Consider the following 57,671-nt stretch of genomic DNA (forward strand, 5'->3'; position numbering starts at 1 on the left):
CTCGGCCAGCAGCACCGCCTGGTGCTCGGCCTGCAGCTTGGCCTCGGTCGTGTCGGCGGAGAGCCCACCGATGCGCCGCACCCGGCCCTGCTCGTCGCGCAGGGGGAACAGGGTGCTGCGGATCCAGCGGAAGGCGCTGTCGCTCGGGCGCATGACACGGAACTCGTTCACCACGGATTCGCCGCCGCGCACCCGATACAGGTTCTGGAAGGCGCGCTCGCGGTCCTCCGGCACCATGTGGACGCCCCAGTTGCGGATGTCGCGCCCGAGACTGTCCGGGTCGATGCCGTAGACGGTGCGGAGCGCCCGGCTGACGAACTCCATGTCGAGGGTGTCGGCGTTGCGAATCCACAGGACGTCGGAGGAGGCCTCCGCGAATTGCCGGAAGCGCTCCTCGCTGTCGCGCAATTGCAGCTCGGACTGTTTGCTGCGCAGCGCGTTCCAGATCGCCGGCGCCAGCGTCTCGGCTGCCTCCAGATCCTCCGGCCGGTAGCCGCCCTCGCGGTTGCCGAGGCCCATCATGCCGCGAACCCGCTCGCCCTGCTTCAGCGGTACGCCGAGGAAGGCGCGCAGCGGCAGGTGGCTCGGCGGCGTGCCGATGCTGTCGGGATCGGCGGCGGGATCGTTGACGATCAGGCCTTGGCCCTCCCGCAGCACGCGTCCGTAGATGCCGTGGATCGCGAGCCCGAGATCCGCCCTGCCCGGCGGCAGATCGGCCTCGCCCTCCCCACGGCGCGCGGCGTATTCCGCCCGGCTCCGATCGCTGAAGTGGAGGCCGCCCAGGCGACCGGTCGCCTCGTCGATCTCGCCCAGGAAGCCGATGGTGCTGCCCGTCAGGTTCTCGGCCACGTGCAGGGAGATGCGCGCCAGTTCCTCCTCGGAGGAGGCGCCCAGGGTCTCGCCGAAGACGAGGTTGATCGCCTGGAGGATCGCGTTGTTGCGCCTGAGCCGCTCCTCGGCCCGGCGCCGCTCGGTGATGTCGATCGAGACGCCGACGAAGCGGTCCTGGCCCAGCGGCCGGCCGGACGTGCTCAGCCAGCGGTACTGGCCGTCCGCGCGGCGTGCGCGGACTTCGTAGGTGAAGGGGCGTCGGGCCCGGAATGCCTCGTCGAAGGCGGCGTTGTGGGCCTCGGCATCGTCGGGATGCAGCAGCTTTTCCCAACCGCGTCCCGCGATGGTGTCGAGCGTCGCCCCGGCGAAGTGGAGGTAATGGTCGTTGGCAAAGACGATGCCGCTCGAATCGAAGTCCCACATCAGGACCGGCGCCGCATCCGCCATCGTGCGCAGCCGGGTGTCGGCCTCGCGCGCCGAGCGCTCCGCGCGGGCCCGCTCGATCGCCGCCCAGATCCGCTCGCCGGTCTCGCTCACGAGCGCGATCTCGGCCTCGCTCCAGGCGCGCGGCGTCCCGCTCGTGAGGTTGAGCGCGCCCACCAGTTCACCGTGCTTGACGAGCGGTATCCCGATGACCGCGATCAGCCCTCGGGCCTCCATTCCGGCGCGAATCTCGTCCGGCACCGCGGCGAGGCTCGACACGTTCTCGATCACGATCGGCCGGCCGCGCCGGTAGATCGGGATCGCCCACTCGATTTCCGATGCCGTGTAGGTCCTGACGAGCGAGCGCAGATCGCTGCGGACGTAGTCCTGATCGATGACGGCGCCGCCGGCCCGCGCGTCGAGTTCGATGTAGAAGGCGTGATCGACGCTCAGGTGTTCGCCCAGCAACCGGCACGCCTCTCTCTGGATGGCGGAGGGGTCGGCGACGGGCCGCAGGGTGTCGGAGAGCCGGAGGAGAAAGGCCTGCTGCTCCTCGCGGACGCGCAGGGCCTGCTCGGCGACCCTTTGCTCGTGGATGTCCTCGCTGGTGCCGTACCATCGGACGATGCGGCCCGCGGCGTCGCGGCGCGGATAGGCCCGCGAGCGCAGCCAGCGGTAGCCGCCCGTCGCCTGCATGCGCACGCGGTGCAGGATGTCGGCCGGCCGGCCGGTGCGGACGCTGTCCATCCAGGCATCGCGCAACGATTCCGCATCGTCCGGATGCATCACCTCCATCGAGGTCCGCCCCAGGCCGCTGACGCCGGTCCATTCGCGGAATCGCGGGGACGAGGAATCGATGGTCCCGTCCGGCGCGGCCGTCCACGGGATCTGGGGATTGAACTCCACCGTATGGCGCAGATGCTCCTCGCTCTCGCGCAGGGCCCGCTCGGCCAGCACCCGATCGGTGGTCTCGAAGGCCCCCATGTAGAAGCCGACCACGGTGCCGGCCTCGTCCCGCAGCGGCGTCCAGCTCGCGGTGTACCAACCGAACGGCCTCTCCGGGCGGGAGACGATGTCCCAGTAGCGGTCGGTCGTGTGGCGCGCCTCGCCCCGCAGGAGCAGATCGGCGATCTGCCGGCCTTCCGGCGCCGGCCAGCAGGCGACGAACGGCCGCCCCAGCGGCGGCGGGTCGAGGGCGCGCAGGATTTCGTGATAATCGTCGTTGTAGAGCAGGTTGAGATCCGGCCCCCAGGCGATCAGGCCGAGGTGGGGCGCGCCGAGCATCATCTCGACGACGGTTCTCAGGCTCTGCGGCCAAGTCTCGATCGGCCCGAGCGGCGTCTGCGCCCAGTCGAAGGCGCGGATGCGCCGCGCCATCCCCTCGCCGGGAGGCCATTCCGCCGCCCTGCCACGCCGCGGCGGATCGGGTTGCGGGGAAAACGCTTCGAGAGGAGCGTCCCGTGTCATCGACGGCTGCCGCCCGGAGGAGGAAGTCATCGTCGACCGAACGTGCGGCAAGCCGTCATCGGACAATTCTGAGAACCGAAGTTTGAAATGACCAACGTTTAGGGGACGGAAACGAGGCCTCCTTCACCGGGCCAATGTCAACGGATTCGGGCCGTCCGTCCGCTGTTTGACGCTACGCTTACGCGAACACTTCACCACAACATCCCAAACCGCGTGATGTCGCCCCTTCCCTCGCGCACGCGCAGCGTCGCAGCGACGGACGCTCCAGGGGGTGGATTGAGCCGAAGCCGGTTTCGCCCGATAAGCCGTCCCGATCGCCGCGAAGGCGCGAGATGCGGCGCCAGACCTTCGACCCAGACGAGACCGATCCTGATGCAAGCCCTCCAGCTCTTCGGCGACCGCGACCTGCGCCTCACCGAGGTCGAGCCGCCGCCCGCGCCGGGGCCGGGCGAGGTGCAGATCCGCGTGCGCGCGGTCGGGCTGAACTTCATCGACGTGTGGGGTTTTCGCGGCATGGCCTTCGCCAAGCGCCGACTGCCGCTCACCGTGGGCGCCGAGGCCGCGGGCGAGATCGCGGCCGTGGGGGAGGGCGTCGAGGGCCTGTCCGTGGGTGATCCCGTGGTGCCCTACGGCGCGCTGACCTGCGGGCAGTGCCGCGCCTGCCGGGAGGGCCGCGACAACCTCTGCGAGGACGTGTCGGGGGTCATGGGCTTCCATATCGACGGCTTCGCCCGCGAGCGGGTCAACATGCCGGCCCGGCTCGTGGTGAAGGTGCCCGCGGGGGTCGACCCTGTCCAGGCGGCCTGCGCCGGAATCGCGTTCGGTACGGTCCAGCACATGCTGTTCGACAACGCGCGGCTAGAGCCGGGTGAGTCGATCCTCGTCCATGCCGGCGGCTCCGGCATCGGCACGGCGGCGATCAAGATGGCCAAGGCGATCGGCTGCACCGTCTACACGACGGTGGGCGACGACACGAAGGGCGAGAAAGCCCGCGCGCTCGGCGCCGACTACGTCGTCAACTACCGGGAGGAGCGCTTCGAGGGCGAGGTGCGGCGGCTGACCAAGCGCAAGGGCGTGGACGTGGTGTTCGAGCATGTAGGGCCCGAGACCTGGAACGGCTCGCTGCTCTGCCTGAAGCGCGGCGGACGGCTCGTGACCTGCGGCTCGACCTCGGGCGTCTCCGTGCAGATGAACCTGATGCAGCTCTTCCAGCAGCAGTACCGCATCACCGGCTCGTTCGGCTGCCGGGTCGCCAACATGCGCGAGAGCCTCGACAAGATGGCCGCCGGCCTCACGCCCGTCGTCGATACGGTGCTGCCGCTCGCCGATTTCGCGCAGGGCCTGGAGCGCCTGGAATCGCGAAAGGTGTTCGGGAAGATCCTCGTCACGCTCTGATGCCAAGCAGCGCGGAACGGGAGCGATGCTCGGGTTCCGCGCGGCCGGCGGATGGCCGCCGCCCCGCCGTCGCGGGGGCCATCGACGATGCGTCACGATCATCGTCGATGGCTCCGATACGATTTCCGGGTCGATCGCTTCGGTCTCTTCCCGCGTCCCTGCGAGGCTCAGCGAAAGCAATCCAGGGCCCCGGACCTTCCGGACAGGTCGCGCTCTGGCTCGCTTCGGCTCCGCCTCGCGATGACGGAGCGGGGTGAAGGCCGAGGCGATCAACTGGAGACGCGATGCGTCAGGCGAAGAGCCGGCTGGCCAGGCCGGGCACGTCGCGGAAGCTCGCGGCCACGTGGCCCGCGAGCGCCCGGGCCGCGGGCCCGGCGCCGTCGCGCAGGCGCATCAGCACGTCGTAGCTGCCGAGCGGCGGCAGTGCCACGATCCGCTGGAAGGGGGGCCGTGCAACGCTCAGGGGGAGCGGCGCGACCGCGAGGTCGGCCTCCACCGCCGCGATCTGTCCCTGACAATGCTCGCTGGTATAGGCGACCCGGTAGGGCAGGCCCGATTGATCGAGTGCGTCGAGCGCCGCCGCCCGCCAGGTGCAGCCGCTCTGGCACAGCGCCAGCGGCAGGGGGCGGCGCGCCTCGGCGAGGCCGCCGCGCAGGCCGATCCAGACCAGATCCTCCGAATGGACCACCTGCGCCGCCCGCTGCGAGGGAAGGTGGCCCGTGTAGAGGACGAGATCGAGGCCGCCTGCCGCCACGGCCTCCACGAGAAGGCGGCTCGCGTCGAGCCGCACGTCGACCTCGACCTGCGGATGGGTGGCGGCGAAGCGGCGCAGCATGGCCGGCAGGGCGAACAGGCCGGAATCGTTGGGCGCGCCGAAGCGCACCCGTCCCTCCATCGGCGGCGCATCGAAGAAGGCGACCACCTCGTCGTTCAGCGCGAGCAGGCGCCGGCCGAGGCCGAGCAGCGCCTCGCCGTCCGCCGTCGGCACCACGGCCCGGGGCTGGCGCAGGAACAGGGCCCGGCCCAGCCGCTCCTCCAGCCGCTTGACCTGAAGGCTGACCGCCGAGGGCGTGCGCCCGACCCGCTCGGCGGCGCGGGCGAAAGTCCCAGCCTCGCAGATCGTGACGAAGGTGCGCACGAGATCGAGATCGAGGTTCGACGGATTGAGCGCGCTCACGGCTTCGCGGTTTCTGTTTCGACGGCAGGCTGCGATCGGTGAGCATCCCTCACTGTTTTCATAAAATCAATTCGCTCGACTCATCGATGGGACCCGGCGCATCCTGCGCGCAACACAGGAGGCAGCGATGATCGAGCAGCTCGGAGCAAGAGCGCGTCGGGCCATGGCCGGCCTCGTCGCCGGGTGGCGCGAGGCGACCGCGCGTACGGCGCGCGGCAAGGGCGTCGCTGAGGCGCTGGCCACCCTCGACGCGCGGCTCCTGGACGATCTCGGCGTGACGCGCTCCGGCGGGGCGGCTCCCAGGGAGGCGCCGCCCCGTCAGCGCAGGCAGACGAGGAGGAGCCCACCGATCATCAGCGCGCAGCCGAGGATGCGCCAGGGATCGGCCGTGTGCTGGGCAAAGCCCACCCAACCGAAATGGTCGAGCACGACCGAGGTGACGATGGCCGCCGTCACCGTGATCCCGGTGAAGACGGCCGCGCCCAGCCGCTCGGCGAGGAAGATCGTGGCGAGCACGTAGCTCGCGCCCATGAGGCCGCCGAGCCAGGCCCACCATGGCACGCCCGCCAGCCGCTGGCCGCCCGGCCAGCCGATCCCGACGAAGGGCGCGGCGGCGAGGTAGACGGCGACGTTGGCCGCGGTCACGACGAGCGCGGCCAGGATCGGCTGGCCCAGCGCCTTGTTCAGGGTGGCGTTGGCGCCCGACTGGACCGTGTTGAGAATGCCCGCGATCGCGACGGCGATGAGGATCGGCATGGGTCGGCGTCTCTCCGGCTCCTGTCCCGCGGAGGAGAAGCGTCCGCGGGCCGGTTCAGGTCCCGCGCAGGGTCATGTCCGGGTCGAGGTCGAGCCAGCGGCGCTCACGCGCGGCCCGGTAAAGGGCCTCGATCAGGCGCATGTCGCGCAGGCCCATCTCGCCCGGCGTGCGCACCGCGCCGCCCTCCGCCACGACCTGCGAGAAGTGATCCAGTTCCCCCGTGAACTGGGCCGCGCTCGTCTCCTGCGTCAGCACCTCCTCGGCCTTCTTTGCGTTCGCGACGACGAGGCGGTTGCCCTGGTAGGCGGTGGCCGGGTCGAGCGTGGCCACGAGCCGGTCGCCCCAGAGGTCGATGCGCTTCTTGTCCGCGGTGTAGCCCGAGGAGATCGTCGCCCGGCGGCCGGAGGGAAAGGCGAGTTCGGCGGTGAAGACGTTCTCCACCTCGGCAAAGCGCGGATCGCCGGGCGGGGCCTGCATCGTCGCCGCCACCGCGTTCGGGCTCTCGCCGAAGAACCATTGCAGGCCGTTCAGGGCGTAGATGCCGATATCGACGAGCGAGCCGCCGCCGGCCACGGCCCGCTTCACCCGCCACTGGTCGCGGGGCCGGGACGGGTCGAGGGGCCGGTGGTGGTCGGAGGAGGCGAACCAGACCGCGCCCAGTTCGCCCGCATCGAACATCTGCTTGGCGCGCAGGTTGTGCGGCTCCCAATGCGCCCGGTAGGCGATCATCAGCCGGCGGTCGGCGGCCCGGGCGGCGTCGATCATCCGCTGGCACTCGGCCGACGAGTTCGCCATCGGCTTCTCGCAGATCACGTGCTTGCCGGCCTCGAAGGCCTTCACGGTCAATTCCGCGTGCGAGGCGTTCGGGGTGACGATGTAGACGACGGCGACGTCCGGGTTGTCGGCGAGCCGCTCCATCGTGTCGTAGCCGTAGAGCGCCCGCTCGCTCACCCCGTGGCGGGCGGCCACGCCGCGGGCCTTCTCCGGATTGCCCGAGACGAGGGCGACCGTCCGCGAGCGGCGGGAGCGGGCGAGGGCCGGCAGGACGTAGGCCTGCGCATAATGCCCGAGGCCGACCACGGCCCAGCCGACCCGCTGCGCGGGGGCGAGCGGCGGCTCCTCCTCGAGCTGCGGCTCCGGCCGTCCCGTCGGTCCGGGCGGGATCTCGTTGGAAGGATCGGCGGCGCTGCGGCCCGCCGTCAGGACGGCGCCGAGGCCGAGGGCGCCCCCGGCGAGGAACAGGCGGCGCGCGTTCGAGTGATCCGGCAATCCATGTCTCCGGCAGCGTCCCGCCCCGCGGGTCCGGGGCGACCGCGCCCCGTTTGCGAAACGCCAGATCCCGCCCCCGCACCTCTGCGGCATGATGCCGTCGGGACGGCGCGCCCTCAGCTGCGCGGGGTCGGGCGCCAGTCCTCCGGCGCCATCTCGAAGCCCGAGAATTCGAAGCCGGGCGAGACCGTGCAGCCGACCAGCGTCCAGGCACCGAGGCTCGTGGCCGTCTGCCAATGGCCCGCCGGCACCACGATCTGCGGTCGCTGGCCGCGCAGGAGGTCGGGGCCGAGATGGTGGGCCGAGGCGTCGTGGCCGTTGGGGCTCATCGTGAGCACCATCGGCGCGCCGGCATGCCAGTGCCAGATCTCGGCCGCGTCCACCCGGTGCCAGGCCGAGGTCTCGCCCAGGCCCAGCAGGTAGTAGATCGCGGTGCCGACCGAGCGCCCCTCGACCGTGCGGGGATCGCGGAAGGTCTCGCGGAAGTGCCCGCCCTCCGGGTGGGGCGCCAGCCCGAGGGCGTCGATCACCTGCGCGGCCGTCAGCCCGTTCGTCATGGTCCGTCTCCGCGTCTCTCGTCGTCGGGCACCAGCCAGCCCCGGTAATGCACGAGCAGGCCGATGAGCGGCAGGAACAGGGCCACGTCGAAGCGGAAGCGGCCCTGCGCATCGATCCGCTCGCTCGCCCGCGTCGTCGGCCGCAGAAGCCGCGGCAGGGGCAAGGTCCCGAGCCGCCAGCCCGTCACCGCCATGTCGAGCCCCGCCGCGTGGGCCTCCACCGCGAGATCCATCGAGAACGGGCCGAAGCGCTCGCGCAACCGCCCGCTGCCCTCGGGTCCCGCGAGCCCCATGCGGCTGGAGAAGCATCGGCTGGGGAAGCAGCGCGTCCAGCGCTCCGCGGCCGCGTCGTGGTCGGGCTCCAGGGTGACGCGGATCGGCCCATCCGCCATGGCGGGCGGCAAGCGGAACAGGAGCGCGACCAGGGCGACCAGGATTCCGCGCCCGCGCAGAACCTCGGCCCGGCCGCGGAAGGCGCCGTCGCCCACCGAGGCGTGCAGGGCCCGCACCGGCTCGGGCATCCGCGCGAAGCCGGCGCCGAGCGCCCGCTCGAACAGCGGCACGGGATGATCCAGATCGCGGCGGGTGCGGATCGCGAGGCGGGTCATCTCCGCCTCGATCGCGGCCAGCGGCAGCACGCCGACACAGGGGCGGGCGCCGGGGGCGATCGGTGCGGCGGACGGATCGGTGAGCCGGCGAATCGCGGCGAGCGCCGGCAGGGTCGGGACGGACGGCCCGTCGCCGGCCTCCGCGACCAGGCTCCACAGGGCGCGGACCGGCCGCCCGGAGGCGTCGCGGCCCAGGGCCTCGACGCTCATCCCGCCGCGGTCGCTGCCGAAGCGGTCGAACCACCCGGCCATGACCAGAAGGGGCTTGGCGAACGGCACGAGCGAGAGCAGCAGCCGCCAGCGCACTGGCAGGCTCGCGAGGCTCAGGCCCAGATGCAGCGCCGGCAGTTCGAGCCCGGCCCGGAACAGGGCGGTGCGCAAGCCGGGCAAGCGCGCGGGCAGGATGTCGAGGTCGGGCGTCTCGCACAGGCTGGCGAAGCGCCGGCCGAGGCCCGGCACGGCGATCCGGCGCAAGAGCCCCCAGCCCGGCTCGCTCCGCCACGCGCCGGCCCGCAGCACCCGCACGGGGCGCCCGGCATAGGAGAGGATCGCGCGCATCACCGAGAGGCCGCGCGGGGCGCGGTTGCCCGGCACGATGGCGACCCGGACCGTCTCGAGCGAGCGCCAGCCCTCGGTGATCGCGTCGAGGGCCGCGTTCGATAGGGCCGGCGTCGAGGAGGCGCCCGTGAGCGCGACGACGCCCGCCGCCTCGGCCGCCCCGTCGAGGGCGGGGAAGGCCGCCACGAAGTCGCGTCCGTCGGCGAGATCGACGTAGTGGAGGCCGGCCGCGATGGCCGCGCGGGCGAGCACCGGGGTGCTGCCCTGGAACGGACCGGCCGCGTCCACCACGATCCGCACGCCGAGCGCCCGCAGCTGCGCCGCGTCCACCCGCGTGGCGTCGAGGCGCAGGGCCCGGCCGCGTCCGTTCGGCACGGTGCGGGCCACGGCCTCGGCCCGCGCGAGATCGCGGCCGGCGACGAGGACAGTCAGGTCGGTACCGGCGGCGAGCCCGGCGACGAGCCGCGTCCCGAAGGCGCCGGCCCCGCCCACCACGAGGATTGCGGGCGGCTCGCTCAGGGGATCGCCCCCTGCGGCAATTGCAGGCCGGGTGCGCGCGGCGGGGGCAGGCCGGCGGCCGGAGGTGCGGGCTCCCCGGCCGGATTCCGGGCCGCAGGCTTGGCGCGGTCGGACTTCACGGCGGCCTTCGCCGCGGCCTTGGCGGCTTTCTCCGCCTTCTCCGCCTCCGCCGCGACGACCTCCGGCGTGGGGGCCATGCGGCGGGCCTTGGGCGGCGGCAGGAGCTTGGCCGACGGCGCGGTGCCGCATTCGTGGAAGCGTAGCTCGGCCAGGGGCTGGCCGGTCTCGGTGTTGATCGGCAGGCTGTCGGGCAGTGCCAGCAGGGCGGCGTCCCACTGGATCCTGCCGCCGATGGTGCCCTCCAGAGTGGCCGGGGAACCGCCGCGGCGCAGCGACAGCACGTCCGGCCCGTAGGCGGTGGCCACCTTGCCGCCGACCACGACCTGCAGCACGCGGGTCACGTCGGGGGTGAGCGGGCGCAGCGGGTTGTCGATGGTGATCGTGCCGCTGCGCGTCACCCACAGCTCCGCATTCTTGGCACCCTGGTAGTGCACGGCCTGGCCCGGCTCGCAGACGACCGGCGGCGTGGCGAAGTTCAGCGCCGGCCCCGCGGCGGGGATCGGATGGGCGGGAGGCGTCGGCGCTTCCGGCGCCGTCCGCGACGCCGGAGCCGGGGTTCGGGCCGGGCCGGCGGCCGAGGGGTTGGCCTCCGGCGCACCCGGCTCCGCCGGTTTCTCGGCCGGCTTCTCCTTTGGCTTCGGTTTCGGCTTGGGCCGCGGCTTGCGCTTGGGCGCTTCCTGCGCCGCCTCCTCGGGCGCGGCTGCGGGAGCCTCCTCCTGCGCGCGAGCGGCAGGGGCGAGCGCCATCCAGGCCGCCGCAGCGGCCGCGATCAGGCCGGCCCGCGTCATCGTGCGGTCCGGTCCCGGGCGTCGGGGGAGGGCGGTGGTCCGTCCCGCTCCTCCAGGCGCTTCAATTCGCGGTTCTGCTGGTCGAGGAGTTGATCGAGCATCCGGCTATCGAGTTCTTCGGGATCGAAGGTTCGGGGTTCGGCGGCGGCGCGACCGCCCTCGATCACGTGGCCGTCGATGATCCGGGGATCGCCGCGGCGGCCGGCATCCCGGGCATCGGCCTCGAAAGCGGAGGTGCGGGCATCGAGCACCTGCGCCGTCCGGTCGATCGGACTGGCCTGGGGCGGCGTCAGCATCTTCGAGACCGCCTCGGCATCGTCGTCCCACTCCTCCTCCCGGGGGAGGCGGAGGGGCGGCCGTCCCGGACCCTTGGAGAGCGTCGCCACGAAGAGGCAGGCGAGCAGGGTCGCCGCCGCGGCGGCCAGGATCACCAGGGTTTCCATGATCGAGCCGACCCTAGACCGGTTCGCGCGCCGTTGCACCTGTGTGCAGGGCGGGTCCGACGTGAGGAACGGTCCTTGCGTTGCGGGCCGAAGGGTGAGAACCGCGTCGTCGTCCGACGGTCACCGGCCGCTCACGCTCAGGAACGTTCGATGCCCCTCGAAGATCGATCCGCCCCCCCGGCGCAGGAGCCCGCCGCCCCGCCCCGCCGGACGACGCTGGCCCAGGCCGGACACGCCGCGCAGCCCCCCGGCGATCTGGAGGCCGAACTCCTCGACCTCGTGGCCAAGACCCGCGAGCAGGCGAGCGAGGATCCCTTCCGCAATCCCGTCCTCGCCGTGACGCTGGCCATCACCCGCCGGCTCGACCGGGACGAGATCGGCGAATCGGACCTCGATGCCCTGCTCGCCGGCCTGCGGCGGCGGGCGCTCGCGGACCGCGCCGAGCGGCTGCGCGCCTATGTCGGCCTCGACGGGGACGCCACGGGCGAGGGCTCGACGGTCGCCGACCTCGCCGGCCGGCTCGTCGCTGCCACGGCGCGGGGATCGGGCGACTTCGAGACGTTCCGCGAGCGCGTCGGCCGCACCGCCTTCGCGGCGGTGTTCACCGCCCACCCGACCTTCGGCATGCCGCGGGCCGTGGCCGGGTTGATCGCGCGCGCCGCCTCGGTCGCCGATCCGGAGAGGCGCGCGCCGCTCATCGGCGAGGCCGCCGCCCGCTCGACCCGGCCCGACCCGCAGATCAGCCTCGACGACGAGTTCGAGCAGGCCTGCACCGCCGCCAATCACGGCCGCGCCGCCATCGACGGGCTCAACGCCGCGATCCTCGACGCCGCCCGCGCCCGCTGGCCGGATCGCTGGACCGAACTGGTCCCCAAGCCGCTCGCCATCGCGAGCTGGGTCGGGTGCGACACCGACGGCCGAACCGATATCGGCTGGTGGGACACGATGCGCTACCGGCTGATCTCGAAGCGCATGCAGTTCGACCGGCTCCTGCGCGACCTGCCCGACATCCCCGCGACCCGCGTCGTGCGGGAGCTGACCGCGGGGGCGCTCGCCGCCGTCGAGCGTCAGCTCGCGGGCGCGCCGCTGCTCGGCACCAAGCCCTCGCTGGAAGCGGTCCACCGCTTCGCCCTCGCCCTCATCATCGAGCGCGACCGGGCGCAGACCGATGCCGGGCCGATCCTGGCCGGGCTCGCCGCCGCGATCGGCGCCGCCGAGACCGACGAGGAGCGCCGCGCCATCGCGGTGCTGCGCTCCGGGGTCGCCGCCCACGGCCTCTCGAACGCCCTGCCGCATTTCCGGCTCAACGCGAGCCAGATCCACAACGCGGTGCGCCGCGTGATCGATCTGGAGGGCGAGCCGACGGACGCGGCGCAGCGCCGCTCGCATCTCTCGGCGGTCCACACCCTGCTCAACGACGTGCGCCCCGTCCCCGTCGATTTCGGGGCGCTGGCCGCCGAGCGGGCCTCGGCCGCCCGGCTGATGATGACGATCACCCAGATCCTCAAGCACGTCGACGGCACGCACCCGGTGCGCTTCCTCATCGCCGAGACCGAGACCGGCTACACCCTGCTCGCCGCGCTCTGGCTCGCGCGCCATTACGGCATCTCGGACAAGCTGGAGATCACGCCGCTGTTCGAGACCGCGAGCGCGCTCGAACAGGGCATCCGCGTCCTCGACGACGCCCTGCGCAACCCGCACTGGCGCAACCACCTCAAGCGCCTCGGCCGGCTCTCGGTCCAGTTCGGCTACTCGGATTCCGGGCGCTACGTCGGCCAGCTCGCGGCCACCTTCTGGATCGAGCGCCTGCGCCTGCGCATCACCGAGCTGATGACGCAGAACGGGCTGTCCGACATCGAACTCGTGATCTTCGACACCCACGGCGAGTCGATCGGCCGGGGCGCCCACCCGACCAGCCTACGCGACCGCCTCGCCTATCTCGCGCCGGAGGATTCCCGCCAGCGCAACGGCAGCGCGGGCATCCGCGAGCGGCTGGAATCGAGCTTCCAGGGTTCGGACGGCTACCTGATGTTCGGCTCGCCCGAACTGGCGGGCGCCTCCGTGGCGCGCATCGCCGAGCACGTCTTCGCCGACACGCTCACCGAGGACGACGCCTTCGCCGATTACGCCCTCAACGACGGCAAGGCCGCGGCGCCCGGCGCCGACCCGATCTACGAGGAGGCCGATTTCGCCGCCGAGTTCTTCCGCGTCGTGCGCCAGGACATGGAATCCCTGGTGGATGACCGCGGCTACGCGGCGCTGCTCGGCACCTTCGGCCCGAGCCTGATCGACCGTACCGGCTCGCGGCCCGTCGCGCGCCAGTCGGACGGGGGAGGCCCCGCGGCGATCACCCATCCGCGCCAGATGCGGGCGATCCCCAACAACGCGATCCTGCAGCAGCTCGGCTATCTCGCCAACTCGCTGCACGGCGTCGGCCGCGCCGCCCACCGGGCGCCGGAGCTGTTCCGCCACATGCGGGCGAACTCGGTGCGGTTCTCACGCGCCTTCCGCCTCGTGCAGCACGCGGCCAGCGTCGGCGACCTCGACGTGATGCGCGCCTATATCGACACGCTCGACCCGGCGGTGTGGCTGGAGCGCGCCCGCCGCACCCGCCGCGACGCGCGGCGCGACGAACTCCTCACCATCGCCGCCGCCCTGGAGCGGCTGAACCTCGCCCCCGACCTGCGCCGGCTGTTCGGGCGGCTCACCCGGGACGGGCTCTCGCTCCAGACCGCGGCGCCGGATCTGGCCAGCATGTCGACCCGGCTGACCCTGCTCCACGCGATCCGCCTCGCGCTGATCCACCGGATCTGGTTCCTGGCCGCCCACATTCCCGGCTTCCGGCCCCAGGCGGGCCTGACCCGGGAGGCGCTGCTGGAGCGCTTCCTGCGCCTCGACATCGACGGCTGCCTGCAGCTGCTCGACGAGGTCTTCCCGGTCACGCCCGACCCGACGCTCGGCCTCAATTTCGGCGAGCCGCCGGGCCCGCGCGACGTCGGCACCTACGAGACCGAGCACAACACCCTGTTCGGGCCGATCCGGCGGATGTTCGAGCGGGTGCGGGAGATCTCGGGGATCATCCAGCACGAGGTCGGCGCCTTCGGCTGACGGGGCGGGCGGCAGCGCCGCCCGCCACCGACTCAATGCTTCATCATGCTCTCGTGGCTCTCGAAGCTCGCATCCGGCTCGACCTTGCCGGCAAAGCGGGCGAGCCGGCTCAGGCTCGGCTCGGACAGGCCGCCGGCATTGGCGTAGGTCGCGAGCGCGAAACTCACCAGCAGCTCCGCCTCCTCGTGCGTCATCGCCCGCCCGCTCAGGGTACTGGCCGCGCCGCGCACCGCGAGGGCGGCTTGGCGGAAGGCGGGGTCGTTCTTCAATTCGTCCAGGCGACTCATCGGGCGTCCTCGGGGCCGTGCGGATGGGTGCGCGACCGGACCGCCCGCTTCCGCGGCGGCGCCGGCCGTGTTCGACACTCACGAAACGCCCGTCGCGCCGCGAAGTGCGAGCGGCGGCAGGCGCCGCTTGCGCCAGCCTGAGGGCCGGAGAGGTGAACGCCGCCCGAACGAAGCCGGCGGCGTGCCGACAGTGTGAATCCGCCTGTCTCGGATATCGTGCTACCCCTCTCGCCGGAGCTGCACGCAGCGGTCGATTCGCGGCAGATGAACGGGAGGGCGGCCCCATGGACCAGGACGCGGTGAACGAGCCGGCCTATCTCGACGGCCGGCGGGCGGCCGAGCGCAGCGAGGGGCCCGAGCACAATCCCCATCCGACGGGCTCGGACGCGCATCGCCTCTGGCAGGACGGCCACGCCTCGGTGACGGCGCCCGACGCCGTGGCCGACGAAATCGGCGATTTCGCCTGACCACCGGGCCGAAGGGGGCGCCGATGCGCGTGCTGGAAACGCCGGACGGGCGCTACATCGTGGTCCACGGCCGGCTCTGGCGCCGCCACCGGCCCGACCTCGAACCGGTGCAGCGCGACCGGCTGGTCCGCGACCTGATGGATGCCCGCCGCGCCGTGCGGGCGGCCAAGCGCTCCGGCGAGGAAGAGGCGCTGCGGCGCGCCCGCGGGGCGGTGGATCTGGCCAAGCACGGCCTGGGCGAGCGCGGCCCGGTCTGGTGGACGGACGGCGCCCCCGACCAAAACCGCCGGATGATCCACAACACGCCCTACGCGGACTGGTACGCGGCCCTGCCCGAAGCGGCAAAGGCCGAGCCGAAGCGGCATCGGCCCTAAGGCCGTCGCCCCGCGCGCAGGCGATGTGCGCGCCCGCACAGACCGTTGCCCGTGCCGCCCCGGACCCGGCGCGGAGGGGGCGGATGCCGGTCCGCGGGCTATCATGGTTGATTGCCACAGCATCCCAGTTCTGATTAATTCCAAAATATCGAATGCAAACGGGGCCTGACCGGTCTCGCGTCGTGGCGCCTGCCCGCGGCTTCGATCCTGGGCGCGAGCGTTTTCGCGTTCCTCCGTACCGCCGCGCCGGACCGGTGAACCGCCGTCCCCCGCGACGCCGTGCGAGCACAATCAACGAAGAGCCGGACAGGCGCCTCGCGTCCGTACCGGCCCCTCGGGCCCGAACCACCCGCTCGACGGGCCTTCGGACCGGTCCCGAACAGGCATGATGGGGTTTGGAATCGACGGCCGGCCTGCGGAGGGGCTCCCATCCGCATGCCCGGCATCACCCTGAAACGGTAGATGGCACAATGATAAAACTCACGGTCAACGGAGCCGAGCGCAGCTTCGACGGCGATCCCGAGATGCCGCTGCTGTGGTACCTGCGCGACGAACTCGGTCTCACCGGCACCAAGTTCGGCTGCGGCATCGCCCAGTGCGGCGCCTGCACGGTTCATCTCGGCGGCACCGCGGCGCGGTCCTGCATCACCCCGGTCTCCGCGGCGGAAGGCCAGGAGATCACCACGATCGAGGGGCTCTCGCCCGACGGCAACCACCCGGTCCAGGTGGCGTGGCGCGACCTGAACGTGGCCCAATGCGGCTACTGCCAGACCGGCCAGATCATGCAGGCGGCCTCGCTCCTCAAGGACGCGCCGAAGCCGACCGATCAGCAGATCGACGAGAACATGAGCGGCAACATCTGCCGCTGCGGCACCTATCCGCGCATCCGCGCCGCGATCCATCAGGCCGCCGGCCAGACGGCGCCCGCCGCCAAGGGAGATCGCCTGTGATCCACGAAGCCAAGCTGATGGCGGAACTCGCCGCCTCGAAGAACGCGGCCGGACCCGTCCGCATCGACAATTTCAGCCGCCGCGGCATCATCGGCGGCATGGGCGCCCTCGTGCTCGCTCTCTCGCTCTCGGACCGTGCCCGGGCCGACGAGGGCCAGACCGAGGAACAGAAGGCCAAGAAATTCGGCGCCGACGGCATGCCCAACGGCTGGCGCGACGACCCGAAGATCTTCGTCTCGATCGCGCGCGACGGCACGGTCACCGTCACCAACCACCGCTCCGAGATGGGCCAGGGCGTTCGCACCTCGATCGCCTTCACCGTCGCCGACGAGCTGGAGGCCGATTGGTCGAAGGTGAAGGTGGTCCAGGCCTGGGGCGACGAGACCCGCTTCGGCAACGAGGACACCGACGGCTCGCGCAGCTTGCGCCACTTCTTCCAGCACTTCCGCCATGTCGGTGCCGCCGCCCGGCTGATGCTGGTCCAGGCCGCCGCCAAGCAGTGGGGCGTGCCGGCCTCCGAGGTGAAGGCCGAGAACCATGTGCTGACCCACGCCAAGTCGGGGCGCAAGCTCGGCTACGGCGAGGTGGCCGAGGCCGCGGCAGGCCTGCCGGTCCCGGCCCGCGAGAGCGTGGGGCTCAAGAAGCCGGACGCCTTCCGCTACATCGGCAAGGGCCAGATCGGCCTCATCGACAACCGCGACATCACCACCGGCAAGGCGATCTACGCCCTCGACGTCAAGCTCGACGGGATGCTCTACGCCGTCGTCGCCCGCCCGGCCGTCTACGGCGGCAAGGTCGTCTCCTTCGACGACAGCGAGGCCAAGAAGGTCCCGGGCGTCGTCAAGATCGTCAAGATCGAGGGGGGCGAGATCCCGTCGGAGTTCATGCCGCTGGGCGGCATCGCGGTCATCGCCAAGAACACCTGGGCGGCGATGAAGGGCCGCGAGGCTCTCAAGATCACCTGGGACGACGGCCCGAACGCCGGCTACGACACCACCGCCTTCCGCAAGGAGCTGGAAGCCGCCGCGCGCAAGCCCGGCAAGGTCGTGCGGGTCGCGGGCGATGTCGACGGCGCGATGAAGGGCGCCAAGTCGAAGCTCGAGGCGGAGTACTTCGTGCCCCATCTCGCCCAGGCGCCGATGGAGCCTCCGGCCGCGGTCGCGCGGATCAAGGACGGCGCCTGTGAGGTCTGGGCCTGCACGCAGGGGCCGCAGGCCGCCCACGACCGGGTGATGAAGCGCCTCAACCTCCCCACCGACAAGGTGCGGGTGAACGTGACGCTGCTCGGCGGCGGCTTCGGCCGCAAGTCCAAGCCCGACTACGTGGTCGAGGCCGCGCTCTGCTCCCAGGCGATGGACGGCGCGCCGGTCAAGCTGGTCTGGACCCGCGAGGACGACATCCAGCACAGCTACTACCACACCATCTCGGTGGAGCGGATCGAGGCCGGCCTCGACGACAAGGGCATGCCGGTGGCGTGGCTGCACCGCTCGGTCGCGCCGACGATCGGCTCGATCTTCGCGCCCGATCCCAAGCACGAGCTGCCGTTCGAACTCGGCATGGGTCTCGTGAACAACCCCTTCGCCCTGAAGAACCTGCGGTTCGAGAACCCGGCGGCGAGCGCCCATACCCGGATCGGCTGGTTCCGCTCGGTCTCGAACATCCCGCACGCCTTCGCGATCCAGTCCTTCGTGGCCGAACTCGCGCACGCCGCGGGCCGCGATCCGAAGGATTACCTCCTCGACCTCATCGGCCCGGCCCGGAAGATCGACCCGACCGAGATGGGCGATGTCTGGAACTACGGCGAGGACCCGAAGCGCTACCCCGTCGATACCGGCCGCCTGCGCCGCGTGATCGAGACGGTGGCCGACGGGGCCCGATGGGGCCGCAAGCTGGAGAAGGGCCGGGGTCTCGGCATCGCCGGCCATTACAGCTTCGTGACCTACACCGCAGTCGCCGCCGAGGTGGAGGTGGACGACAAGGGTGGGGTGAGGGTCCACGCCATCGACATCGCCGTCGATTGCGGGCCGCAGGTGAACCCGGAGCGCGTCCGCTCGCAGATGGAGGGCGCGGTGGTCATGGGGATGGGCCTCGCGCTCACCTCGAAGATCACCTTCAAGAACGGCCGAGCCGAGCAGTCGAACTACGACGGCTACGAGGTCCTGCGCATCGACGCCGCCCCGAAGGCGGTGCGGGTGCACCTCCTGCCCTCGAACGACTACGACAGCCCGCTCGGCGGCGTCGGCGAGCCGGGCGTGCCCCCGGTCGCGCCGGCCATCGCCAACGCCGTCTTCGCCGCCACCGGCCGGCGGGTGCGCGAGCTGCCGCTGCGCGACCAGCTCAGCACCTGATCCGTCAGCCTCGGTCCCGGCGGCAGAGCCGGGATCGAGAGGCCGGTCGAGGCCGGCCGTCGAGATCATGGGAAGCGCCCTCGGCGGACCCGTCGCTCTCCAACCGGAGATGCGACGGGTCCGCCGAGGGCGCTTCTGCATCCAAAGCCTCGCGGACGGGATCGGGCGGAACGACCGCCTCGATGGCACGACATCGCAAGAGCGGTTCTCGGAGACGGGCGGCTCGTCACCCGGACCAAGCCTGATCCACGTCACAGCGGCCACATTTTATCCCGCCGCGGCCATCATATTTTACTTATCTTGCACAATCCGGCGCCAGGATCGGCAACCAGAGCAGGAAATGCCCCGGGATGCCCTCCATGTTGCCCGTGACGATCAAAAGCCGGCTGATCCTCATGCTGTCGTTCATGGGGCTGTTGCTCTTGATCTCGACAGGCGTCGGGAGCCTCTCACTCGCCTGGAGCAATGCCAGCCTCAAGAGCAACTTCGAGGACCGGCTCGTTCCGCTGAGCCGGTTCCTGGCCATGCGCGACAGCTATGACCGGATCATCGAATCCTCGCGCAGCGCCGCCGAGGGGCAGAGCGTCCCGAAGGCGGCCGCCGAATCGATCGAGCGCAATGCGCGCGAACTGAGCAAGGCGTGGTCCGACTACGTCGCGACAAGTCAAACCGAGGAGGAGTCCACGCTCATCGCGGTGATGCAGGGGCACATGACGCGCAACGGGACGATGATCGCCGACCTCGTCACGCAGCTGTCGCGCGGGAATTCCGACGCGCATGCCGCCGCGCACGAGACCCTGCTGATGCGGATGCCGCAATTCCAGCAGGCCATGTCGAAGCTGACCGCGCTGCAGGTGCGCGAGAGCCGCGCCGAGTTCGATCGCTCGCAGGTCGCCGCCGGCTGGTCGGGCGCGGCGATCCTGGCCTGCCTGCTGCTGGCCTGCGGCGGCCTCGCCTACGGCGTCCTGACCGTGCTGGGCGGCGTCGTCCGCCCGATCAACGCCATCACCGGCACGATGAGCCGGCTCGCGGCGGGCGACCTCGCCGTCGCGATCGACGGCGCGGCCCGGCGCGACGAGATCGGCGCGATGGCCCGCGCCGTCCAGGTGTTCAAGGATGCGATGATCGCCCGGCGCGAGGCGGATGTGAGCGGGACGCGCGACGCCGAGACGAAGGCGCGCCGCTCGAAGGCCCTCGATCAGGCCACGGCAAGCTTCGAGGCGGAGGTCTCCGGCCTCTCCCTCGCCCTGGCTTCCGCCGCCAGCGAGATGGAGGCGACGGCGCAGGGCATGGCGCGCTCGGCCTCCACGACGACCGAGCAATCGGCGAGCGTGGCGAGTGCGGCCGAGCAGATGTCGGCCAACGTCCAGATGGTGGCCTCGGCCAGCGAGGAGATGGCCTCCTCGATCGGCGAAATCGCCGCGCAGGTCGCCCGCTCCTCCGGCATGTCCGACCGGGCCGCCGCCGACGCCGCGCGCACGGACGCGATCATCCGCAACCTGTCGGAGGGCGCCGAGAAGATCGGCGCCGTCGTCGGCATGATCTCGGCCATCGCCGGCCAGACCAACCTGCTGGCGCTCAACGCCACGATCGAGGCGGCCCGCGCCGGCGAGGCAGGCCGCGGCTTCGCCGTGGTGGCGGGCGAGGTGAAGGAACTCGCCGAGCAGACGAGCCAAGCGACCCGAACGATCTCGGCGCAGATCGGTCACATCCAGAACGAGACGCGGCAGGCGGTCGCCGCCATCCAGGCCATCGGCCAGACCATCGTCGAGCTTCAGACGATCGCGGGCGGCGTCGCCGCGGCGATGGAGCAGCAGGGCGCCGCCACCCAGGAGATCGTGCGCAACGTCGCCCAGGCGGCCCAGGGCACGCAATCCGTCACCGGCAACATCGTGGCCGTCCGGGACGTGGCGGGACAGACCGGCGCGGCCTCGGCTCGGGTCCTCGCCTCGGCTTCCGAACTCACGCGCCGCTCCGAGCAGCTCGGCGCCGCGGTGAGCGGCTTTCTCACGACGGTGAAGGCGGCCTGAGCCCCGAACCGGGGAAGGGGAGCGCCATGCCTCGGGCGCGGGGCCGGCCTCTTCCGCGCTCGGGATGGCAACCCGCGGGCGCCCTCGCGGCTTTCCCCGTCGTATTCGCCACGAAGAGGACGCCCCTCCATGACGCAGGCCGCACGCGCCGCACTCTGCCTTTCGCTCCTGACGACCCTCGTCGCCTCGCCGGCCCTGGCCTCCCCCTGCTCCGACCGGATCGCCACCCTCGACGGGCGGGTGAAGTCCGAGGCGAACACCGCGATTTCGGCCTCCACCGGCAGCAAGACCATCGCGGCCCACCGCGAGGGTGAGGGCCAGACCGGCACCGGCGGTCAGACCGACCGGCGCGAGGCGCCCCCGGAAAAGTCCGCCGAGGCGGGCAAGGGCGCCGACCAAGCCCAGCAGGCCAAGGTCGCGCTGGAGGAGGCCCGCACCGCCGACGGCAAGGGCGATGCGAAGGGCTGCGAGGCGGCCCTCGACCGAGCCGAGGCGCTGCTCAACGCTAAACCCTGAGGCCAAACCCTGCGGCAACGGCCCGGAGCCGGATTCCGGCTCCGGGCGCCCCGTCTTCGGCTCGGGTCGGCGGCGCGAAAGCCGCTGCGGATGGAAGGACCGGGGCCTTCCGGGTCTTTCCATCGGACGTTGAAGGCCCACCTCCCACATTGTGGACATCGTCGTCTGCGAGGGCGGCCCGCGCGCCGACGCGCGCGCGCCCGCATCCTGGGAAAGCCGAGCCGATTCCATGACCGACCTGTCGCCCGAGGCGCTTGACCTCCGGTTGCGCCAGCAGGCGATCCTCTCCGATTTCGGCGTGGAGGCCCTGCGGGCCACCGAACTCCTGCCGCTCCTGCAGCGGGCGACGGAACTCTGCGCACAGGGCATGCAGGCGCAGTTCTGCAAGGCGCTGGAGTACCAGCCCGCCGCGGATCTGCTCCTCGTCTGCGCCGGCGTCGGCTGGGAGCCGGAATGCGTCGGGCGGGCCACGGTCGGTGCCGACCTCGCCTCGCCCGCGGGCTACGCCCTGAAGACCGGCCGCCCGGTCATCTCCAACCACCTCGAGAACGAGACGCGCTTCCGCACGCCCGAACTCATGGCCAGCCACGGCATCCGCCGGGCGGTCAACATGCTCATCACCAACCGCGAGGGCCATTACGGCGTGCTGGAGGTGGACGACACCCGCGAGGGCGTGTTCGGGCCGGCCGACATCGCCTTCATGCAGGGCTTCGCCAACCTCCTGGGCAGCGCCATCGAGCGCCAGCGCTCGGAGGCCCAGCTCAAGGTCGCGATCGAACGGCAGGACCTGCTGAGCCGGGAGATGAGCCACCGGGTCAAGAACAGCCTCGCCGTCGTGGCGGGCCTGCTCGCCCTTCAGGCGCGCGGCACCGAGAACCCGGACGTGAAGAGCGCGCTCGCCGATGCGCGCACCCGCGTCGAGGCGGTGGCGCAGGTTCACGACCAGCTCTGGCGCCAGCCCGACCTGACCCGCATCGACGTGGCGGGCTTCCTCGAAGCCTTGTGCGAGAAGCTCACCGAGACCGCGGGCGCCCACGCGCTGATCTGCCGGGCCGCGGCGGTGACGATGCCGGCCGACCTCGCGATCCCCCTCGGCCTGTTCGTGAACGAACTCGTCACCAACGCGATCAAGTACGCCTACCCGGAAGGCCAGGGCGCGATCCGGGTCACGGCGGCGATGCGCGAGGACGGCGGATTGACCGTCTCCGTCAGCGACGACGGAATCGGCCTGCCGCCGGGCTTCGATCCGCTGAAGGCGCGGGCGAGTCTCGGGATGCGCATCATCGGCAACCTCGCCCGCCAGCTCGACGGAACGCTGGCGCTGCGGCCGGGGCCGGGCGCCCATTTCGAGTTGCGGATGGCCCCGCGCGCCTGACGGCCTCGCTCGAACCGCCCGCCGGGGCGGGATCGCTCGTCCGGCACGCGAAAAGGGCCCGGCGCAGCGGCCGGGCCCTCTCTCTCAACGGCAGGCTTGGTGTCTCAGTTGCCGCCGCCGCTGCCGCTGCCACCGCCGCCGCTGCCCTGCGGCACGGCCCGCGAGGGCTGGTTGGCGTTGCCGCCCGCGGCCGAATTGGTCTGCACCGTGTCCGCCCCGGTGCTGCCGCGCGGAATGGTGACGTTGTTGTCGGCCCCGGTGTTGTTCTGGCCGCCGGCCACCGGTGCACCGGATTGCGGCGCCGCCGGCCCCGGTGCCGCGGTCTGGGCGAGGGCGGGGGTGGCGAAGGCCAGGGTCGCGGCCAGGATCAGAGTACGCATCGATCTCCCTCGTCTCGGTGAAGCGGCCGTCGCTCGCATGCGATGCCGGTCCGATATGCTTCAACAACGATTTCGCGAGGCAATAGGTCCGAGAAAGATGTCGGGGCATCCTTGGCGCCGATCCATTCGACAGACGTCCCGTCTCGCCCTAACCAAGAGGCAAAGAGGGAGGAGAGGACCGTGACGCGACAGGCAAAGACGCGGGCGACGACGCTTGCCGAGGGTCGGGTTTTCCGTCGCCGCGTCGCCGCGCCTCTGGCGTTGCTGGCGTCGCTCGCGGCGGCCAGCGCGGGCGAGGGCGCAGGAAAGGGCGCAGGAGAGGGCGCTCGGCCCCCGCAGGATTGGCCGGCCTTCGGGCGGGATGCCGCCAACACGCACCACTCGCCGCTGGCGCAGATCGACCGCGGCAACGTCGCCCGCCTGCGCCCGGCCTGGATCTTCCAGACCGGCGTGACCGGGACCTTCCAGGCCGAGCCCGTGGTGGTCGACGGCGTGATGTACCTCTCGACCACGGGCAACCACGTGGCGGCCCTGGAGGCGAAAACCGGGCGCGTCCTCTGGACCTATACGCACAAGGCGCGCACCGAGAAGATCTTCGGGCCGCCCTCGAACCGGGGCGTGGCGGTGTCCGGCGGCCTCGTCTTCGAGGCGACCATGGACGGACGGGTGATCGCCCTCGACGCGAAGAGCGGCCGGCTGGTCTGGGACCGGGAGGCGGTGCGCCCGGAGGAGGGCGAGAGCGAGACCGCCTCGGCACTGGCGGCGTCACTCGGCGACAAGCCGGTTCAGGGCTCGAGCCGGCTCGGCTTCAAGATGCCGCCACTCGTGGCCGAGGGTCTCGTCATCGTCGGCGTCACGGGGGCGGGCTACGGCCTGCATGTCGAGGACGAGAAGGGCGGGCTCGACGGCGGCGCCGTGGTCGGGATCGAGGGCGGCTACGGCCGGCGCGGCTGGCTCGCCGCCTACGACGCGCGGACGGGCGAGGAGCGCTGGCGCTGGTACGTCACCAAGGCGGAGGGCTGGGAGGGCGGCTTCGTCGAGAAGACCGCCGACGGGCTGCCGCTCAACCGGGACATCGCCGCCGAGAAGGCGGCCGCACCGCGCCATGCCGAGGCCTGGAAGGTCGGCGGCGGCTCGCTCTGGATGACCCCGGCCTACGATCCGGCGCTCGGCCTGATCTATCTCGGCACCGGCAATCCGGCCCCGCAGAATTTCGGCCTGACGCGGCCGGGTGACAACCTCTACACGATGAGCCTCGTGGCGCTCGACGTGCGGAGCGGCGCTCTGCGCTGGCACTATCAGCAGGTCCCGCACGAGCAGTGGGGCTACGACGTGGCGAGCCCGCCCTTCCTGCTCGACTTCGCGGCCGGGAGCGGGCCCGTGAAGGCGGTGGCGCAGGCGAGCAAGCTCGGCTGGATCTACGTGCACGACCGGGCCGACGGACGCCTCCTGGCCAAATCCGCACCGCTGATCACCCACAAGAACCTGTTCGTGCCCCCGAGCCCGGAGGGCACCGTGGTCAGCCCCGGCCCGCTCGGGGCGGTGTCCTGGCATCCCGTCGCCTACGACGCCGCGGCCGGCCTCGCCTTCGCGCAGGTTCGGCACGGAGCGGCCACCTACACGGTCAAGACCGTCCCGCCGGCCGCCGGGCGCGAAGCCGTCCGCTACACCGAGACCGGTGAGGCGAGGGGCGAACCCAGTTTCTCGACGCTGACGGCCGTCGATCTCGGCCGGGGCGGAGCGGTGGCGTGGTCGCGCAGGGCCGGCAGCCGGCTCTCGGGCGGAACGCTCTCGACCGCGGGCGGCCTCGTCTTCTCTGGCGAGGAGGACGGGCATCTCGACGCCCACGATGCGGCGAGCGGCGACATCCTCTGGCGCTTCCAGTGCGGAGCCGGCATCGGCGGGCCGCCGGTCACCTACGCGATCGACGGCCGCCAATACGTGGCGGTGGCCGCGGGCGGCGCCTCGTTCACCAAAGGCTCGGGCTTCGGCACGGGCGACGCCCTCGTCGTCTTCGCATTGCCGGACTGAAGGTCTCGGACAGCGCCCGCCACCCCTCCTCGCCGCCGTGAGGGCGGGCGGCGATCAGGCCTGCGTGTCGGCGTCCTCGTCCGCTTCCTGGGTCTCGGCCTCATCGTCCGGCTCGCCTTGGGCCGACGGGGCCGGCGTGCCGGCCGAGTAGAAGTCGCCCCGCCGGACCGCCTCGCCGCTATTGGCCATGACGCTCAGATAGGTGTTCAGAGTGTTGGGGGCGACATCCGGCAGGCGCCGGGCGATCTCGGCATGCGACAGGCCCTGCGGTCCGGCCTCATCGAGAAGGGCCTTCAGCCGCCCCTTAGCCGAGTTCGCCCGCGGTCCGCGGCTGCCCCGGCCGCCGCGCCCCGCGCGCGCCGCGCCGTCGCCCGCATCCGCCTTGGACCCGCCGAGCCCGCCCACGCCCTCCAGCGGAACGCCCTCGACGATCGCCGCCAGCGAGCGCTCGGCCACCTTGAGCTTGGTCAACTCGGCCGAGATCCGGTCGTACTCGGCCTGGAGGTCACCCATCCGACTCCGGACATCGGCAAGGGCCTTGGACAGCGTATCGCCTTCGGACATGACGGATTATCGATCCCTGCAGGGCGGTGCCCTGCCTACAGCCATAGCCCGACAGTGCCGTCAACAGCCTCCGGGCCGCCGACCCCTCGGAGAGCGGGCCGATGGCCGGAACTCCCCAGCCGAGTTGACTCCGAAGCCGTCTCGGGATCGGGCCGGCGGCGTCGAGCGCCTCCCGGTCGCCGGACGGTGGCTTCGGCGGCGACCGCCGCGAAAAGGGGTTGCGCGGCCCGAGGCGGAAAGCTAAGAGCGCCGAGCCCTCAGGGGCGTCGGAGTGTAGCGCAGCCCGGTTAGCGCACTAGTCTGGGGGACTAGGGGTCGTGGGTTCGAATCCCGCCACTCCGACCATTCCTTTTCGACGACGAGTCCAGCTTTCGCCTGCCCCGCCGAGGGCATTTCGCGTGCTGCTCGTCGGCCCGGGCCCGGGCGGCCGCGCGATCAGCTTCTTTCTCGATCGACCCGCGATGGCCGCAGCCGTGCCGCGCCCGTCGCGTGACCGGACGGCTTCACTCCATCATCGAGGAAAGAGCCGCGGGCGGCGAGGCGGCCCGGCGCTCCGTGAGCGACACACGTTCGCCCTCGTGTCACGTGCGACCAGCCCGCTCGCCGACGCCGGAATGCAACCTGAAGGCGTTCGAACCGCGTGTCACTGCTCCTGGGAAACAATGGGCGGAGGGTCGAAGGATGCCCGCGGCAGCCCCGTAGGACGGACGCGCGTTCCTCTTGCCGTTTCTGCGAGGGCCGGACGCGCGAAACCTCCCGTTCGGCGCGTCCGGTCCCGCATCGTCTCGCTCCGCCGCGACGAAGGCATCGCCAGACGAACGATGATCGGTTGGTCCAGCCCGGGAGAAAGATGGCGCGAACTGTTTCGGAACCCGATTTTCGACGGCTCATGACCGCCGGAGCCAGTCCCGCTGCACGCGGCGCAAGCAGCCCCGTCAGAAGGCTATAATGCAACTTAAAAGAAATTTTAAACAGCACTTCTCAACTGCGTCATTCCGACCTATCGTAATGGGAATGCATCTCTTTCGTGCGCCATGTCCCGAAAATCGCTCGACCTGACGTTGGAAATCCTCAAATCGCTCGATCGAGCGCATTCGCGTGAGGATGTCCTGCGGGCCATCATGCCGCGATTGAACTCATTTGGGATTGAATACGTCATCTCGTCGATGATTCCCATCAAGCGTCTGCCGGCGCGGACGCAGAAGAACTACGTCATCGTCGAAAATACGCCGGCAGAGTGGAACCGGCTCTACTTCTCCAAAGGCTACATGTACGCGGACCCCGTCGTTCAGGCGACGCTCGGCACGACGACCGGCTTCCAATGGTCGGAGATCGAAGCCGCGTCCCTCGCGGAGCGGCGCTCGCAGCAGGTGATGGGCGAGGCCCGCGAGTTCGGCCTCGGCGAGGGCTTCACCGTGCCGCTCGCGACCCTGGAAGAGGAGCGCGGCGGCCTGACCTTCGCAGGTCCCCGCCTCGACATCAGCCCGGCCCAGCGCGGGGTGCTGACGCTTCTGGCCTCCTACGTGGTCGGGCAGATGCTGCTCATCGACAGCGGCCCCAGCGAGCGCCGGATCGGCCTGACCGCGCGCGAGCGCGAGAGCCTGCAATGGGCCGCCGAGGGCAAGACGGACTGGGAGATCGGCGAACTGATGGGCATCTCGCGCCACGGGGCGGATTTCCATCTCCGCTCGGCCCGGGTGAAGCTCGGCTGCGTGACCCGGGCTCAGGCGGTGGCCGAAGGCTTCCGACGCGGCCTGATCGTCTGACGGGACCGGCGTCTCCACGGCGTCGACGAGGCCGGACGTTGCCTCCCATCTGCAATCCACGATAGAGAGTTTGCGCGCCGATTCGTCGGTCTTCGGCGGCTTCTCGGGCTTTGGCCGGCGGCGGAACCGTGTGCGTCCGGCCGCGAACGTCCGGCCCCGTACAAAACCCTACGGAAACCCGTAGTGATGCGGGGTACCCGGATTTGGGATCACCGATCTTGGATTTGCCAAGAGGTGTTCCGATGATCCATGTCGTGACCGCGGAGAATATGCAGGACTACGCCGGCGCCCTCGATCAGGCCTTCCGCCTGCGGCACCGGGTCTTCGTGGAGGAGTTGGGCTGGAGCGCTCTCGCCCGCCCCGACCGGCGCGAGATCGACGAGTTCGACGACGAGCACGCCGTTCACCTCCTCGCCCTCGACGACGACGAGGCCGTGATCGGCTATTCGCGGCTGCTGCCGACCACCCGGCCCTACCTGCTGCCGATGGTGCTGCCGCAGCTCTGCGAGGGCACGGCGCCCTCGGGCCCGCACATCTTCGAGTGGGGCCGCATCTGTGTGGCCGAGAGCGCCCGCACCTCGGGCCGGCGCCTCAACCCGACCGCGCTCGCCCTCATGACGGCGATCGTCGAGTGGGGCCTGCCCCGCGGCGTGTCGAGCTTCGTCTCCGAGATGCCGACGAGCTGGATCCTGCGCCTCCTACAGCTGCATCTGCGCGCCATCCCGCTCGGTCTGCCACACGAGATCGAGGGCGAGGAAATCGTGGCCGTCGAGGCGGCCTTCGACCGCCGCTCCCTGCGCCAGCTCCAGGCCAAGCGCGGTGACATCCGCTCGGTGCTGGCCCCGTCGCGCACGAGCGTCGCCCGCCTCGCCTCCTGACGGCCGGGACCCGGCGGCGGACGCGCGACGCCCGCCGCCAGAACAGAGCCGCCGCAGCCCGCGCGCCGCGGCGACGTGGACATGATCAGCCTGACGCATCCTGCGCGGGGAGCAAGATTTTGAAACGCAGACGCAGTGACGCCCGGACGGGCGCGAACCCGGCCCTCGTCGGAACGCTGGCGGAAGCCGGCACCGTCGGAGCCTGGGAATGGGATCCGGCCACCGGACACTTCCTTCTGGACGAGGGTGGGGCCGACCTGATGGCGGGCGACGGCGATCTGGCCGGGCGCGCGCTGCGCGGCGAGCGCGCGACCGCCGGTCTCGACCTTCAGGAGGCTGACCGGTTCCTGGCCGAGCTCTTTCGGGCCGCCGAGCAGGGGGAGGACGAGGTCTCGGCCGAGTTCCACTTCGCGGCCGTGACCGGAGGCCTGCGCCGGGTGCTGTGCCGCGGCCGGATCGAGCGGGACGGGCAGGAGCGGCCGGTGCGCGCCGAGGGAACGCTGGTCGACGTCGCCGCGCTCAGCGCCGAGGCCCGCGCCCTGCTGGGGCGCGACAGGGATATCGCGGCCGAGGCCATCGACGAGGCGGCGGAACTGCTCATCGCCGCCCGTCAGGCGATCGACCTGAGCGGCAGCCGCAAGCTGCGCCGGCTCGTCGATGCCGTTCTGATGGAGCTCGGCCGCGAGATCGCGAGCCGGCCAGGCTCCATCGACCGGGCGCAGCATTAGGGCCGCGGGCGACCGGCGCGGAACCGACGTGAGGCGGGGAGGGGACCGGCGCGGGTCGGCGGTCGCCACGGGCCCCGGAACCGGTCTATTCAGCGCCCCATGCCTGCGACCGTCGCCATCGACCTGACCCGCCTCATCACGCGGCTGCGCCATGCCAGCCCGACCGGAATCGACCGGGTCGATCTCGCCTATGCCCGCCACACCCTCGACGGCGGCCCCGAGGGCACGCGGTTCGGCCTCGTCTCGACCGCGCTCGGACCGCGCGTCCTCGATCGCGCGAGCGCCCGCGACATCGTCGAGACCGTCGCGGCGGGCTGGGTGGAGGACATCACCGCCGAGGCGGATCCCGTCTTCCGGGATCTCGCGGCCTGCCTCGCCTCGGACACCCCGCCGGCCCGGACGGCGGGCGGGCGCCGGGGCGGGGGAGGGCTGCATCGCCGCCGGCTTCAGGCCGAGACCCTGCTGCGGGTGCTGCGCGCCGACGGCATCGACCGGCTGCCGCCGGGCACGATCTATCTCCACACCTCCCATCTCCGCCTCGATCTGCCCGCGCGCTTCGACTGGCTCTACACCCGGCGCGACGTGCGGCCGGTCTTCTTCGTGCACGACCTGATCCCGATCTCGCATCCGGAATACGGTCGGCCGGGAGAGGCCGAGCGCCACGCCTCGCGCATGGCGACGGTGGCGCGCCACGCGGCCCACGTCCTCGTCAATTCGGGCGATGTCGGCGAGCGCTTCACGCGCTACCTGCGGGAGCAGGGCCTGCCCCCCCGGCCGGTGAGCGTGGCCCCGCTCGGCGTCGAGCCGGTCTTCTCGGAACGGGGCGCGGGCCTGCCGGGCCTCGCCCGCCCGACCTTCCTCGTCTGCGGCACCATCGAGGCGCGCAAGAACCACCTGCTGCTGCTCAACGTCTGGCGCAGCCTCGCCGAGCGCCTGGGCGCGGCGACCCCGCGCCTCGTCGTGATCGGCCGGCGCGGCTGGGAGATCGAGAGCGTCGCGGACATGCTCGATCGCTGCCCGGCCCTGCGCCCCCATGTGAGCGAGGTCGTCGGCCTGTCCACGCACGGTCTCGCGCGCCTGATGCGCGGCGCCACCGCCCTGCTGATGCCCTCCTTCATCGAGGGATACGGCCTTCCGGTGGTCGAGGCGGCGGCGAGCGGCCTGCCGGTCGTCGCCTCCGACATCCCGGTCCACCGGGAGATCGGCGGACGCTTCGCCCATTTCCTCGATCCCCTCGACGGCCCCGGCTGGGCGCAGGCCGTGACCGCTCTGAGCGAGCCGGGCTCCGCCCTGCGTGCGGAACTGGCCGGCCGGCTGGCGGGCTACGCGCCGCCGAGCTGGGCGGCGCATTTCGAGCGGGCGGACGCCGCGCTGGACCGCCTGCCGGCCGCCGTGGACCTTTGAGCGCGGGCGGGTGTCCCGGCCGCCGGTTGCGCGGCGCAGGCCCGGCGACATAAGAAACCCCGTCGCGCAAGGCCCGCCACGACGGTTTGGGCGGTGAGCGCTCCAGCCCCGGAAAGGTCGGTTGCGATGAAGGTGGTCGACCTCGACCGTGAGACGGTCAAGCAGGGCCTGTCGGACGGCTCACTCCTGCTCATCGACGTGCGGGAGGATCACGAATTCGCCCGCGGGCGCATTCCGGGTTCCGTCTCCCATCCGCTCTCGACCTTCGATGCCGATGCCCTCAAGGCTCTGATCGAGGCGGACGGACGCCGGCCGGTCTTCTCCTGCGCCTCCGGCGTGCGCTCGGTCCACGCCATCGCCGCCGCGCAGCAGGCCGGACTCGACCTGAACGAGCATTACGCCGGTGCCTTCAAGGACTGGTACGGGTCGGGAGAACCGATCGAAGGTTAACAATTGCTGGCACGAAGCGCCGTTCCGCGACGACTTGCGAGAGAATCGGCGGCTATGTGCGCGAGCGCACGCCCCATACGGCGCTGCCGGGACTAGGCCGCGCCATGCAGGGAACCGAATGATGCGCAGCCTCAGGCCACTTCTCCTCGCCACGCCGCTGGCTGTCGTCGTCCTCCTGGGCGCTGGCGCCGCCCAGGCGCAGATGCCGGGAGCCCCGCCGCCGGCCGTGACGGTCGCCAAGCCGGTGGTGCGGGAGATCGTCGAGCAGGACCAGTATACCGGCCGCTTCGACCCGATCGAATTCGTCGAGGTGCGCGCCCGCGTGACGGGCTACCTCGACAAGATCATGTTCCAGGACGGCGCGGACGTGAAGAAGGGCGAGGTGCTCTTCATCATCGACCGCCGGCCCTACAAGGCGGCGCTGGAGCAGGCGCAGGCCGCGCTGGTCTCGGCCAAAGCGCGTCTGTCCTTCACGCAGACCGACCTCGAGCGCGCACAGGTGCTCTCGCGCGGCGGCAATATCTCCGAGCAGGTCACCGACCAGCGCCGCCAGGCCTCGCAGACCGCGCAGGCCGACGTGGACAGCGCGGAAGCCGCGCTTCGCAACGCCCAGCTCAACTACGACTTCACGGAAGTGAAGTCGCCGATCAACGGGCGGATCAGCCAGCGTCTCGTCACCGAGGGCAACATCGTCAGCACCGACCAGACGATCCTGACCCGGATCGTCTCGCTCGATCCGGTCTATTTCGGCTTCAACGTCGATGAGCGCTCGTTTCTGAAGTACCAGGACACCCTCGGCATCGGCATGGGCCAGATGCAGCGCGGCAAGGGTGCCCCGGTCCTCATCGCCCTGTCCGGCGAGGAGAAGCCGACTCGCAAGGGCACGCTCGACTTCGTCGACAACCGGGTCGACAACCAGACCGGCACGATGCTCCTGCGCGCCACCGTCGAGAACCCCGACCGGTTCATCAAGCCGGGCCTGTTCGGCATCGTCTCGATGCCCGCGACCAAGCCGTTCAAGGGCATCATGATTCCCGACGAGGCGGTCTCGGCCAACCAGGACAAGCGCATCGTCTACGTGCTCGGCGAGGGCGACAAGGTCGCGGCCAAGACCGTGAAGCTCGGGCCGATCGTCGATGGATACCGCGTGGTCCGCGATGGCGTGAAGGCTGACGACCTCGTGGTCGTCAACGGCGTCGCCAAGATCCGCCCCGGCGCCCAGGTGAAGCCCGAAACGGTCGAGCTGCCGCCGACGAAGAAGTGACGCTGCAGTGACGGCCGCACCGCCGCGGGGGCGAGGCGGGCAGCGGCCGAGAGGATTCGAGCGCCGACGCTCCCGGACCGACCGGGTGGCGCCGGCCTGGACGCAGACGGCAAGCCGCACGGGTTGCGCCAGCGCGCGCACCGGCCGGCGAGAGGTTTGAACGATGCGTTTCGCCCATTTCTTCGTCGACAGGCCGATCTTCGCTTCGGTGACGTCGATCGTCTTCCTGCTCGTCGGCTACGTCGCCTACCTGGCGCTGCCCGTGGCGCAGTATCCCGAGATCGTTCCGCCGACGGTGACGGTGCGCGCCTCGTTCCCCGGCGCCAACGCCGAGACGGTCGCGGCCACGATCGCCACGCCGCTGGAGCAGGAGATCAACGGCGTCGACAACATGCTCTACATGACGTCGTTGTCGACCAACGACGGCGCCATGCAGCTGACCGTGACCTTCAAGGTCGGCACCAACCTCGATATCGCGAACGTCCTGGTGCAGAACCGCATCTCGGTGGCGCAGCCGCGCCTGCCGCCCGACGTGCGCAACCTCGGCGTGACCGTCCGCAAGGCCTCGCCCGACCTGATGCTGGTCGTGCACCTGCTGTCGCCCAAGCGCACCTACGACCAGAACTATCTGGCCAACTACATCTACCTCAACATCCGCGACGAGATGCTGCGCCTCAATGGCGTCGGCGACATCACGGTCTTCGGCGGCAACGAGTACGCCGAGCGGATCTGGATCGACCCGCAGAAGATGGCCGCCTACGGCCTGACCACCACCGATATCACGAGCGCGCTGCAGGAGCAGAACGTCCAGGTCGCCGCCGGCCAGCTCAACGGGCCGCCCGCCGCACCGGGCGCCGCCTTCCAGCTCGTGGTGCAGTCGCAAGGGCGCTTCCAGTCGCCCGAGGAGTTCGCCGACGTCATCGTCAAGGCGAGCGAGGGACGCCTGGTGCGCATGCGCGACATCGCCCGCGTCGAGATGGGCCAGAAGGACTACACCACGAACTCCTTCCTCAACGACACGCCCGCCATCGGCATCGGCGCCTTCCAGCGGCCGGGCACCAACGCGCTCGAGGCCGCGGAATCGGTCAAGGCGACGATGGAGCAGTTGAAGAAGAACTTCCCGCCGGACGTCGAGTACCGCATCGCCTACAACCCGACGGAGTTCATCGAGGAATCGATCCACGAGGTCTACAAGACCCTGTTCGAGGCGGTCCTCCTCGTCGTCATCGTGGTGCTGGTGTTCCTCCAGAGCTGGCGCACGGCGCTGATCCCGGTGATCGCGATCCCCGTGTCGCTCGTCGGCACCTTCGCGGTCATGGCCGCGCTCGGCTTCTCGCTCAACAACCTGACCCTGTTCGGGCTCGTGCTCGCCATCGGTATCGTGGTCGACGACGCCATCGTCGTGGTGGAGAACGTCGAGCGCAACATGGCCGAGGGTCTGTCCCCCGGCGAGGCGGCTCACAAGACCATGGACGAGGTGGGCTCGGCGGTCATCGCCATCGCCCTGGTGCTCGCGGCGGTGTTCATCCCCACCGCCTTCATCCCCGGCATTTCGGGCCAGTTCTACAAGCAGTTCGCGCTCACCATCGCGGCGTCGACCATCATCTCCGCCTTCAACTCGCTGACCCTGTCGCCGGCGCTCTGCAAAATCCTGTTGAAGCCGCACCACGAGCACAAGAAGCCGAGGTTCTTCCTCACGCGCTTCGTCAACTGGCTGGCGCACATGTTCAACAGCGGCTTCGACTGGCTGTCGGACCGCTACGCCAGCTCGATCCGGTTCCTGACCGGAACGGGCATCGGCGTGATCGCGATGCTGATCCTCTACGCGGGCGTGATCGCCGGCACGCTGCACCTCGTCCGGACGACGCCCACGGGCTTCATTCCGGACCAGGACCAGGGCTACCTCATCGGCGTCGTGCAGTTGCCGTCGGGCGCCTCGCTCGAGCGCACGACGGAGGTCGTGAACAAGGCCGCCGCGATCGCCCGCAAGATCGACGGCATCACCAATACCGTCATCATCGCCGGCTTCGACGGTGCCACCTTCACCAACACCACCAACGCGGCGGTGATGTTCCTCACCCTCAAGGGTGCCAAGGAACGGGCCCAGCAGGGGCGGAGCGCCGCGGTGATCACCGGCGACGTGATGAAGGCCACCGCCGGCATCCAGGAGGCCCGCGTCATCGTCATCCCGCCGCCGCCGGTGCGCGGCCTCGGCCAGGGCGGCGGTTTCAAGATGCAGATCGAGAGCCGTCAATCCTCGGAGATCGGCCCGCTCCTCGCGGCCGCCGGCGAGGTGATGGGGCAGGCCAACCAGAGCAAGGACGTGACGCGCGTCTTCACGACCTTCGGCAACGACACGCCGCAGCTCTACCTCGATATCGACCGCACCATCGCGCGCATGCTCAACGTACCGCTGCCCAACGTCTTCTCGACGGTCCAGGCCGCGCTCGGCGGCGCGTATGTCAACGACTTCAACACGCTCGGCCGCATCTATCAGGTGCGCGTGCAGGGCGACGCACCCTTCCGCATGTCCCAGCGCGACATCGAGCAGTTGAAGGTTCGCTCCTCCACCGGTGCGCTGGTGCCGATGGGGACCCTTGCCTCGATCCGTGAGATCACCGGCCCGCAGATCGTCCAGCGCTTCAATCTGTTCTACTCGGTCCCGCTTCAGGGCGTGGCCCAGCCCGGCGTCTCGACCGGTCAGGCCCTCGACACCATGGAAGAGATCGCCAAGCGGGCCCTGCCCGAGGGCTATTCCTACGACTGGACCGAGATCGCCTATCAGCAGAAGGCGGCGGGCAACACGGCCATCTACGTCTTCGCGCTCGGCGTGCTGCTCGTCTTCCTCGTGCTCGCGGCGCAGTACGAATCCTGGGCGCTGCCGTTGGCGATCCTGCTGGTGGTGCCAACCGGGGTGCTCGCCGCCCTGTTCGGGGTGCAGCTGAGGGGACAGGACAACAACATCCTGACCCAGATCGGACTCATCGTGCTCATCGGTCTGGCCGCCAAGAACGCGATCCTGATCGTGGAGTTCGCCCACGACATCGAGGAAGGCGAGCACAAGGGGCCGGTGGACGCCGCGGTCCAGGCCTGCCGCCTGCGCCTGCGCCCGATCCTGATGACGGCCTTCGCCTTCATCCTCGGCGTGCTGCCGCTGGTGATCGCCACGGGCCCCGGCGCCGAGATGCGCCAAGCGCTCGGCACCGCGGTGTTCTTCGGGATGATCGGCGCGACCTTCTTCGGCCTGTTCCTGACGCCGGTCTTCTACGTGGTGATCCGCAAGACGGTGATCTGGATCGGAAGGAAGCGCGGCAAGGATCCGCACGGCAAGGATTCCCACGGCGCGCCGAACGGAGCCCCGGCCCACGGCTGAACCCGAACCGACGTCCCGAACCTCATAGAAGGCCCGCCGATCCCGGATCGGCGGGCCTTCTCGCGTTCGGCCGAGCCTCGCCCCCGTGACGAAGAGGCCGGCGGTCGCACGGCAACCTCCCCGCGACGGCCCGCATTGTCGCGGCGAGAGAGTGGCGGGAGGTGCGTCTTGGTCGCGAGCAACAGGACGGGCGGGCCCCGCGTCGCCGTCGTCACGGGCGGCAGCGCCGGCATCGGCCTCGCGACCGCCCGGCATTTCGCTCGGCACGGCTGGTCGGTGGCGATCCTCGCGCGCGATGCCCGACGCCTCGACGCGGCCGCGGCGATGCTCGCCCGCGAGGGTACCGCCGTGCTCGCGATCCCGGCGGACGTCGCCGATGCCGAGGCGATCGAGGCCGCCGCCGACCGGATCGAGCGGGAGCTCGGGCCCATCCGGGCCTGGATCAACAACGCCATGACCACGATCGTGAGCCCGGCCGACCGGATCACGCCCGAGGAGTTCCGCCGCGTCACGGAGACGACCTATCTCGGAGCCGTGCACGGCACGCTCGCCGCGCTGCGCCGCATGAAGCCGCGCGACCGCGGCGTGATCGTGCAGGTATCCTCCGGCCTCGCCATCCGCGCGGCGCCGCTTCAGGCGCCCTATTGCGGGGCCAAGTTCGCGCTCAGCGGCTTCACCGATTCCCTGCGCGCCGAGCTGATCCACGAGAGGAGCGCGGTGGCGCTCAGCGTCGTCTACCTGCCCGCAGTCAATACGCCGCAATTCGGCTGGACCCGGACCCGCACCGGCCACGGGCAGCGCGCCCCGGACCCGGTCTTCGATCCGCGCCTGTGCGCCGAGGCGATCTATCACGCCGCCACGCGGCCGAGCCGCGAGATCTGGGTCGGGCGAACCTCGGTGCTGATGGCGGCAGCGCAGGCCCTGTGGCCCTCCTACGCCGACCGCAAGGCGGCCGAGGGCTGGGACGCCATGATGGAGAAGGAACCGGTTCCGGATCGCCGCGGCAACCTCGACGCGCCGGTCGCGGGCGGGGCGATCATCGACGGCGCCGCGCGGGAGCGGACCAAGGCGACCCGCTCGGAGTTCTGGACGAGCCGGGAGCGCGACACCCTGGTGTTCGGTCTGGCGGGCGCGGCCGTGCTCGGGACCGCGCTCGCGGTGCGCGCCTTAAGCAAACCCTTGCGCCTGCTGCCCCGTCCCTGACGCGCGCGCCCGGCTCTTCCGTCGGGCGGTCCGCGCGGCTAGGACCGTTGCCGCTCTCCGGCCCGCGCGCGGGCGCTCCACGAGGACACGCCCTTGCCCGGTTACCTTCCCTTCGCCGGCGCCCTGAAGCTTCCCGCCTACGCGTGCGACAATTGCGGCTTCTGGCAGCGCCACTTCGCGGCGCCGCCGAGCTGCCCGATGTGCCTCGATGCCCGCCACGTGGTGCCGCAGGACGGCTGGCGCTTCCGCACGGAGCGGGAGGCGCAGGCGGCCTTCCCCTGCCACTGGGAGGAGCTGGAGCCCGGCGTGTGGCGCTTCTGGAACGAGCCCGTCTCCGGCATCGGCCCGAGCGCCTACCTGATCCAGACCGACGACGGGAACATGGGCTTCGAGGGCTGCCCCGTCTTCAGCGCGGCGGCGCTCGACCAGATCGAGCGGCTGGGCGGCATGAAGGTGCTCTCCGCCTCCCACCCGCACTCCTACGGGGCGCTGGTGCAGCTGCAGGACCGCTTCGACCCGGAACTCTGCCTGCCGGCCGCCGACTTCACTTGGAGCGCGGCACTTCAGGTCTCCTGGCCCTACGACGACTTCCTGGAGCCGCTGCCGGGCCTCGAACTGCACCGCACGGCGGGCCATTTCGACGGCCACGCGGTCCTGTTCGACCGTTCGCGAAAGATCTGCTTCTGCGGCGACGCGCTCAAGTTCGAACTCGATCCCGAGAACGTTCGGCGGGCGCGGACGATCTCGGCCCACAAGGCCTTCGTGCGCGGCGTGCCGCTGACCGTGAACGAGTTGCGCCGCTACCGCGACGTGTTCGAGCGCCTCGACTTCACCCAGACCTGGACGCCGTTCGAGCCGGCGGCCAATGTCGGACGGACCGAGGTGCTGGCGCTGATCGACGCCATGCTCGGCAGCCGTCCTCACGCGGCGCCGGTCGCGCTCGACGCGCTCGACCGCCGGGGGCGAGACTCCGCCTGAGCGCGTGTTTTCGGCGCCGCGCTCCTCGATCGAGGTGCCGCGCCTCCGGCTGTCCCGCGCCGTTCGCACGCCTGCTCCGACGTGACCGGCCTCATGCGATTTCCGTTTGATCGCTTCGGTCTCTTCCTTCGTCCTTGCGAGGCGAGACGTAAGCAATCCAGGGCTCCGCACTGTCCGGACAGGGCGCGCTCTGGGTCGCTTCGGCTCCGCCTCGCAAGGACGAAGTGGGGCGAAGGCCGAGGCGATCAAACGGAGATGAAATCCGGTCGATCCGTTCGGGATGGCCAATGTGAGTTTTGGACGGTTCTCTCCTCAAGCGACGCTTGGGCTGAAGGTCCCGCTTTCGCTCGGATCGAGCAGGGACCGTATCGGTCACGGAAACAGATATTTCCACATCACCGGCTTATCATCTTATGTTATAAAACAAGTCGACAATTGCAACTAAACCTTCCGCCCTGCGGTAAATATTGGCAAAAGCGCTCGGATTTCGAGCCGACGACCCTGTCGTTAACCTGTAATTAAATCCGCCATCAAATATTCGACCTGGGATCGGAGACCGAGAGTCGGACCAAACGCGACCCGGGCCCCTTTTCCGATCAATGACTTCGATCGCTCCTCACGACATGGCAGCAGGAGGACGGTCGCGTCACGGGGGTTGCCTGATGTTTCGCAAACCGAGATTCGACGACGCGAAAGCCAAGCTCGACGCGCTCGACCGTTCGCTCGCCACCATCGAGTTCGCCATGGACGGCACGGTTCTGAGAGCGAACCAGAACTTCCTCGGCGTGCTCGGCTACACGCTCGACGAAATCGTCGGACGGCACCACCGGATCTTCGTCGATCCCGAGCACGCCGCGAGCGCCGATTATGCCCGGTTCTGGGAGAACCTGCGCAACGGGCAATACGCCTCGGGCGAGTTCGCGCGGCTCGACAGGGCGGGCCGGCGCGTATGGCTGGAGGCGACCTACAACGCCGTGCTGGACACGGACGGCCGACCGATCCGGGTCATGAAGTTCGCGACCGACATCACCGTCAAGAAGAACGAGACCAACCGCCTGATGACGATGATCGACGGCATGCCCATCGCCGTCATGACCGCCGATCCGCGGGACGATTTCAAGATCAACTATCTGAACGCGACCTCGCGCACCACGCTCGGCACGATCGAGCGGCATCTGCCGATCAAGGTCTCCCAGATGCTGGGCCAGTCCTTCGACGTGTTCCACAAGAACCCCCACCATCAGCGGGCCATGCTGGCGGATGCGAGCCGGCTGCCGCACCGGGCCCGGATCAGGGTCGGTCCCGAGACGCTCGACCTGCGCGTCTCGGCGATCAACGGACCCGACGGCCGCTATCTCGGACCGATGATGACCTGGGCGGTGGTGACCGCACAGGTCGAGATGCAGTCGGAAGTCTCGCGGGTGGTGGAGGCGGTGGGCGGCGCGGTCGAGCAGATGCAGCGCTCCGCCGAGGGGCTGGCCGGCGCGGCGGAGGAGGCCCGGCAGCGCGCCGCCTCGGTGGCGGCCGGCTCGCAGCAGATGACGGCCTCGATCCAGGAGATTTCGGGGCAGGTGGGCAGCGTCTCCGAGCGGGCCCAGCGCATCGCGGTCCAGGCCGAGACGACCGATGCCACCGTCCGGCTCCTGGCCGAGAACGCCCGCAAGGTCGACGCGGTGGTGGCGATGATCCGCACGATCGCCGACCAGACCAACCTGCTGGCGCTCAACGCCACCATCGAGGCGGCCCGCGCCGGCACCGCCGGGCGCGGCTTCGCGGTGGTGGCCGCCGAGGTGAAGGCGCTCGCCGAGCAGACCGCTCGGGCCACCGGCGAGATCTCCGGGCAGATCGCCGCAATCCAGAGCGCCACCGGCGAGGCGGTCGACGCCATCGGCACCATCACCGCCGCCGTCAGCGAACTCTCCGGCCTGACGCTGGCGATGGCGAGCGCGGTGGAGGAGCAGGCGGCCTCGACTCAGGAGATGTCCGGCAACATCGTCGGCGTGTCCTCGGCCGCGAACGCCACCGGCCATCTCGTCGAATCCGTGCGCCGCATCGCCGACAACCTCTCAGCCCATTCCGCGAGCCTGGGTGCCAGCGTCGAAACCTTCATCAAGGCGGGGTGAGGGACGGGCGCCCGGTCATCCTCCATAGCCGAGTGCCGCGCGGCACGGGCGGCGCGGCGCGATGCAACCGCAGGCCGGCAGGCGGCTTATAGCCACTCCCGCCCTTCGGCGGAGAGGCAGCGCGGCACCCGCCATGATCGAGACCACCTCCCTCCTTCCGCCCGATTCCGGCCTGCGGGCGAATCCGGTGCTCTTCGGCGTCTCGGAAGCCCTGGCGTACCTGCTGCCGCCCCCGGAGGCTTGCCGCCTCGCCGCGGAGGGGCCGGGATGCGAGGCGGCCGACACGCCTGCGAGCGACCCGGCGGAAGCCGGCGCCGGTCCGGTCAAGGCCGCTCAGCCGAGCTGAGGGTTCGGGCGCCCTGTTGCGGCCACCTTCCTGGCCAGACTGCGCCGCGACACGTTTCGCGGAGCTGTTTCATCCATGTCCTTCCTCCAAGGACTGCCCATCGCCGACTTGATCGCCCATTACGGCTATCTCGCCGTCTTCGTCGTCGTGGCGCTGGAGAGCGCGGGCGTGCCGATGCCGGGCGAGACCATCCTGATCTCCTCGGCCGTCTATGCGGGCAGCACCGGCAACCTCAACATCGTCCTGATCGTGGCGGCCGCCGCCGCGGCGGCGATCCTGGGCGACAATGTCGGCTACTGGGTCGGGCGGCGCTGGGGCATGCCCCTGCTGCTGCGCTACGGCCACCTCATCGCCCTCGATCACGGCCGGCTGAAGCTCGGGCAGTACCTGTTCCGTCAGCATGGCGGGAAGATCGTGTTCTTCGGCCGCTTCACGGCGATGCTGCGGGCCTACGCGGCCGTGCTGGCGGGGGTGAACCGGCTCGACGTGCGCCGCTTCATGCTGTTCAACGGCCTCGGCGGCCTCGCCTGGGCGGACATCATGGGCTTCGGCGCCTATGCCTGCGGGCGCTCGATCGAACACATCGTCGGCCCCGTCGGCCTCGCGCTGCTGGCCTTCGTGATCTTCGGCGGGCTGGCCCTGTGGCTGTTCATGAAGCGCCACGAGGAGCGTCTGCTCGTCGAGGCCGAGGCCGCGATCCCGGGTCCGCTGACGGATTGATTTTTCCACACACCGCGACGTCGTCCATGAGGGTCCCTCGCCCCGCTTGCGGGGAGAGGGCCGCGACGACCTCGTCGTCGGCGCGGCGAGGCGGCAGCCGAAGGTGAGGGGGCGGCTCAGATAGAGTCTCTCCTGAGCCGCCCCCTCACCGTCGCTTCGGCTTCGCCTGCGCTTCCTGTCTGCACGACAGGGTGCAGACAGGCCTCTCCCCGCATGCGGGGAGAGGAAGGGAGCCCTATCCAGCAACGGCGGCCTTGATCGCCGCCGCGACGCGCTTCACGCCGCCGGAGACGTCACCGCCCTTGAGGTGAATTCTCAGCGCCCGGCGCTTGCGCTCGGCCAGCACGGCGAAATCGCCCCGGGCCTGCGCCGCGATCACCGTCTTGAAACCGAGCTTGCGCCCGGGAATGGGCAGGTCGGCGGAGGGATCGGCGGTGATCTGGAGAAACACGCCGGAGGCCGGTCCGCCCTTGTAGGCCTGCCCCGTCGAGTGGAGGAAGCGCGGCCCGAATTCCAGGCAGGTCGCGACCCGGCGCGCGTCGCGCAGGGTCAGACGGGCCTCCTGAAGCACCGCGTGATGCGCCTCGTTGCGCTCCACATAGGCCAGCAGCGCGACGTAATCGCAGGGCTTCACCCGAGCGAGATGGGCGGCGACGATCGCCTCGAAGCCGTCGCCCTGGCGCAGGGCCTCGGCATTGGCCGCATCCGCGTAGAGCGCGACCGTCTCGTCCTCGAAGATCGGCGTTTCCGCCGGCAGAGCGCCGGTCTCCTCGGCGCTGGCGAACAGCTTCTTCGTCTCGATCTTGCTCGCCTCGACGTCGGGCTGGTCGAACGGGTTGATGCCGAGCACCGCCCCGGCCACGGCGGTCGCGATCTCGAAGCGGAAGAATTCCTGCGGCAGCTGTTCCACCTTGTCGAGATCGATGCGCACCACCGGCTGCGCCTCGCTCTCCAGGATCTTCACCGCCTCGTCCTGGCGCGCATCGGCCTGGCTGGTCAGGCGCAGGTACACGAACAGGCGATCCTCGCCGTAGACGGCCGGCACGCCGACCGGCTCGCCCTCGACGGGGATGATGCCGACGCCCTCCTTGCCGGTCGACTCGGCGATCAGCTGCTCGGCCCAGGTGCCGAAGGTGCCGATGCCGGGGGAGGCGATGATCGTGATCTTGTCGCGCCCGAACTCCTTGGCCGCCACACCCATCGCCGCGCCGAGGCGCACGCCGGGATTGGCGGCGGGCGGCACCGCCGGCCCGCAGGAGCGGACCATCATGCGGGCGCTGTCGAGGAACTCGCGGATCTCGACGCCGGCCGCGGCCGCCGGCACGAGGCCGAAGGCGGAGAGCACCGAGTAGCGCCCGCCGATCTGCTTCACGCCCAAGAAGATCTTGCGGAAGCCGTCGTCCTTGGCCGCCTTCTCCATGGCGGATCCCGGATCGGTGACGGCGACGAAGTGGCGGCCGGCCTTCTCAGGCCCAACCACGTCCTTCATCCGGCCGAGGAAGTAATCGCGAAACACGTTCGGTTCGAGCGTGGAGCCGGACTTCGAGGCGACGATGAAGAGGGTCTTCTCGAGGTTCACCGCCGCCTCGACGGCGCGGACCTCGTCCGGATCGGTGGAGTCGAGGATGCGCAGCCGCGGAAAGCCCTCGCGGTGGCCGTAGGTCGCGGAGATCACCTCCGGGCCGAGGCTGGAGCCGCCCATGCCGAGCACGACGGCGTCGGTGAAGCCCTCGGCGCGCACCTCTTCGGCGAAGCTCTCGTAGAGATCGACCCGCTCCAGCTCGTCCTCGACAATGCGCAGCCAGCCGAGCCACTTGTCCTCGTCGCTCCCGGTCCAGACGGTGTTGTCATGCGCCCAGAGGCGGCGGATGGCGCCGCTCGCGCGCCAGAATTCGACCGCCTTGTCGGTGGCCGCCTGCAGCGCCTCGCCGAGCTTGAAAGTCTGGGCATCGAGCCGGTGTTCAAGCAGCGCCGCCCGCTTGCCCGCGACGGCGCCGAGCAGCGCGTCGGCGGCATCGACGAAGAGCTGCACGCCCTCCTCGACGAGCTGGCGCGCCACCGCCTCGATGTCGATGCCGGCTTGCGCCAGGCGCGCCATCACGGTCTCGGCCTCGCCGATATTTTCCTCCAGCGTCGCCCGCACCCGCCCATGGTCGCGGAACGCGTCCATGGTGGCCGGCGGCATGGTATTGACCGTGTTCTTGCCGATCAGCTCCTCGACGTAGAGCACGTCCGAGTAGGCCTTGTTCTTGGTGCCCGTGGAGGCCCAGAGCAGGCGCTGCGCCTTGGCCCCCTTGGCCTCCAGCGCGGCCCACTTGTCACCCGAGAAGATGCGCTTGTAGCGCTGGTAGGCGAGCTTGGCGTTGGCAATCGCCACCTTGCCCTTCAGATCCTCGTAGCCGCCGACCTCGTCGAGTTTCTTGTCCACGAGGCTGTCGATGCGGCTGATGAAGAAGCTCGCCACGGAGGCGACCTTCGAGACGTCGCCGCCGTTCCGTCCGAACTCGGTCAGGCCGTCGATGAAGGCATGCGCGACCTCCTCGTAGACGTCCTGCGAGAAGAGCAGGGTGATGTTGACCGAGATGCCCTCCGCCGTGAGCTGACGGATCGCCGGGAGGCCGGCGGGGGTGGCCGGCACCTTCACCATGAGGTTGTCGCGATCGACCGCCTTGTGGAGGCGGCGGGCCTCGTTCAGCGTCTCCTCGGTGTCCAGCGCGAGGTAGGGCGAGACTTCGAGGCTGACGTAGCCGTCGGCGCCGTCGCTCGTGTCGTAGACCCGGCGCAGCACGTCGGCCGCGGCCTGGATGTCCGCAATGGCCAGCCCCTCGTAGAGATCGATGACGCGGGCATCGCCCTGGCTCAGCACGGCCTTGAGGCTGTCGTCGTACTCGGCCGAGTGGCCGATCGCCTTCTCGAAGATCGCCGGGTTGGAGGTGACGCCGCGCAGGTCGTCCCGCTCGACCAGCGCCTTGAGTTCACCCTTGGCGATGAAGCCGCGGGCCACGAAGTCGAGCCAGACCGCCTGCTCGTGCTCGGAGAAGAGGGCGTTCAGCGCGTTCATCTCGGTCGTCCTCGCGTGAAGTTTTTCAAGCGTCCTGCACCCGTAGATAGGGCGGTCGCTGGCGCCTTAACCCTCCCCCCTCTGCGGGGGAGGGTGCCCTGCGGATGCAGGGCGGGAGAGGGGAGCGACGCATCCGGATAGTGCGGAGCCGGCCCCTCACCCGCCTGCTCCGCAGGCACCCTCTCCCGCAGAGGGGAGAGGGTGAGTGGTGCACCCTACTTCTTATGCTTGCCCACCTGCGCGCGGGCGGCCTCGATCACCTTCTCGGCGGTGAAGCCGAACTTGCCCAGCAGGTCCTTGATCGGGGCCGAGGCGCCGAAGGTGTGCATGCCGACGATCGAGCCCGAGGAGCCGGCGTAGCGGTCCCAGCCGATCACGCTGCCCTGTTCCACCGCCACGCGCGCCAGAACCTCGGGCGGCAGCACGCTGTTGCGGTAGCTCTCGTCCTGGCGCTCGAACAGCTCCCAGGACGGCATCGAGACGACGCGGGCCTTCACGCCCTCGCCGGTCAGGGTCTCGTAGGCGCCGACGCAGAGCTGCACCTCGGAGCCCGTGCCGATCAGGATCACCTCCGGCGTGCCCTCGCAATCGACGAGCACGTAGGCCCCCTTCGCGGTGCCGGAGGCGGGGGCGTATTTCGAGCGGTCGAAGGTCGGCAGGGGCTGGCGCGAGAGGGCCAGCACCGCCGGCTGATCCTTCAGCGAGAAGATCACCCGGTAGGCCTCGGCCACCTCGTTGGCATCGGCCGGGCGCAGGGTCACGAGGCCGGGGATGCAGCGCAGCGAGAGGATCTGCTCCACCGGCTGGTGGGTCGGCCCGTCCTCGCCCACGCCGATCGAGTCGTGGGTGAAGATGTGGAAGATCGGCAGCTCCATGAGCGAGGCGAGCCGGATCGGCGGACGCATGTAATCGGCGAAGACGAGGAAGGTCGCCCCGTAGGCGCGAAGCCCGACGAGCCCGAGCCCGTTCACGATCGAGCCCATGGCATGCTCGCGCACGCCGAAATGGATGTTGCGTCCGCCCGGCTCGAACGGGGTCAGCGAGCCCGCGCCTTCAAAGGTGAGGTTCGACTTGTTGGAGGGTGCGAGATCGGCCGAGCCGCCGAGCAGGAACGGCACGTGCCGAGCGATGGCGTTCAGAACCTTGCCCGAGGATTCGCGGGTGGCCAGCCCCTTGGCATCCGCCTCGAAGACCGGGATGTCCCTGTCCCAGCCCTCGGGCAGGCGGCCATCGAGGAAGGCGGAGAGGTCTTCCGCGTGCTCCGCATCCGCCGCCTTGGCGGCCTCGAAGAAGCCCTGCCACTGGCTGTAGAGCGCCGCACCGCGCTTGCCGATACCCTCGGCGAAGGTGTCGTAAACCCCGTCCGGCACGAGGAACTCGGAATCCTCCGGCCAGCCATAGGCGCGCTTGGCGCCCTTCACCTCGTCGGGGCCGAGCGCGTCGGAATGGGCCTTGGCGGTGTTCTGCTTCGTCGGGGCGCCGTAGCCGATGATCGAGTTGACGATGATCAGCGTCGGGCGGTCGCTCGATTGCAGGAAGGTCTCGAGCGCCGAGGCGATGGCGTGGGTGTCGTTGGCATCGGCCACCCGCAGCACCTGCCAGCCATAGGCGAGGAAGCGCGCCGCCACCTCCTCCGAGAAGGCGAGTTCGGTGTGGCCCTCGATGGTGATGGTGTTGTTGTCGTAGATCCAGCAGAGGTTCGACAGGCGCAAATGCCCGGCGATCGAGGCGGCCTCCTGGCTGACGCCCTCCATCAGGTCGCCGTCCGAGCAGATGGCGTAGACGTTGTAGTCGAACAGCGGCAGGTCGGGCCGGTTCAGGCGCTCGCCCTTGAAGCGGCCGCCCATCGCCATGCCGACGGAGTTCGCGACACCCTGGCCGAGCGGGCCGGTGGTGGTCTCGACGCCGGTGGTGAAGTGGTATTCCGGGTGGCCCGGCGTGCGGCTGTCGAGCTGCCGGAATTTCTTGATATCTTCGAGAGAAATGGCCGGGGCGTTGGCGCCATCGCCTTCCGCGACCCGAGCCAAGTGCAAGAGCCCGTAGAGCAGCATCGAGGCGTGGCCGGCCGAGAGCACGAAGCGGTCGCGGTTGGGCCAGTGCGGATGGGCCGGGTCGTAGCGCAGATACCGGTTCCACAGGGTGTAGGCGACGGGCGCCAGCGCCATCGGCGCGCCGGCATGACCGGAATTCGCCCGCTGCACCGCGTCGATCGCGAGCGTCCGGATCGTGTCGATCGCGAGCTTGTCGCCCTCGCTCAGGGCCGCCTTCGGGCTCGTGTCTGCACCGCTCATGAGGTTACCGTCTTTCTCGCTTCCATCGCCCGCCCGGGGGACGGGACGCGCCTATTGCGCCGCAATGGATTCGCCTGCCCTCGACTCGGAATGGTCCGCGCCGCTGCCCCGTTCCGTCGCCGGACCGATCGCGCGGCTGTAATTGAGGATCGTGTTGACGAGCGCAACATGCGTGAACGCCTGGGGGAAGTTGCCCACCAGCCGTTTTGCGCGCACGTCGTACTCCTCGGAGACCAGCCCGAGGTCGTTGCACACGCCGATCAGGCGCTCGATCAGCGCGTGCGCCTCCTCGCAGCGGCCGAGCCCGATCAAATTGTCGGCATACCAGAAGCTGCAGGGCAGGAAGGCGCCCTCGTCGCCGGGCAGGCCGTCGGTCGTCTGACCCTCGGTCTCGTAGCGCAGCACGAAGCCGTCGCGGATCAGGTGGCGTTCCACCGCCGCGACCGTGCCGACCACCCGCGGGTCGTCCTGGGGCAGGAAGCCCATATGCGCGATGAGCAGCAGGCTCGCGTCCAGCGCCTTGCTTCCGTAGGACTGGACGAAACTGTTCAGCTCGGGGTCGAAACCCTTGGCGCAGACCTCCGCGTGGATCTCGTCGCGCAGGGCCCGCCAATGGTCGAGGGGCGGGTCGGAGGGGCGGGGATCGTCGGCGCCCATCATCTCGACGCTGCGGATCGCCCGGTCGAAGGCGACCCAGGCCATCACCTTGGAATGGACGAAGTGGCGCCGTCCGCCGCGCACCTCCCAGATGCCCTCGTCGGGCTCGCGCCACGCGGTCTCGAGGTGCTTGATCAGGGCCTGACCGACCCGCACCCCCTCCTTGTCCTCCGCCATGCCGCGGGAGCGGGCCTGGAACAGGGCGTCGAACAGCTCGCCGTAGACGTCGAGCTGGAACTGGGCGATGGCCGCGTTGCCGACGCGCACGGGCCGGGAATTCTCGTAGCCGGGCAGCCAGTCGAGCTCGATCTCGGGCAGCAGGCGCTCGCCCGCGATGCCGTAGAGGATGTGCGCCTGCTCCGGGTTGCCGGCCACCGCCCGGGTCAGCCAGTCGCGCCAGGCCCGCGCCTCGTCGATATAGCCCGAATCCATCAGCGCCAGCAGCGTGAAGGTGGAATCGCGCAGCCAGCAGAAGCGGTAGTCCCAGTTGCGCACGCCGCCCAGATCCTCGGGCAGCGAGGTGGTCGGCGCCGCCACGATGCCGCCGGTCGGCTCGTAGATCAGCGCCTTCAGCGTCAGCAGGGAGCGGCGCAGGATGTCGTCCCAGGGCGTTTCGAGCGTGCAGCGGCTCGACCAGTCGCGCCAGAACCGGTTGGTGTCGGCGAGGTATCGGCGCGGCTCGATCGGCGCCGGATCGTCCTCGTGCGAGGCGCCGTAGCTGAGGACGAAGCGGACCGCGTCGCCCTTGTAGACCGTGAACTCGGAGATCGTGGTCTGGCGGGCGGAGCCGCGCATCGGCGCGTTGGTGCGCAGGACCACCTTGTGGGGACCCGAGATCGCCCGCAGGTCGCCGAGTTCGCTGCGCGAGACCCAGGGCACGGCCGAGCCGTAATCGAAGCGGACGGCCAGCTCCATGCGCATCGCCATCCGGCCGCGCACGCCCTCGACAAGGCGGATCACGTGGGAGCCGTCGCCGACCGGCATGAAGTCGGTCACGCGGACCTCGCCCTCGTGGGTCTTGTGGGTCGTCTCCAGCACCAGGGAGCCGCTGCGGTAGCGCCAGGAATGCTGCGCGCCCGCTGCTGCCGGGGCCAGCTTCCAGAAGCCGTGCTCGTCCGTGCCGAGCAGGCCCGCGAACAGGGCGGAGGCGTCGAAGCGCGGCATGCACAGCCAGTCGATGCTGCCGTCCCGCCCGACCAGCGCCGCCGTGCGGCCGTCCCCGATCAGGGCGTAATCCTCGATCCGTCCCGCCATCCGGTACTCCGTCGCCTCGTCCGAGCCGACCGGCGCGGGGCGAAGGCGGGCCTCGGTCTCGCTTGGCGTGCCCTCCGGCGGCCTCCCTCTCACCCGCGAGCGGGTGCCGGGACGCCGCGAACCGTTCGCCGGGCACGTCTGTCAGCGCGAAGTGGCGCAGCCGCCGCGCTCAGCAAGGCTTGGGCTCGAGGAATATGGAGACGGCAGGGGTGCCGGCCGGGGCTCAGCGCAGCGCGGAGACGAGGCTGACGACGGAGCCGCCGAGGCTCACGGCGCCGGCTCCGGCGCTGCGGGCGGCGTCCCAGGCCGCATCGACGGCGGCGAAGGGCAGGGCGCCCGCGGGCAGGAAGCGCTGGTCCTCCGCCTCCGACGCGCCGGAGCGTTCGAACGGCTCGGCCACGGGCTTCGGCGGGGCCGGCGGCGGCGCTTGCGTCGTCGCCACCCGGCTCGCGGGCGGACGGCGCCGCTCGGACTTCGCCATCATCGGCTGGCGCGCCGGACGGGCCGGAGCCTCGCTGACCACGACCGGGGGCGCGAGACGGGCGAAGGCCTCACTCGCCGGCACGGGATCGAGATCGGCGAGCAGGGCCTTGCCGGGATCGAACACCGACAGCCGGTCGGCGCTGGCCATGACGGGCAGCGCCTGCACGGAGACGGGCCTGTTCTGGCTCGGGGCGTCCTTGGCGGGCTCGCGGCAGGCCAGCGACAGCAGGGCGGCGACCAGGGCGAGGCCGAGCGTCGGCAGCAGGGGCGGGACCACGGCGCGATGCGTCGTGGCAACGTCCGGCTTCCGCAGCGGATCGAAGACGCGCATGAACCGGACCCTCCCGATGGATTCGCCAACGGCTTGAGTTTGGCGTCCGGTTTGCGGCAGAAGCGGGGCCGCCGCGTGTCCGGTTCGTAACGCGCGTCACGAGTCGTGCCCGAAGCGGGCCGGAAAGCGCGAGGGCGGGCAGCGCGATTGCCTGCTGGAACGGCTTCCCGAGCCGCCCGGCTCCCCGTAAGCCTTCCTCGAACGGACCGAATCGTTTTCAGGCCTCGATGACCGAGACCAGCCTCACCGTCGCCGTCATCGATCCGAGCCGGGCCCGCGCGGCGATCCTGGAGGAGGGCCTGCGCGCCTCGGGCGTGGCGACCGTCGTCGTCATCCCCGACGGGCCCGACCTCCAGGCCCGCGTCGCCGGGCTCAAGCCCGACGTGATCGTCGTCCATCTCGAGAGCCCGAGCCGGGACGTGCTGGAGCAGATGTCGGGCCTCTCCCGGCAGGCCGAGCGGCCGGTGGCGATGTTCGTGGACCGCTCGGACCAGACCATGATGCAGGCCGCCGTCGATGCGGGCATCTCGGCCTACGTGGTCGACGGCCTGCGCTCCGAGCGGATCCGGCCGATCCTCGACATCGCGATCCTGCGCTTCAACGCCTTCGCGCGGCTGCAGCGGGAGCTCGACGAGGCGCGCTCGGAGCTGGCCGACCGCAAGCTGATCGAGCGGGCCAAAGGCATCCTGATGACGCGCAAGGGCCTGAGCGAGGAGGAGGCCTACAAGCTCCTGCGGCGGCAGGCGATGAACGAGAAGCGCAAGATCGTGGACATCGCCCGGGCCATCGTCACCGCCGCGGACCTGCTCGGATGAGGCTGACCCTCGGATACGTCCCGCTCACCGACGCCGCCCCGGTCATCGCCGCGGCGGAGAGAGGCTTTGCCCGCGACGAGGGGCTTGAGATCGAACTCTCGCGCGAGCCCTCCTGGGCGACCCTGCGCGACCGGCTGGCGCTGGGCCATCTCGACGCCGCGCACATGCTGGGGCCGCTCGCCATCGCCAGCGCGCTCGGCCTCTCGGGGCCGCAGGCGGATCTCTGCGTGCCGATGGCGCTCAACCTCAACGGCAACGCGCTCACCGTCTCGAACGGGCTGTGGCAGGCCATGGCCCCGGACAGCGAGGCCGTCGAACCCATCGCCGCGGCCTTCGCGCGGGTCGCGCGCGAGCGGGCGGAGGCCGGAACGCCCCTGACGATCGGCACCGTGCATCCCTTCTCCAGCCACTCCTACCAGCTTCGCCTGTTCGCGCGGGCGGGCGGACTCGATCTGGACGCTTCCTTACGGCTCGTGGTGGTGCCTCCACCGGACACGGTCGATGCGCTCCGGCGCGGCCAGATCGACGGCTTCTGCGTCGGCGCCCCGTGGAACAGCATCGCCGTCGCGGCGGGCCTCGGCCGCATCGCGGCGTTCGGCTGCGAGATCGCGCCCGACTGCCCGGAAAAGGTGCTCGCCGTGCCCGAGAGCGCGGATTTCACCCTGCCGCTCGTCCGGGCGATCCACCGGGCCGGCCTGTGGTGCGCCGATCCGGCCAACCGCGACGCCCTGAGCCGCCTGCTCGCCGAGCGGGCCGGGCTCGGCGCCGACGCCGCGCTGCTGGCCCGCACGCTGAGCGGCGTCCTGATCGTGGCGCCCGACGGGACCGAGCGCGAGCAGCCGGACTATCTGCGCCTCGACGGCGCCACCCATCCCCCCGATCCGGAGCATGCCCGCTGGATCGTCGCGCAGATGGCCGCCTGCGGGCAGATCGCGGCCGGCGGCAGAGAGCCCGAACGCGCCACCGCCCTCTACCGGCCGGACCTGTTCGCGGCGGCGACCCGGGCCTGAGGCCTGCCGACGGCGCAGAATCCGCCCCGCGAAGGTGCGGTTAAGGCGCGGATCTGCGCATCCGATCGTCAGCAGCCTCTTTTTTGTGCACTGCACGCGTTTGCTGCACCGGTCGCTGCCGAGGGTCGGTGAGCGCGTCCGCCGCTCCCGGCATACCGCTGCCCGGATGGGTTGGCACGCTTCCTGCGAACCGTTCCAGGCGAGCCTGCCAACGATGACGGGCTCCTCACATCAGCAAGGCCGCTGATCCGGACTGCCGGCACGCGACGAGAGTCGATCGCGCCAGCGATCTCGGATGGCGGCTTTTTTCATGCGCGCTCAGGCAACGGAGACACAGGGCGGATGAGCATCGATCAGGGCAACACGACCCGCCGCGGCATCCTCAAGGGCGCGGCCGCCGCGCTCGCACTGGCGGGTGCGGCCCGCGCCGCGCTGCCGGCGGGCGCCTTCGCGCAGGGCGCGGGGCCGGAGGTGAAGGGGGCCAAGCTCGGCTTCATCGCGCTGACCGACGCGGCGCCGCTCTTCGTGGCCAAGGAGAAGGGCATCTTCGCCAAGTACGGCCTGCCCGAGACGGAGGTGCTGAAGCAGGCGAGCTGGGGCACCACCCGCGACAACCTCGTGCTCGGCTCCGAGGGCAACGGCATCGACGGCGCCCACATCCTGACCCCGATGCCCTACCTGATCTCGGCCGGCCGGGTGACGCAGAACAACGTCCCGGTGCCGATGTACATCATGGCCCGGCTCAACCTGAACGGTCAGTGCATCTCGATCGCCAAGGAGCACATCGACCACAAGATCGGGCTCGACACCAAGCCGTTCAAAGCCGTGCTGGAGGCCAAGAAGGCCTCGGGCAAGGCGGTGAAGGCGGCGATGACCTTCCCCGGCGGCACCCACGATCTCTGGATCCGCTACTGGCTCGCCGCCGGCGGCATCGACCCGGACAAGGACATCGAGACCATCGTCGTGCCGCCGCCCCAGATGGTGGCGAACATGAAGGTCGGCACGATGGACTGCTTCTGCGTCTGCGAGCCGTGGAACGAGCAGCTCATCCACCAGGGAATCGGCTACACCGCCATCACCACCGGCGAACTCTGGAAGGATCACCCGGAGAAGGCCTTCGCCATGCGCGCGGCCTGGGTCGACAAGTACCCCAACGCGGCAAAAGCCCTGCTGATGGCGGTGATGGAGGCCCAGCAATGGTGCGATAAGCCGGAGAACCGCGACGAGATGGCGGCGATCGTGGCCAAGCGCCAGTGGATCAACGTGCCGGTGGCCGACGTCGTCGACCGGATGAAGGGCAAGTTCGACTACGGCACCGGCCGTGTCGTCGAGAACAGCCCGCACATCATGAAGTTCTGGGCCGACAACGCCTCCTACCCGTACCAGTCGCACGACCTCTGGTTCCTCACCGAGGACATCCGCTGGGGCAAGTTCGACGCGCAGACCGATACGAAGGCGCTCATCGCCAAGGTCAACCGCGAGGATCTCTGGCGCGAGGCCGCCAAGGCGCTCGGCGTCTCGGCGCTTCCCGCCTCCACCTCGCGCGGCGTCGAGACGCTGTTCGACGGCAAGGTCTTCGACCCTGAAAACCCCGCCGCCTACCTCGCCAGCCTCGGCATCAAGAAGGTCGCGTGATGGCCACCGGAGCAACCCTCGCAACCACCGCCCGCGCGCGCACCGCCACGGTCCGCGCACCGCTGGTGACCCTCGCCGGCCTGCGCGGCGTCGCCGCCCGCGTCCTACCGCCGCTCATCGTGCTGGCCGGCTTCCTGCTGCTGTGGGAGGTGCTGTGCTCCTCCCCCACCGCCGGCCTTCCGCCGCCCTCCCGGGTGGTGACGGAGGCCTGGGACATCATCATCGATCCGTTCTACGACAACGGCGGCACCGACAAGGGCCTGTTCTGGCATATCTCGGCGAGCCTCCAGCGCGTCGCACTCGGCTTCTCCCTCGCCGTGGTGGCCGGCGTGATGCTCGGCACCCTGGTCGGCCAGTCCGACTGGGCGATGCGGGGCCTCGACCCGATCTTCCAGGTGCTGCGCACGATCCCGCCGCTGGCCTGGCTCCCGCTCTCGCTCGCCGCCTTCCGCGACGGGCAGCCCTCGGCGATCTTCGTGATCTTCATCACCTCGATCTGGCCGATCATCATCAACACCGCAGTCGGCATCCGCAACATTCCGCAGGATTACCGCAACGTCGCCGCGGTCATCCGGCTGAACCCGATCGAGTTCTTCTACAAGATCATGCTGCCGTCCGCCGCGCCGTACATCTTCACCGGTCTTCGCATCGGCGTCGGCCTGTCCTGGCTCGCCATCGTCGCGGCCGAGATGCTGATCGGCGGCGTCGGCATCGGCTTCTTCATCTGGGATGCGTGGAACTCCTCCCACATCTCCGAGATCATCGTCGCCCTCGTCTATGTCGGACTCATCGGCTTCGTCCTCGACCGGCTGGTCGCCGGCATCGGCGTGCTCGTGACCCGCGGCACCTCCGCGGCTTGAGGGAGAAAAAACCATGGCTCACCTTTCCCTCTCCCAGGTCGGCATCTCCTTCCGCCGCGGCGGCACGACATCGGAGGTGCTGCGCGACGTGAACCTCGACATCGCCAAGGGCGAGTTCGTCTCGATCATCGGGCACTCGGGCTGCGGCAAGTCGACGGTGCTCAACATCGTCGCCGGCCTGCTCAAGGCCTCGACCGGGGGCGTGCTCCTCGACGGCAAGGAAGTGAACGCCCCGGGCCCCGACCGCGCGGTGGTGTTCCAGAACCACTCCCTGCTGCCCTGGCTCACCGTGCGCGAGAACGTGGCGCTCGCGGTCGACAAGGTCGCGCGGGGCAAGAAGTCCCGCGCCGAGCGGGCCCAGTGGATCGAGCACAACCTCGCGCTGGTGAACATGATGCACGCCGCCGACAAGCGCCCGGCGGAGATCTCCGGCGGCATGAAGCAGCGCGTCGGCATCGCCCGCGCGCTCGCCATGGAGCCGACGGTGCTGCTGATGGACGAGCCCTTCGGCGCGCTGGACGCGCTGACCCGCGCGCACCTTCAGGACCAGCTCATGGAGATCCAGACGAGGCTCAGGAACACCGTCATCATGATCACCCACGACGTGGACGAGGCGGTGCTGCTCTCCGACCGCATCGTGATGATGACGAACGGGCCCTCCGCCACCATCGGCGAGATCCTGCCGGTGCCGCTCAAGCGCCCGCGCCGCCGGCTCGACCTCGTGGAGGACGCGACTTACGTCCACGCCCGCGCCGCGGTGCTGGAATTCCTCTACGCCCGCCACGCCAAGCCGGCCTTGGCCGCCTGACATCGTGATGGGGGATCACGGCGTCATGGGCGTGAAGGAAAGACTCGTCGTCGTCGGCAACGGCATGGCCTCGCTCCGCTTCCTCGAGCGGCTGACCGAGCGCGCGCCGGGCCGCTTCGACGTGACGGTGGTCGGGGCCGAGCCGGTGGCGGCCTACAACCGGGTGCTGCTCTCCTCGCTGCTCGGCGGGGAGGTGGACGAGGCGGCCTGCGGCTTCCGTCCGCTCTCCTGGTACCAGGAGCACGGCATCCGTCTCGTCACCGGCGCGCCGGTGACCGAGATCGACCGGGCCAACCGCATCGCGCTGGTCGGCTCCGCCCACGTGCTGCCCTACGACCGCTTGGTGCTGGCGGTGGGCTCGCTGCCGATTCGGCTGCCGCTGCCGGGCATCGACCTGCCCGGCGTGCTGACGTTTCGCGACTTCGCCGACGTGGCGGCGATCCGCAAGGCCGCCGTGGAGCACGCGCGGGCCGTGGTGATCGGCGGCGGGCTTCTGGGCCTGGAGGCCGCGGTCGGGCTCGCCCGTCTCGGCGTCGACACCACCCTGATCCATGTCATGGATCGGGTGATGGAGCGCCAGCTCGACCACACCGCCGCCCGCCTCGTGCGCGCGGCGATGGAGGCCCGCGGCGTCAAGGTGATGCTGTCGGCCGACACCGCCGCGATCGAGGGCGACGGCCGGGTCGAACGCCTGCTGCTGAAGGACGGCACGGTGATCCCGGCCGACCTCGTGGTGATGTCGGTCGGCATCCGCGCCTCGACGGCGCTGGCGCAATCCTGCGGGCTCGCCTGCGGGCGCGGCATCACCGTCGATGACCGGATGACGACTTCCGACCCGGCGATCTTCGCCCTCGGCGAATGCGCCGAGCACCGTGGGCTCACCTACGGTCTCGTCGAGCCCGCCTACGAGCAGGCCGAGGTGCTGGCCCGCCACCTGCTCGGCGAGGCGGCGGCCTATCCCGGCACGTCGCTGGCCACGAGCCTCAAGGTCTCGGGCCTGCCGGTCTTCTCGGCCGGATTGGTCGATACGCCCGAGGGCGCCGAGGCGGTGGTGATGCACGATGCCGCCGCCGGCCTCTACCGCAAGCTGATCATCGCCGAAGGTCGCCTCGCCGGGGCGGTCTTCGTCGGCGATATCGCCGAGCAGGCGCGCTGCAAGGAGCTGATCCGCTCTGGCGCGCCGCTCTCCCATGACGACCGGGACGACCTGATGTTCGGCCCGGCCCCGAAAACCCTCGCAGCGTGAGTGAGGCAGCGATGGCAGACGAATTCAACGCCGAGCAGAAGCGCTACCTCGAGGGCTTCGCCTCCGGCATCGCCGCCGCCCGCATGACGGGCGGCCTCGCCGCGGGCCAAGCCCCGGCGAGCGCGCCGGCCGAGCCCACGGGCCCGGACGCGATCCACATCAAGGCGCAGATCCGCACCGTGAAGGAGGGCGGCAAGCTCTGCGACCAGGAAAAGTGGAAGCGCGCCGAGAACCCGTTCGACGGCCACAACCGCCTGAAGGCGGAGGCCGCCACCGGCAAGCACCCCAAGCCCGAAGACAATTTCCGCTGGCGCTATCACGGCATGTTCTGGGTCGCGCCGAACCAGGTCTCCTACATGTGCCGGATCCGGGTTCCGAACGGCATCCTGAACCACTGGCAGTTCGCCGGCCTCGCCGACCTCGCCGACGCCCATGGCGGCGCCTACAGCCACGTCACCACCCGCGCCGGCCTGCAGGTGCGCGAGATCAACCCTGAGCACGCTCAGCCCTTCCTCGACGGGCTGATCGATCTCGGCCTGACCGCGCAGGGCGCGGGCGCCGACAACATCCGCAACGTCACCGGCTCGCCCGCCGCCGGCATCGACGCGCAGGAACTGCTGGACACCCGTCCGCTCACCAAGTCCTGGCACAACTGGATCCTGAACGACCGCTCGCTCTACGGCCTGCCGCGCAAGTTCAACGTCTCCTTCGACGGCGGCGGCGTGACGCCGGCGCTCGAAGAGACGAACGACATCGGCTTCCAGGCGATCGAGGTGCTGGAGGGCGCCGTCGTCGCGCCGGGCGTCTGGATGCGCCTCGTACTCGGCGGCATCTCGGGCCACAAGGATCTCGCCCGCGACACCGGAATCGTCCTCAGGCCCGAGGAGTGCAATCGCGTGGCCGACGCGATCATCCGGGTCTTCATCGAGATCGGCGACCGGACCAACCGCAACAAGGCCCGGATGAAGTACGTCCTCGACGCCTGGGGCTTCGACAAGTACATCGCCGCCGTCGAGGAGAAATTGGGCCGGAAGCTCGACCGGGTCGACGCCGCCCATGTCGCCCCGCGCCGGCCGACCGACCGCTTCAGCCATGTCGGCGTGCACGCCCAGGCCCAGCCCGGCCTGAACTGGGTCGGCGTGGTGCTGCCCGTGGGCAAGATGACCACCGACCAGATGCGCGGGCTGGCCAAGATCGCCGCGGAATGCGGCGACGGCCAGATCCGCATGACGGTCTGGCAGAACTTCATTTTTTCCGGTGTGCTGGACGCCAAGGTGGCGGAGGTCGAGGCTCGCGTGGAAGCGCTCGGCCTCACCATCAAGGCCGCCGGCATCCGCTCCGGGCTCGTGGCCTGCACCGGCTCGCGCGGCTGCAAGTTCGCCGCCGCCGACACCAAGGGTCACGCGATGATCATCGCCGACCATGTCGAGCGGACCGTGCCGGCGCTGGACGTGCCGGTGAACGTGCACCTCACCGGCTGCCACCATAGCTGCGCCCAGCACTATATCGGCGATATCGGCCTGATCGGCGCCAAGGTCGTCGTCTCGGAGGAGGGCGACACCGTCGAGGGCTACGACGTCGTGGTCGGCGGGGGCTTCGCCGAAAATCCGAAGATCGGCACCGAGATCTGGAAGGCGGTGAAGGCCGAGGACGCGCCCGCCCGCGTCGAGGCCCTGCTCAACGCTTATCTCGCCCGCCGCCAGGGCCCGGAGGAGAGCTTCCAGGCCTTCACCGCGCGCACCGGCCCTGAGGCCCTGCGCGACGCCGCCGAAGAGCAGCCGGCGCTGAAGGCCGCCGCATGACCCGTCTGGCGCCATCCCCTCTCCCCGCACGCGGGGAGAGGGTCGAGCCCCCCTCGTCGGGGGCGAGACGAGCCCGGAGGGCGGGGGTGAGGGGGCGCCTCCGGTCGAGGCTCCTCCGGCAACGCCCCCTCACCTTCGGCTGCCGCCTCGCTGCGCTCCCCGGCAAGGGGGAGACGCAGCCCTCTCCCCGCAAGCGGGGCGAGGGGGCGCACACGTTGCATCCGCACTGCCCGATCATCCGGTAATCGCCATGACCCAGCACGTCACGCCCCCGCTCGTCCTGATCCCGGAAAACGCCCCGTTCAACGCCGACCAGCGCTCCTGGCTGTCGGGCTACTTCGCCGCGCTCCTCGGCCCGGCGGTCGAGGGCGCCACGGCCCTCGCCCCCGGCGAGGCGCCGGGCGGTGCGAAAAAACTCGCCGATAACGACGACGCGCCCTGGCACGACCCGTCGATGCCGCTCGCCGACCGCATGGCGATGGCCAAGGACAAGTCCGAGCCGCAGAAGCTGATGGCCGCCATGGCCCAGCAGGATTGCGGACAATGCGGCTACAATTGCGCCGACTACGCCAACGCGATCTTCCTCAAGAGCGAGGAGCGGCTGAACCTTTGCCAGCCCGGCGGCAAAGAGACGCTTCGGATGCTCAAGAAGCTGGACGAGGAGTTCGGCGCAGCCGGCGGCGCGGCCGCACCGAAGGCGGAGGCGGGCGACGCTCCGAAGAAGGAGCCGGAACTCGGGCCGCTGGGCTTCTGCCGCGAGAACCCGGTGGAAGCGACCTTCCTCTCCCGCACGCGCCTCAACGCGCCGGGCGGCGAGAAGGAGACCTGGCACATCGAGATCGA

At 70.6% G+C, this 57,671-nt stretch carries 45 protein-coding genes and 1 tRNA gene (2 of these 46 cut by a window edge); 31 read left to right on the top strand and 15 right to left on the bottom strand.

What is annotated here, in order from left to right; genetic code table 11:
* Positions 1–2,631: the 5' portion of a PAS domain-containing protein gene (locus tag ACPCJR_RS09895; RefSeq protein WP_391511996.1), read on the bottom strand. It extends 1,020 nt beyond the left edge of the window; only the first 2,631 of its 3,651 coding nucleotides appear in the window; its start codon is at positions 2,629–2,631; the stop codon falls past the left edge of the window.
* A gap of 462 nt (positions 2,632–3,093) precedes the next feature.
* On the opposite strand from ACPCJR_RS09895, the gene ACPCJR_RS09900 reads away from it, so the two are divergent.
* Complete coding sequence (locus ACPCJR_RS09900) at positions 3,094–4,116, top strand: zinc-binding dehydrogenase (RefSeq protein WP_391511997.1); 1,023 nt, start codon at positions 3,094–3,096, stop codon at positions 4,114–4,116.
* A 289-nt stretch (positions 4,117–4,405) separates the two neighbouring features.
* Here ACPCJR_RS09900 and ACPCJR_RS09905 read toward each other — a convergent pair whose 3' ends face one another.
* The 7 genes from ACPCJR_RS09905 to ACPCJR_RS09935 form a co-directional block, all read right to left on the bottom strand.
* Complete coding sequence (locus ACPCJR_RS09905; protein WP_391511998.1) at positions 4,406–5,293, bottom strand: LysR substrate-binding domain-containing protein; 888 nt, start codon at positions 5,291–5,293, stop codon at positions 4,406–4,408.
* A gap of 318 nt (positions 5,294–5,611) precedes the next feature.
* Positions 5,612–6,049, bottom strand: coding sequence for a DMT family transporter (locus tag ACPCJR_RS09910; RefSeq protein ID WP_391511999.1), 438 nt, complete (start codon positions 6,047–6,049; stop codon positions 5,612–5,614).
* Positions 6,050–6,104: 55 nt separating this feature from the next.
* Positions 6,105–7,319, bottom strand: a complete 1,215-nt coding sequence (locus ACPCJR_RS09915; protein WP_391512000.1) for a Gfo/Idh/MocA family protein — start codon at positions 7,317–7,319, stop codon at positions 6,105–6,107.
* A 116-nt stretch (positions 7,320–7,435) separates the two neighbouring features.
* A complete protein-coding gene (locus ACPCJR_RS09920) occupies positions 7,436–7,876 on the bottom strand; it encodes a cupin domain-containing protein (RefSeq protein WP_391512001.1) in 441 nt (146 codons plus the stop codon).
* Entirely contained in the window at positions 7,873–9,534 is a 1,662-nt protein-coding gene (locus tag ACPCJR_RS09925) for a DUF4166 domain-containing protein (protein WP_391512002.1), read from the bottom strand. Before ACPCJR_RS09925 ends, ACPCJR_RS09920 begins: the two co-directional genes overlap by 4 nt.
* Positions 9,535–9,557: 23 nt before the next feature.
* A complete protein-coding gene (locus ACPCJR_RS09930; protein WP_391512003.1) occupies positions 9,558–10,469 on the bottom strand; it encodes a hypothetical protein in 912 nt (303 codons plus the stop codon).
* Positions 10,466–10,912, bottom strand: coding sequence for a hypothetical protein (locus tag ACPCJR_RS09935; protein ID WP_391512004.1), 447 nt, complete (start codon positions 10,910–10,912; stop codon positions 10,466–10,468). Before ACPCJR_RS09935 ends, ACPCJR_RS09930 begins: the two co-directional genes overlap by 4 nt.
* Before the next feature lie 150 nt (positions 10,913–11,062).
* Here ACPCJR_RS09935 and ACPCJR_RS09940 point away from each other — a divergent pair, with 150 nt between their 5' ends.
* A complete protein-coding gene (locus ACPCJR_RS09940; RefSeq protein WP_391512005.1) occupies positions 11,063–14,020 on the top strand; it encodes a phosphoenolpyruvate carboxylase in 2,958 nt (985 codons plus the stop codon).
* A 32-nt stretch (positions 14,021–14,052) separates the two neighbouring features.
* Here ACPCJR_RS09940 and ACPCJR_RS09945 read toward each other — a convergent pair whose 3' ends face one another.
* Positions 14,053–14,307, bottom strand: a complete 255-nt coding sequence (locus tag ACPCJR_RS09945; protein WP_110351111.1) for a hypothetical protein — start codon at positions 14,305–14,307, stop codon at positions 14,053–14,055.
* Positions 14,308–14,591: 284 nt separating this feature from the next.
* On the opposite strand from ACPCJR_RS09945, the gene ACPCJR_RS09950 reads away from it, so the two are divergent.
* The 7 genes from ACPCJR_RS09950 to ACPCJR_RS09980 all read left to right on the top strand — a co-directional run bounded on the left by ACPCJR_RS09950 (position 14,592) and on the right by ACPCJR_RS09980 (position 22,367).
* Positions 14,592–14,774 (top strand): hypothetical protein, encoded by a 183-nt coding sequence (locus ACPCJR_RS09950; RefSeq protein ID WP_391512006.1) that lies wholly within the window; start codon positions 14,592–14,594, stop codon positions 14,772–14,774.
* A gap of 23 nt (positions 14,775–14,797) precedes the next feature.
* Positions 14,798–15,148: a hypothetical protein gene (locus ACPCJR_RS09955; protein ID WP_391512007.1), complete on the top strand. Its 351-nt coding sequence runs from the start codon at positions 14,798–14,800 to the stop codon at positions 15,146–15,148.
* A gap of 470 nt (positions 15,149–15,618) precedes the next feature.
* The gene (locus ACPCJR_RS09960) at positions 15,619–16,098 is read left to right on the top strand and encodes a (2Fe-2S)-binding protein (RefSeq protein ID WP_110351108.1); all 480 of its coding nucleotides are present in this window, start codon (positions 15,619–15,621) and stop codon (positions 16,096–16,098) included.
* Positions 16,095–18,446, top strand: a complete 2,352-nt coding sequence (locus ACPCJR_RS09965; RefSeq protein WP_391512008.1) for a xanthine dehydrogenase family protein molybdopterin-binding subunit — start codon at positions 16,095–16,097, stop codon at positions 18,444–18,446. The genes ACPCJR_RS09960 and ACPCJR_RS09965 overlap by 4 nt, the downstream gene beginning before the upstream one ends.
* 350 nt (positions 18,447–18,796) lie before the next feature.
* Positions 18,797–20,476: a methyl-accepting chemotaxis protein gene (locus ACPCJR_RS09970; RefSeq protein ID WP_391512009.1), complete on the top strand. Its 1,680-nt coding sequence runs from the start codon at positions 18,797–18,799 to the stop codon at positions 20,474–20,476.
* A gap of 129 nt (positions 20,477–20,605) precedes the next feature.
* On the top strand, positions 20,606–20,992 hold the full coding sequence (locus tag ACPCJR_RS09975; RefSeq protein WP_391512011.1) for a hypothetical protein: 387 nt from the start codon (positions 20,606–20,608) through the stop codon (positions 20,990–20,992).
* Between the two features lie 229 nt (positions 20,993–21,221).
* Positions 21,222–22,367 carry a sensor histidine kinase gene (locus tag ACPCJR_RS09980; RefSeq protein WP_391512012.1) on the top strand — a complete coding sequence of 382 codons (1,146 nt, stop codon included), beginning with the start codon at positions 21,222–21,224 and terminating at the stop codon, positions 22,365–22,367.
* A 104-nt stretch (positions 22,368–22,471) separates the two neighbouring features.
* On the opposite strand, the gene ACPCJR_RS09985 is transcribed toward ACPCJR_RS09980, so the two are convergent.
* Positions 22,472–22,747 carry a hypothetical protein gene (locus ACPCJR_RS09985; protein ID WP_391512013.1) on the bottom strand — a complete coding sequence of 92 codons (276 nt, stop codon included), beginning with the start codon at positions 22,745–22,747 and terminating at the stop codon, positions 22,472–22,474.
* 180 nt (positions 22,748–22,927) lie between these two features.
* Here ACPCJR_RS09985 and ACPCJR_RS09990 point away from each other — a divergent pair, with 180 nt between their 5' ends.
* Positions 22,928–24,778 carry a pyrroloquinoline quinone-dependent dehydrogenase gene (locus tag ACPCJR_RS09990; RefSeq protein ID WP_391512014.1) on the top strand — a complete coding sequence of 617 codons (1,851 nt, stop codon included), beginning with the start codon at positions 22,928–22,930 and terminating at the stop codon, positions 24,776–24,778.
* A 54-nt stretch (positions 24,779–24,832) separates the two neighbouring features.
* Here ACPCJR_RS09990 and ACPCJR_RS09995 read toward each other — a convergent pair whose 3' ends face one another.
* Positions 24,833–25,342, bottom strand: coding sequence for a hypothetical protein (locus ACPCJR_RS09995; protein WP_391512015.1), 510 nt, complete (start codon positions 25,340–25,342; stop codon positions 24,833–24,835).
* 267 nt (positions 25,343–25,609) lie between these two features.
* Here ACPCJR_RS09995 and ACPCJR_RS10000 point away from each other — a divergent pair.
* The 13 genes from ACPCJR_RS10000 (at position 25,610) to ACPCJR_RS10060 (ending at position 40,575) form a co-directional block, all read left to right on the top strand.
* Positions 25,610–25,687, top strand: a tRNA-Pro gene (locus ACPCJR_RS10000).
* 689 nt (positions 25,688–26,376) lie between these two features.
* Positions 26,377–27,108 (top strand): helix-turn-helix transcriptional regulator, encoded by a 732-nt coding sequence (locus ACPCJR_RS10005; RefSeq protein ID WP_391512016.1) that lies wholly within the window; start codon positions 26,377–26,379, stop codon positions 27,106–27,108.
* Positions 27,109–27,350: 242 nt separating this feature from the next.
* Positions 27,351–27,986 carry an acyl-homoserine-lactone synthase gene (locus ACPCJR_RS10010; RefSeq protein WP_391512017.1) on the top strand — a complete coding sequence of 212 codons (636 nt, stop codon included), beginning with the start codon at positions 27,351–27,353 and terminating at the stop codon, positions 27,984–27,986.
* Positions 27,987–28,105: 119 nt separating this feature from the next.
* On the top strand, positions 28,106–28,714 hold the full coding sequence (locus tag ACPCJR_RS10015) for a hypothetical protein (RefSeq protein ID WP_391512018.1): 609 nt from the start codon (positions 28,106–28,108) through the stop codon (positions 28,712–28,714).
* Between the two features lie 99 nt (positions 28,715–28,813).
* Positions 28,814–30,118: a glycosyltransferase family 4 protein gene (locus ACPCJR_RS10020; RefSeq protein WP_391512020.1), complete on the top strand. Its 1,305-nt coding sequence runs from the start codon at positions 28,814–28,816 to the stop codon at positions 30,116–30,118.
* Positions 30,119–30,244: 126 nt separating this feature from the next.
* Positions 30,245–30,568, top strand: a complete 324-nt coding sequence (locus ACPCJR_RS10025) for a rhodanese-like domain-containing protein (RefSeq protein ID WP_110351099.1) — start codon at positions 30,245–30,247, stop codon at positions 30,566–30,568.
* Between the two features lie 118 nt (positions 30,569–30,686).
* Positions 30,687–31,832 (top strand): efflux RND transporter periplasmic adaptor subunit, encoded by a 1,146-nt coding sequence (locus tag ACPCJR_RS10030; RefSeq protein WP_391512021.1) that lies wholly within the window; start codon positions 30,687–30,689, stop codon positions 31,830–31,832.
* Positions 31,833–31,995: 163 nt separating this feature from the next.
* Positions 31,996–35,205 (top strand): efflux RND transporter permease subunit, encoded by a 3,210-nt coding sequence (locus tag ACPCJR_RS10035; protein ID WP_391512022.1) that lies wholly within the window; start codon positions 31,996–31,998, stop codon positions 35,203–35,205.
* A gap of 168 nt (positions 35,206–35,373) precedes the next feature.
* Complete coding sequence (locus tag ACPCJR_RS10040; RefSeq protein ID WP_391512023.1) at positions 35,374–36,408, top strand: SDR family oxidoreductase; 1,035 nt, start codon at positions 35,374–35,376, stop codon at positions 36,406–36,408.
* Between the two features lie 93 nt (positions 36,409–36,501).
* Positions 36,502–37,386, top strand: coding sequence for an MBL fold metallo-hydrolase (locus tag ACPCJR_RS10045; protein WP_391512025.1), 885 nt, complete (start codon positions 36,502–36,504; stop codon positions 37,384–37,386).
* Between the two features lie 662 nt (positions 37,387–38,048).
* Positions 38,049–39,509, top strand: a complete 1,461-nt coding sequence (locus ACPCJR_RS10050; RefSeq protein ID WP_391512026.1) for a methyl-accepting chemotaxis protein — start codon at positions 38,049–38,051, stop codon at positions 39,507–39,509.
* 133 nt (positions 39,510–39,642) lie between these two features.
* The gene (locus tag ACPCJR_RS10055; RefSeq protein ID WP_391512027.1) at positions 39,643–39,855 is read left to right on the top strand and encodes a hypothetical protein; all 213 of its coding nucleotides are present in this window, start codon (positions 39,643–39,645) and stop codon (positions 39,853–39,855) included.
* Positions 39,856–39,930: 75 nt separating this feature from the next.
* Positions 39,931–40,575, top strand: coding sequence for a DedA family protein (locus ACPCJR_RS10060; RefSeq protein ID WP_391512028.1), 645 nt, complete (start codon positions 39,931–39,933; stop codon positions 40,573–40,575).
* Positions 40,576–40,810: 235 nt separating this feature from the next.
* Here the strand turns inward: ACPCJR_RS10060 and ACPCJR_RS10065 are convergent, their stop codons facing one another.
* The 4 genes from ACPCJR_RS10065 to ACPCJR_RS10080 all read right to left on the bottom strand — a co-directional run bounded on the left by ACPCJR_RS10065 (position 40,811) and on the right by ACPCJR_RS10080 (position 48,652).
* Positions 40,811–43,636: a bifunctional transaldolase/phosoglucose isomerase gene (locus tag ACPCJR_RS10065; RefSeq protein WP_391512029.1), complete on the bottom strand. Its 2,826-nt coding sequence runs from the start codon at positions 43,634–43,636 to the stop codon at positions 40,811–40,813.
* A 215-nt stretch (positions 43,637–43,851) separates the two neighbouring features.
* Positions 43,852–45,927 (bottom strand): transketolase, encoded by a 2,076-nt coding sequence (gene tkt / locus ACPCJR_RS10070; RefSeq protein ID WP_391512030.1) that lies wholly within the window; start codon positions 45,925–45,927, stop codon positions 43,852–43,854.
* Positions 45,928–45,978: 51 nt separating this feature from the next.
* The gene (locus tag ACPCJR_RS10075) at positions 45,979–47,838 is read right to left on the bottom strand and encodes a glycoside hydrolase family 15 protein (RefSeq protein ID WP_391512031.1); all 1,860 of its coding nucleotides are present in this window, start codon (positions 47,836–47,838) and stop codon (positions 45,979–45,981) included.
* A gap of 223 nt (positions 47,839–48,061) precedes the next feature.
* Positions 48,062–48,652, bottom strand: a complete 591-nt coding sequence (locus ACPCJR_RS10080; RefSeq protein WP_391512033.1) for a hypothetical protein — start codon at positions 48,650–48,652, stop codon at positions 48,062–48,064.
* Between the two features lie 227 nt (positions 48,653–48,879).
* Between ACPCJR_RS10080 and ACPCJR_RS10085 the strand changes: the two genes are divergently transcribed.
* The 8 genes from ACPCJR_RS10085 to ACPCJR_RS10120 form a co-directional block, all read left to right on the top strand.
* The gene (locus tag ACPCJR_RS10085) at positions 48,880–49,467 is read left to right on the top strand and encodes an ANTAR domain-containing response regulator (RefSeq protein ID WP_391512035.1); all 588 of its coding nucleotides are present in this window, start codon (positions 48,880–48,882) and stop codon (positions 49,465–49,467) included.
* The gene (locus tag ACPCJR_RS10090; protein WP_391512036.1) at positions 49,464–50,477 is read left to right on the top strand and encodes a CmpA/NrtA family ABC transporter substrate-binding protein; all 1,014 of its coding nucleotides are present in this window, start codon (positions 49,464–49,466) and stop codon (positions 50,475–50,477) included. Before ACPCJR_RS10085 ends, ACPCJR_RS10090 begins: the two co-directional genes overlap by 4 nt.
* Positions 50,478–50,819: 342 nt before the next feature.
* A complete protein-coding gene (locus ACPCJR_RS10095) occupies positions 50,820–52,112 on the top strand; it encodes a CmpA/NrtA family ABC transporter substrate-binding protein (RefSeq protein WP_391512037.1) in 1,293 nt (430 codons plus the stop codon).
* The gene (gene ntrB / locus ACPCJR_RS10100) at positions 52,112–52,972 is read left to right on the top strand and encodes a nitrate ABC transporter permease (protein ID WP_391512038.1); all 861 of its coding nucleotides are present in this window, start codon (positions 52,112–52,114) and stop codon (positions 52,970–52,972) included. The genes ACPCJR_RS10095 and ntrB overlap by 1 nt, the downstream gene beginning before the upstream one ends.
* A gap of 13 nt (positions 52,973–52,985) precedes the next feature.
* Positions 52,986–53,780 carry an ABC transporter ATP-binding protein gene (locus ACPCJR_RS10105; RefSeq protein WP_331285668.1) on the top strand — a complete coding sequence of 265 codons (795 nt, stop codon included), beginning with the start codon at positions 52,986–52,988 and terminating at the stop codon, positions 53,778–53,780.
* Positions 53,781–53,805: 25 nt separating this feature from the next.
* Positions 53,806–55,026 carry an NAD(P)/FAD-dependent oxidoreductase gene (locus ACPCJR_RS10110; protein ID WP_391512103.1) on the top strand — a complete coding sequence of 407 codons (1,221 nt, stop codon included), beginning with the start codon at positions 53,806–53,808 and terminating at the stop codon, positions 55,024–55,026.
* Positions 55,027–55,037: 11 nt separating this feature from the next.
* A complete protein-coding gene (locus ACPCJR_RS10115) occupies positions 55,038–56,828 on the top strand; it encodes a NirA family protein (protein WP_391512039.1) in 1,791 nt (596 codons plus the stop codon).
* A gap of 250 nt (positions 56,829–57,078) precedes the next feature.
* Positions 57,079–57,671, top strand: partial view of a sulfite reductase subunit alpha gene (locus ACPCJR_RS10120; protein ID WP_391512040.1) — the 5' portion only. It continues 1,012 nt past the right edge of the window; 593 of the gene's 1,605 nt are visible here — the first part of the coding sequence; it begins with the start codon at positions 57,079–57,081; its stop codon lies off the right edge, out of view.

It is taken from the genome of Methylobacterium sp. NPDC097929, from assembly GCF_049543375.1.
Taxonomy (GTDB): domain Bacteria; phylum Pseudomonadota; class Alphaproteobacteria; order Rhizobiales; family Beijerinckiaceae; genus Methylobacterium.

What these genes read in the sequence shown, in the direction of transcription:
- ACPCJR_RS09900 (WP_391511997.1), top strand. Translation starts at nt 3,094, where the DNA reads ATGCAAGCCCTCCAGCTCTTCGGCGACCGCGACCTGCGCCTCACCGAG.
- ACPCJR_RS09910 (WP_391511999.1), bottom strand. Translation starts at nt 6,049, where the DNA reads ATGCCGATCCTCATCGCCGTCGCGATCGCGGGCATTCTCAACACGGTC.
- ACPCJR_RS09920 (WP_391512001.1), bottom strand. Translation starts at nt 7,876, where the DNA reads ATGACGAACGGGCTGACGGCCGCGCAGGTGATCGACGCCCTCGGGCTG.
- ACPCJR_RS09930 (WP_391512003.1), bottom strand. Translation starts at nt 10,469, where the DNA reads ATGACGCGGGCCGGCCTGATCGCGGCCGCTGCGGCGGCCTGGATGGCG.
- ACPCJR_RS09935 (WP_391512004.1), bottom strand. Translation starts at nt 10,912, where the DNA reads ATGGAAACCCTGGTGATCCTGGCCGCCGCGGCGGCGACCCTGCTCGCC.
- ACPCJR_RS09940 (WP_391512005.1), top strand. Translation starts at nt 11,063, where the DNA reads ATGCCCCTCGAAGATCGATCCGCCCCCCCGGCGCAGGAGCCCGCCGCC.
- ACPCJR_RS09945 (WP_110351111.1), bottom strand. Translation starts at nt 14,307, where the DNA reads ATGAGTCGCCTGGACGAATTGAAGAACGACCCCGCCTTCCGCCAAGCC.
- ACPCJR_RS09950 (WP_391512006.1), top strand. Translation starts at nt 14,592, where the DNA reads ATGGACCAGGACGCGGTGAACGAGCCGGCCTATCTCGACGGCCGGCGG.
- ACPCJR_RS09955 (WP_391512007.1), top strand. Translation starts at nt 14,798, where the DNA reads ATGCGCGTGCTGGAAACGCCGGACGGGCGCTACATCGTGGTCCACGGC.
- ACPCJR_RS09960 (WP_110351108.1), top strand. Translation starts at nt 15,619, where the DNA reads ATGATAAAACTCACGGTCAACGGAGCCGAGCGCAGCTTCGACGGCGAT.
- ACPCJR_RS09970 (WP_391512009.1), top strand. Translation starts at nt 18,797, where the DNA reads ATGCCCTCCATGTTGCCCGTGACGATCAAAAGCCGGCTGATCCTCATG.
- ACPCJR_RS09975 (WP_391512011.1), top strand. Translation starts at nt 20,606, where the DNA reads ATGACGCAGGCCGCACGCGCCGCACTCTGCCTTTCGCTCCTGACGACC.
- ACPCJR_RS09980 (WP_391512012.1), top strand. Translation starts at nt 21,222, where the DNA reads ATGACCGACCTGTCGCCCGAGGCGCTTGACCTCCGGTTGCGCCAGCAG.
- ACPCJR_RS09985 (WP_391512013.1), bottom strand. Translation starts at nt 22,747, where the DNA reads ATGCGTACTCTGATCCTGGCCGCGACCCTGGCCTTCGCCACCCCCGCC.
- ACPCJR_RS09995 (WP_391512015.1), bottom strand. Translation starts at nt 25,342, where the DNA reads ATGTCCGAAGGCGATACGCTGTCCAAGGCCCTTGCCGATGTCCGGAGT.
- ACPCJR_RS10005 (WP_391512016.1), top strand. Translation starts at nt 26,377, where the DNA reads ATGTCCCGAAAATCGCTCGACCTGACGTTGGAAATCCTCAAATCGCTC.
- ACPCJR_RS10010 (WP_391512017.1), top strand. Translation starts at nt 27,351, where the DNA reads ATGATCCATGTCGTGACCGCGGAGAATATGCAGGACTACGCCGGCGCC.
- ACPCJR_RS10020 (WP_391512020.1), top strand. Translation starts at nt 28,814, where the DNA reads ATGCCTGCGACCGTCGCCATCGACCTGACCCGCCTCATCACGCGGCTG.
- ACPCJR_RS10025 (WP_110351099.1), top strand. Translation starts at nt 30,245, where the DNA reads ATGAAGGTGGTCGACCTCGACCGTGAGACGGTCAAGCAGGGCCTGTCG.
- ACPCJR_RS10030 (WP_391512021.1), top strand. Translation starts at nt 30,687, where the DNA reads ATGATGCGCAGCCTCAGGCCACTTCTCCTCGCCACGCCGCTGGCTGTC.
- ACPCJR_RS10035 (WP_391512022.1), top strand. Translation starts at nt 31,996, where the DNA reads ATGCGTTTCGCCCATTTCTTCGTCGACAGGCCGATCTTCGCTTCGGTG.
- ACPCJR_RS10050 (WP_391512026.1), top strand. Translation starts at nt 38,049, where the DNA reads ATGTTTCGCAAACCGAGATTCGACGACGCGAAAGCCAAGCTCGACGCG.
- ACPCJR_RS10055 (WP_391512027.1), top strand. Translation starts at nt 39,643, where the DNA reads ATGATCGAGACCACCTCCCTCCTTCCGCCCGATTCCGGCCTGCGGGCG.
- ACPCJR_RS10060 (WP_391512028.1), top strand. Translation starts at nt 39,931, where the DNA reads ATGTCCTTCCTCCAAGGACTGCCCATCGCCGACTTGATCGCCCATTAC.
- ACPCJR_RS10065 (WP_391512029.1), bottom strand. Translation starts at nt 43,636, where the DNA reads ATGAACGCGCTGAACGCCCTCTTCTCCGAGCACGAGCAGGCGGTCTGG.
- tkt (WP_391512030.1), bottom strand. Translation starts at nt 45,927, where the DNA reads ATGAGCGGTGCAGACACGAGCCCGAAGGCGGCCCTGAGCGAGGGCGAC.
- ACPCJR_RS10075 (WP_391512031.1), bottom strand. Translation starts at nt 47,838, where the DNA reads ATGGCGGGACGGATCGAGGATTACGCCCTGATCGGGGACGGCCGCACG.
- ACPCJR_RS10080 (WP_391512033.1), bottom strand. Translation starts at nt 48,652, where the DNA reads ATGCGCGTCTTCGATCCGCTGCGGAAGCCGGACGTTGCCACGACGCAT.
- ACPCJR_RS10085 (WP_391512035.1), top strand. Translation starts at nt 48,880, where the DNA reads ATGACCGAGACCAGCCTCACCGTCGCCGTCATCGATCCGAGCCGGGCC.
- ACPCJR_RS10090 (WP_391512036.1), top strand. Translation starts at nt 49,464, where the DNA reads ATGAGGCTGACCCTCGGATACGTCCCGCTCACCGACGCCGCCCCGGTC.
- ACPCJR_RS10095 (WP_391512037.1), top strand. Translation starts at nt 50,820, where the DNA reads ATGAGCATCGATCAGGGCAACACGACCCGCCGCGGCATCCTCAAGGGC.
- ntrB (WP_391512038.1), top strand. Translation starts at nt 52,112, where the DNA reads ATGGCCACCGGAGCAACCCTCGCAACCACCGCCCGCGCGCGCACCGCC.
- ACPCJR_RS10105 (WP_331285668.1), top strand. Translation starts at nt 52,986, where the DNA reads ATGGCTCACCTTTCCCTCTCCCAGGTCGGCATCTCCTTCCGCCGCGGC.
- ACPCJR_RS10110 (WP_391512103.1), top strand. Translation starts at nt 53,806, where the DNA reads ATGGGCGTGAAGGAAAGACTCGTCGTCGTCGGCAACGGCATGGCCTCG.
- ACPCJR_RS10115 (WP_391512039.1), top strand. Translation starts at nt 55,038, where the DNA reads ATGGCAGACGAATTCAACGCCGAGCAGAAGCGCTACCTCGAGGGCTTC.